The sequence below is a fragment of the Acinetobacter sp. SM1B genome, from assembly GCF_003289665.1.
Taxonomy (GTDB): domain Bacteria; phylum Pseudomonadota; class Gammaproteobacteria; order Pseudomonadales; family Moraxellaceae; genus Acinetobacter; species Acinetobacter schindleri.
In genome coordinates this window covers 142,962-194,825 of the sequence record NZ_QMBM01000001.1, presented here as the reverse complement: position 1 = coordinate 194,825, position 51,864 = coordinate 142,962, and the positions used below count along the sequence as shown (strand labels likewise).

Genomic DNA, 51,864 nt, shown 5'->3' with positions numbered 1-51,864 from the left:
TCCGACGCAGCCATCCAATGCTGCTTAATGATTAAATCCTTATTCCGTCTATCTTTACGTATGGTCACTGGCTTTGTGCAAAGTCTGATTAAATTTTGCGGATTAAATTGGACCGCACCAGATTACAGTACGCTTTGTAGAAGACAAAAGCATATTGATATTGCAATCAGCTACCAAAAAAGTAGCGATGGGCTGCCTTGCGCAATATATTGCTCATCATAGACTCTACAGGCATGAAGTTTCTAGGTGAGGGCGAATGGAAACGCAAGAAACATGGATCTGAATATCGTCGCCAATGGCGTAAACTACATATTGGTATAGATGCCAAAACCCTACAAATACGCGCTATTCAGCTCACAACCAATAATGTCTGTGATTCACAGGTGCTTGGTGATTTACTTAATCAGATTCCACAAGATGAGCAGATTGACTCTGTTTATACCGATGGAGCTTATGACACCAAGCAATGCCGTCAGGTCATTGCAGATCGGCAAGCGCATGCGGTGATTCCACCTAGAAAAAATGCGAAACAATGGAAAGATACAAAGAGTAGCTCGCTAGAGCGAAATGAATTACTTCGAACAATTAAACGTTTAGGCAGGACACTATGGAAAAAATGGTCAGGCTATCATCGCCGAAGTTTGGTTGAGACTAAAATGCACTGCATCAAATTATTAGGAGATAAACTCAGTGCAAGGAGCTTTGATAGCCAAGTCAATGAGGTTCATGCACGTGTAGCAGTCCTCAACAGATTTACGGAATTAGGTCGACCACTTACCCAAGTTACGCCTTAAATTTGGCTCAATTAGGGGCGCTTTGCCTTTCAAATCTTTGTGCAACAAAGCCCTTGGGCATCAATTTGCATTCTCTTTCCCCCCTCTCCCTCTCTAAAATTACCCACCACTCAACATATCAAAGATCACCCGTGCAAATATGCTGGCTTTCGCCGGATCGGACAGCAACTGCATCATCTGTTCCTGATGTGCCGCACTACTGCCAAGAATGGCATCATCCATCGCTTTCGGGAAATCACCCAGCATGGCTTGTTCACGGGTATTGTTGGCAATCTGCTTCATCACAATCTCATTTTCCGCCAGCTTGTCACGTACCGTATAGGCATAGTTCAGCATGTCTTTATCGGTTAGGTTATCAGTGATAAAGACATCATTCAGACGCTCAATGATCTGTGACAGGAACTCTTCTTTCTTATCGCGTGGCTTGGCTGCACCGAGGTCATTGCCGGGTTCTAGCTTAAAATCTTCGGCGTCTTCTTTGAGCTTGATGTCTTGCTGACGGATCTTGGACAAGCGGTAATGGCTCATACTGACATTACTTAAGTCCACCTCATCGTCTTTCGTTGCGGTTTCACGCAGCAATGGACGCAGGTTACGCGCATACAGACTAAGTTTTTCCAGTTCTTTGTCATCGTAGTCCACGATCTGTGACATAAACTCGTAAAAACGGGTAAAACTTCCCAAGTCTTTTTTAAAGATTTCCAGCTTGTCTTTTTCAAGCTTGGCCTCTTTAAAGGCATTGTCGGCATTAGCAATCAGCACCGCATCATTGGTTTTCTTGCAGCGTTCCAGCATATCGCGACTGGTGTTATAGGCTTCGATGGCTTGGCTATAGCGTTTCTGCCAGCGTTCAACCGCAGGCTTGCAAATGTTACTGATCGCGGCATTGGATTTGTTCTTGGTAAAGAACGCTTCGACAAACTGTTCAACTTCCGTCCACAGAAAAATCTTGCTGGCTTTCAGTTTTTCAAACAGGTCAAAGATCTGATCCGGATTGGAGACATCGGCCAGTTCAGCGGTTTGATAATATGGCTGGAAGGCCGCCAGGATATCTTCAGGCTCGTTAAAGAAGTCCAAGACAAAGGTGCCAGACTCTGCCTTGCCCGGATAGGTTCGGTTCAGGCGTGACAGGGTTTGCACACATTCTACCCCACCGAGTTTTTTGTCCACGTACATGGCACACAGTTTCGGTTGGTCAAAGCCAGTCTGGAACTTGTTGGCCACCAGCATCACCTGATAGTCATCACTGTCAAAGGCCTTGCGCATTTCCCGACCTTTCAGTCCCGGGTTCATGTTGCGTTCGTTAAAGGTCTGCCCGACTAAGCCGCTGCTGTCGGTATCCTTGTCATTAAACTCAACCTCACCCGAGAATGCTACCATAGCCTGAATAGACTTATAGCCCTGATCCATCACGTATTTGTCAAAGGCCAGCTTGTAACGCACCGCTTCTTTACGTGAACTGGTCACCACCATGGCTTTGGCCTGCCCACCCAATAAGCCCATCACGTTATTTTTAAAATGTTCGACAATGACTTTCACTTTCTGGGAAATGTTGTGGTCATGCAGGCGCACCCACTGATTCAGTCTGATCTTGGCTTTTTTGGCATCGACCTGTTTGTCGGCTTCTTCAATTTTCTGTTTGAGCTTATACACCACTTTATAGTTGGTATAGTTTTTTAGCACATCCAGAATAAAGCCTTCTTCAATGGCTTGGCGCATGGAGTAGACATGGAAAGCTTCCGGCTTGTTCTGCTTGGATGGCGGTAGCTCAGGATTGGGTACACGGCCAAACAGTTGCAGGGTTTTGTCTTTCGGTGTCGCGGTAAAGGCATAGTAGCTGAGGTTGTTACTGCCCTTACGTGCAGCCACCACCGCATCCAGAATATCTTCCGAGGACAGTTCTGTATCCTCATCACGCTCTTCCAGCATCAATACTTCTTTCAGCTGGCGTGCCGTGGAGCCGCTTTGCGAAGAATGCGCTTCATCGGCAATCACCGCATAACGTCGCTGTTTCAGATTGGTACTGTTTTCAATCGCACGCAGCACAAAGGGGAAAGTCTGGATGGTCACAATGATAATCGGCTGTGAGGTTTCCAGTGCCTTGGCCAGTTTTTCCGACTTGGAGCCATCACCCTCTTTGTTATTGATGCGTCCGACCACGCCATCGGCATGTTCAAACTGGTAGATGGTGTCCTGTAGCTGGGCATCCAGAATGGTACGGTCAGTGACCACAATCACCGAATCAAACAGTTTCTGATTGTGTTGATCGTACAGGGTCGACAGCTGATGTGCTGTCCAGGCAATCGAGTTGGACTTACCTGAACCTGCACTGTGCTGAATCAGATATTTCTGTCCAGTGCCCTCCTCTAAGGCGGCATTGATCAGTTTGGTGACCACATTCCACTGGTGGTAACGTGGGAAGATCAGCAGTTCTTTTTTGTACTTGCGGCCTTCCCAGTCTTCTTTTTCTTCAATTTGCAGATGGACAAAACGTCCAATGATATTCAGCAAATTGTCCGGTGTGAGAACTTCGTTCCACAGATAGGCCGTAGCATACTGATTCTGGTCTTCCGGCACATCATTGCCTGCGCCACCGTCATGTGTGCCTTTATTGAATGGCAGGAAGAAAGTATCTTCTCCGGCCAGTTGGGTCGCCATATAGACTTCATACTGACTGACAGCAAAATGCACCAATGCGCCACGCTTAAACATCAGCAAGGGTTCAGGCTTGTTGGTTTCTGGATCTTTCGGCAAGCGGGTGCGTTTGTACTGCAACATGGCATTCTGCACCGCCTGCTTAAACTCGGACTTGAGTTCCAGTGTCGCCACCGGAAAGCCGTTGATAAACAGGACTAGATCAATACGCCATTTCTTGGCCTGTTTGCCCATGTTCTGTAACTCGGCAGCCGTGGCATACGGGCTATACACCAGTTCCGGTACAATGCGGCAGATGTTTTTCTTGTAGTTGGCTAAGGTATCTGGATTGAGCGCATGTTCCGGTTTAAACTGACAGAGGAAAAAGCGTGCGCTACGGGTTTTCACGCCATGACGCAGCACACCTAAAGTGCCATAGCTACGTGACTGTTCATCAGTGGCATTGATGTCGGCTTTCTTCAGCTGGGCAACCACGGCTTCCAGAAAATGCCGTTCGGTATCTTGCGGAAAGATGCGCTGAAACTTCTGCCAGTCTTGTGCTTGGGTTTGTTGCACAAAATCCAGTACGTCCTGCTCATACAAGGCAGTTTCACGGTTGTAGCCTTGTGGCGTACCAAGTTGCCAGCCTTGAGCCAGCATCTGTTGAATAATATCGTTCTGGAAAATGCTTTCACGGGTAGCGTCCATGATTATTGTTCTCCATCGGCGAGCAAGCGTTGTTTAGCACGTTCCATAGCAAGTTGTAAGCGTTGTTCCAGGATTTCTTTTGGCGGTAAAACGGTCATGTATTCAGCCACATGAATATCCGAGCTTTCCAAGTCCAGCAATTCAATTTGCTCATGTTTTTTAGAAGTACAGAAAATAATGCCCAGCGGTGGGTTTTCACCTTCTTCCTGTTCGTATTTAGCCAGCCAGCGTAAATACAGTTCCATCTGGCTTTTATGCGAATGCCGGAATTTTTCAGTTTTCAGGTCAATCGCGACCAGTCGTTTGAGTTTGCGGTTATAAAACAACAGGTCAATGTAGAAATCATCTTCATCAATCTGAATACGCTTCTGGCGGGCAATAAAGGTAAAGCCTGAACCAAGCTCTAAAAGAAACTGCTCAATATCGCGCAAAATGGCATCTTCTAAATCCTTTTCCAGATAGCGGTCATTCAGATCGAGAAAGTCCAGAATATAAGGATCTTTGAGCAAGAGCTGCTGATGTACAACCCCTTGTTCCTTGAGCTGTTGCAGTTCATGCAGAATGGTTTCATCCGGTTTTTTGGAAATGGCGGTACGTTCAAACAGCATTGAACCGATCCGTTCATCCAGCATTCGCGTAGACCAGCGTTCCTGCACGGCCATGCTGAGATAAAACTCTCGTTTGATGTGGTCATCTATATACATCAGGGTTTTAAGATGCGTCCAGCTTAATTGTCCACGCACTGCATGGACAATGTTAATATCATCAAAAACTTCTGCAAATTTAACATAGTAGTTGAGCTGTGACTTTCCCCAGCCTCGGCCTAATTGCGCTGTCAGGGCTTTGGATAAATTACCAATGATGTGTTGCCCATATTCTGCCCGCTCCCCTTTTAATATTTCCTGTCGGATACGTTGTCCTACCGACCAATACAGCAAGGTCAGTTCGGCATTGACGGCTACGGCTGCGCGCTGTTTGGCCGTATGAACGAGTGAAACAATCTCTTGGGTCAATTGTGGCAAGGCTACGGGCGTTAAAGAATGCTCACTCATGTGCTTAACTCCGTGTCTGCCTCAGCAACTGTTGGGGCTTGCCAATTGCGAACGTCAATTTTTCCGGTGACTGCGGCTGAGATTAAAGCTGTTCGGCGTTCTTGCATTAACAGAATAGTTTGTTCTGACTTTTCAATCAGAAAATCTATTTTATAAATTTTATTATCTAAATAGTTGCTAATTATGGTTGCTTCTTCATCACTAGGTAGTGGTATTGGAAAATTATTTATGTTTTCCTGAGTCATTGTAGGCATACCACTACCTGTATTACTGTTTTCTATTATTGATTTAATGAATTTTGAACTAAACAAATATCCCAAAAATCTAGGTTCTATTTTCGATTTTTTTATCAATGCCATTTGAGGGTTAATAGTCATAGGTTCTAATTTATTAAAAATAATCGCAGATTTTCCGAAAGTTGATCCAGTCTTTACTAATAATAAATCATTTTCATCAACGATAATTTCTGGAGATTCAAAGTATTTTTTCCAGCTCAAATAAGTTTTTTTCTCTAGAGTTAACTTGTTAGCATTACTAATATTAGAAGGACTTAAGACCAATGCGCCTTCGCCTTCATCAACAATATCATCTACTGTATAGCCCCTAAATCCAATTCTGCCAAAAATAGAAGCATTATATTTTAGGCGAGAAATCTTCCAATGCTCCGGCACTTCCCCTAACCATTCCACACCCGAATCTTTCATTGGGACATTTGGGTTAAGCCCTTTGGTCACGGCATGGCTAATCACTGCCTGGCGTTTTTCTTTCAGCAGTTCAATCAGTTGTTGCTGTTTTTCAATCAGGTGATCGATTTTGGTGGTTTCGTGGTCGAGGAAGTTGGCTATATTCTTTTGTTCATCACTAGATGGTAGAAAGATAGGAGAACCTTCCAACTTTTCAGCCGTATAATGAGCAATGGTCGCCTTATTACAAATGATATTAATAAAATCAGTAGATTTTAAGAATTTCATCCAATACAAAAAGTATTTTGAATTATTTACATACTTAGGACGAACACGGTTAATTGCATTCTGAATATAGCATTCTTCTAATTCACAATTCCAAATAGCTGATCTTCCTGCATCACCACCTTCACTTACTAATACGTCACTTTTTTGCAAAAGAAGTTTTTTACATTCATCAGGTGAAAACCACATTGATTCAACTTGATCAATATTTATTCCGTTAGGCTGAATATTCTGTGCTTTTAAATATAATTTAAGTTCATCTAAACTCGACTTCGGAGTGCTTTGCAGCATTTTCCCTAAAGTAACTAAATAACCATATTTAACTTGAGTAGCTAACCAATGACTTGGAATTTTCCCCAACCACTCAACCCCTGAATTCTTATATTCCGCATAGGCCTGATACTTTGCCATTATGAATGCACCTCTTGTAGCAGCTGCATAATCTCGGCACTCACCGCATCCAGATCCGCATCAATCTCGGCTAGGTCACGTGGTGGCTGGTACACGTAGAAATGACGGTTAAACGGAATTTCATAACCGACAATGCCAATCTCGCCATCTTTTTCATCACGCTTGTCGGCATTGATCCAGGCATCCGGCACGTGTGGCTGTACTTCACGTTTAAAGTAATCTTCTATCAGTTCAGTCGTGCTGACTTTTGGATTCAGTGCAATGTTCTCGGCATCACGCAAATCCCCATCCTGCACAAACTCCACCACTTTGCCCTGGTAGCTAAACTGGCCATACAGTGGATTTTCCGCCTGTTTCACGACTTTATTAATCACCGGTTCCGCTTCCGGATTCTTCCAGGTAATGGCATCTAACAGCTGCTTCTTCTCTTTAGCATCCAACTTGATGTCGGTCTGCTTCAGGGCTTTTTTCAACACGTCATCAAACTGGTTAAAGTCATCAAACTGCTCAGTGCCAATCACCTCCTGTAAAGCTTGGGCTTTTTCCATCAGGGCTTTCTGGAACAGCCAGATTTTGCTGTCCAGCACCTCTTTAATGTCTTTTTCTTTTAGCTCAGGGAACTCGGCTTTAATCAGGGCACGGACCTCAAGCGCCACGTCCTGCAACTGACCATAAGTTTCTGCTGCCCACGCTGTACCAAAGGCTGTGCCCAATTGCGCATCGATACTTTGCATCACGGCATTAAACGGTTTTGGCGCAAAGCGTAATGATGCAATCGCGCTATCCGTGATCTGTGCCGATAAACGTAATGGTCGTTCAATGGTCACGCGACGATAGCCAAATTCATGACTGTAAAAGATTTTGCTGGCGAATGGTTTTTGCTGTTCGGTTTCGCCATCCTGCGCCAAGGTGTCTACCGCGACAAAGTCACCGTAATTTTGGGTAATGGTGGCAATTTCAGCTTCAGTGAGATAGTTACGTTTTGAACCCAGCGACTTACGCATTTTGGTACTGAGGTTTGAGGCATTAATCAGCTGTACCTTGCCTTTACGTTCAGCGGCTTTTTTATTGCTGAGTACCCAGATATAGGTGGCAATCCCGGTGTTGTAGAACATGTCGTTCGGTAAGGCAATAATGGCTTCCAGCAAATCGGCTTCTAAAATATAGCGACGGATCTCGCTTTCACCACTGCCTGCACTACCGGTAAACAATGGTGAACCATTCAGGATAATCCCGATGCGGCTACCGCTCTCGGTACTGCTGGCATCACGCATCTTGCTGATCAGGTGCATCAGGAATAATAGTGAACCATCCGATACCCGTGGCAAGCCTGCACCGAAACGGCCATCAAAGCCCTTGTGTTCATGTTCGTCCTTGATGTCCTGTTCGATCTTTTTCCAGTCCACGCCAAAGGGTGGATTCGACAGCATGTAGTCAAACTGATCCACAGCAAGCTGGTCATTCGACAACGTGTTGCCGAGTTTAATCCGGCTCACGTCCTGGCCTTTAATCAGCATGTCGGCTTTACAGATGGCGTAGGATTCTGGATTGAGTTCCTGACCAAACGCACGCATCACGGCATTCGGGTTCAGCTCATGCAGATATTCCATGCCTGAAGACAGGAAACCGCCTGTTCCCGCAGTCGGGTCATAAATGGTACGGATAATGCCGTCTTTGGTCAGCACGTCATCATCTTCCATAAACACCAGTGCAGTGGTCAAACGTACGATGTCACGCGGGGTAAAGTGTTCCCCTGCTGTTTCATTAGAACCTTCGGCAAAACGACGGATCAGTTCTTCAAACACCAAGCCCATGTCATGGTTGGATACATTCTTTGGACTCAGATCCGTGGTGGCAAACTTTTGCACCACCTTATATAACAGGTTGGCATCATCGAGGAGGCCCGCAAATTCGATGAAGTTAAAGTATTCAAAGATCTCGCGGGCATCTTTAGAGAAACTTTGCACATAGGTGCTCAAGTTGGCCTTGATATCACTCTGCCCCATTTTACTGAGAACCATTGGGGAGGTGTTAAAGAAGGCTAGACCGTTGGTGGCACGCAGCAATAACTTTTCTTGAGCTTCTTCTGGCAGATTCAGCTTGGAGACTTTTTCATGTTCTGCCAGTACCGCAGCCTTGCTTTGTTCCAGTACACATTCCAGACGACGCAACAAGGTAAATGGCAGAATGATGCGGCCATATTGCGATTGTTTGAAGTCACCACGCAGCAGGTCGGCAACCGACCAGATGAAAGAAGCGATTTGTGAAAAGTTATTGTTGGTCATAGTGTTCTGAAAAATCCTGGTTCTTATTTAACGCAGTAGCATCAACTGAAAACTTGCTTACCTTTATCTTACTGAAATTTTGTTGAAATTTTGGAAAAAAATAGTGATTAATCACTGAATTGATTTCACTCAGCGACAGAAAATGTCGTTTAAAGCATCTTTTGATTGTAGTAGTGAATGGCTTGATTCATTTTATTCTTTAGATTTTTAACATTTCCATAGTTTACTGAAAACCAAAAAATAAGGGAGCCGAAGCTCCCCACTTTTATTCACGATTTTCCAGCTTATCTTCAATCCATTGATTTATTTCCCAAGCTGACCAGCCAATACGAGATTCACTTAGTCGCACAGGCTTTGGAAAAGTAGAATCGTAGTATTTTGATTTCTCATTGATCATTTCATAGATTTTAGCTCGACTGATACTTGTAAATTGAACTACCTCTTTAATATTAATGATTTGATTCATCGGGAAAGTTTGACCAACAAATGCATTCATGATGTTTACTCCTATCTCATGATTTCGAGCAACTCGCTCATGAGATACGGCAATCTCGTAAGGTTTTACCCTGTACGATTTAATTTAAAGCCGTCACTGATCCTTTCAATCCCTGTTGGATATCAAATGCAGTCTGCGTTTCCTCAATCTGCTGGCCTTCAACAGGCTGATAAAACTCCTCAACCACATCCAAACCTTCCTCCATGTCTACGTCCATCCTTCCATTCCCAAAGCCCTTCCTTGCGGTAAAGTCCACAGCCTCCTGATAAAACCCAGCCTGCTTACTCTGCTCATCAATTTGCTTTGCCTGAATAATGGCTTCATTCAAGCTAATCCCCTCCCTTAAAGTTAGATCCACGTAATACACCGGCTGACGATAGCTTTGTGTCGTACTCTTGCCCCGCAATATCAATTGCAAGGGTAGACATGACAGCAAACCATTTGATGCCGCATGGTAATAACTCAGCCGTGAAGCCAAAGTCCGGATACTGTTAAAGCCTGTAGTTCTAAAGATGAAGGTGCCAAACTCATCCGATTCATCTAAGTTCACATGCAAACGCCCGTAGGGCTTGCAGTTCCCTCCTTGAGCCAATGGACATAAATCGGGGGATGGACAGGGAAGTTGCTCCACGCCTTGATTGGTTAAACGTTGGCAGGTTTCTCCATTACCGACACAGACAGGTCTTCCAGTCTGTCGGTCAAACAGGCTGTATTCTGCACGCAGGTTTAAATCAGGATCATTAAAGATCATTCTGACAGGGATTGAACGTAGCTTTTGATTCGGAGTATTCGCTCGAAGCTGGTCATCTAATGGATGTTTGACCCAGCCTTCTTTGCTTTGAATCTGGGACGTAATGGTGAATTGATCATCTTTTTCAGGCAGTCGCTTGCCATTCTTTTCGATCATACGACCGATACTGATACGCCCCAGGATTGGTGGAGTAATTGCTAAACCTTTAATCATGTTGATATTCCTTAATGTATTACCTTACAAATTTGGGTCTATCTATGTAGGTCGGAACAAGGACCAAATAAGTGACCCAAAGAATGTAGAGCCAGATAAAGTGCTACAGAAATCGCGACCGATTTGCTCTCTACCGAAGGGTAGAGAGCGGGGAGCGATTTTTGTGAATTTTCGATTGGGTGCTGTAGATAGGGCTTAGTCGGTATAGATGTTGAATCGACGACTGCCCTGCTTTTGAAGTGGATAAAGCTCGATGAGTTCAGGCTGGTGCTGAAGTAATGTCTTGGTATTGAGGCTGATAGAATCCTTGGCTTTCTTCCAGACCACTGAGCCATGTGCAAAGACTGCCCTTTCCTTGTCTTGCATCATCATCTGAATTTCATGTTTAAGTTGGTCAAAGCGTTCCTGCTGATGCTGGATCTCTTCTTTTATTTTGATGAGCTGGTCGAACATCAAATTGGCATTTTCGTTTTGCGAAAGATCCTCTACCGTTAAAGGTACATGCGCTGGATAAAGTTGTTGAATCGCTTTAGCTGCGGATTCACTGGCATCGACTGATGGCGGCATATCCTTTTCTACACACTCCCAGAAATATCGTTCTGCTTTAACAATATGCTCAATCACTGATTCAGACCGTGTCACTTTGAATATCTTGGTTTCATGCCCACAGATCAAGACACAAACATGCGCTGCCTGTTTACCAGTCACCGCCAGTTGATGTTGTACCTGACAAAGCACATATAAAGGCACACCATCACGCCACAATTTTGCTCCATGCTCACCTGCTGTTTTGCATTCCAAAATTTGGACTTCATCGCTGCCGACTACGCTGTAATCCAGATTGGCTAGCATAAAGTGTTTATCGGGATCAGGATGCTGAAGCACCGCATTGATCCGTCGTACCTTGTTATGGGTGCGCATGCTATAGAACTCTGCCACCAAAGGTTCCAGCTGCTTACCCCAATATAGCGGTGCTACACCTGAGCTTTCATCTTCTATGGATTGAGCCTGTCGTCCAGTTTTGATTAGCCAGAGTTCCAGCATCGACATATAGGGATTGAGACCACAGGCAGTCGCGGCATCACTGCTACCGATACCTTGTTTACGAACTTCGAGCCAATCTTGATACGCCATCCCTTTGGTGTTGACCAGCCGCTTGGCTGCTGTTGAGCGTTTAGTAGTGATGGTTGGATTAACTACGATCTTTGAGCCTACATTCGTAGGCTGATGGGAAATAGGTACAATTTGATTCATGGAATTATCCTTATAAATTCTGATCTCTGTAAAAGAAATGCATAAAAAAGCCATACCCGACACGAGGTCGGGTATGGCGATTCGTTTGCTGTTTTAATTGAGAGGCGTTACATGAGTGCTCTGACTAGCACTTGTTTAGGGTGACTTGATTTCGACATAAGTGAGTTAGTTAATTTCAGGCGATCAAAGCAAGCGCTTGCTCCAATCCCCGTTGTTTCACACCCGCACCTGCACCAAACCAAGCTGAATCAAGACGATGATCGGTACTCATGGCACGTCGTTCATGATCCACAAATTCTGTGATCGAACACAGTAAGCCATAAGCAGTGTCTTTGGCGGATGACAGGTCAGCACCACGTCCTTGCCCATTGAACATGTCCAAAGCTTTATTCATGGCACGACCATTCGGTTCAGGCTTTTTCTCCTGAGCTTGCTGCGCGACATTACGATAGAACTGAATAATGTTTTCTTCAGGATCGGAAATTGACATGGTGCTGTTGTTGAATACGGCATCAAAATAAGCTTTGGCTTCTTGCTGACTCACCTTACGCTGTGTGAGTTGTTTCATCTCATACATGTGCTCATCCCATGCACGCACTGAAATACCTAATTGCTGCTTCACTTTCTCTGCATCAAACTTGGTACTATGTGGAACTTTCACTACACCTGCACTACTGCTCTGCCCACGTAACGCAATAGCTAAAGTGTTGTTACAGACTACTCGGATACTTGTGAACTGTGCTGTCGTTGCCAAGGTGCCATCACACGCAGTAGCCAGCAGGATATAACCATTACTGACATCCTTAGACTTTAACGCGGTACTTTGCCCGGTACGTGCCAAAGCCCAGAACTTCTTACCACCTTTCAAAACCCCTGCGGTTTCTAACTCAAAGCCAGATTGCTCAGTCAGATCCCGGTAGAACTCCAGAATCTCTTTAGGCTGAACTTCCTGATAACGCTGACTGACCACAGATAAAGGTGCATGGGTATCTGAGCGATACAACACTCGCTGCTCTTCAAAAGGCATGATGATGCTCTGACCACGTTCATTCTGTGCCATATAGCTGACGTTCGAGGATTCAATCCGCCAGTCCATCCCAGCTTGCTGTGCCCAAACTTCGAGTGGTTGATTCGGACTCAGCTGATTACCCAGACCATGCCAAGGGGTTTCGCCAACATAGGCGATTTGTTCGATTTGATGTGCCATCGTTCTTATCTCCTGAGTTATTAGCGGAAGTTCTGCTGACAGTGGTTGCAATGGTAATAGGTCATCGTGATCGGCTTTTTAGGCTCATCAAACACGCTGCTAAATAAGCCACCAATGACTGCACCAGCGATACCACCAATGAATGGGGATACAGGCAAAGGCAACCCCTTTGAAATGGTTGCACCGATAGTTGCGAACGATGCGGACGCTGCTAGACCTGTAGAATCAGAACCATTCACCTGCTGATTAACCACTTGAATAACCTGATCCGAAAAACAATAAGGACAATTTAAACTCATAATATATACCTCTAGAAATGACAAAGGCTCACCGATTGGCAAGCCTTGCAAAGTTAAAAAACTCGTTTTCATCTAGATAATGTATATCTGAGATTATTTTCATTTAGCGTCTATCATACTGCGCTCTTAACTGACCCTTACCAAATACTCTTCGTCCTTTGGGCTTTACACGTAAGTATTGAAGAGTACGTTTGTGATGATCAGCAATGTATTCCATTGCCTCAATGAAATTTGTCACTTGGGTTGAATCACGACGATAAATCACACCGATCCCTAGCTTATTCTCTCTTCGAAGTTTCGCTACACGTTCACGGTTCCAGCAATTATATCCTTGACCATAACCTCTAGTAATATCCTTCCATAGCGCGATTATTTCATCCCCCCAATATGCTGCGCTTCCATCACGATAGGCATTATCATAAATGATTGCTAAGTGACAGTGAAAACCTTTACTTTTACCGCCTTGCTCCACTCCCCATATATATCCAATCACATGTTTAAATATGCCATCTTTATTTTGGATACGATTAAGCAGTATATCTAAGTCCTTATAAATATCTTCAACCCTGATTCGACTAGAATATTCTTGCAAATAACCCAAGTCTACACGAGCAACTAATATTCGACTGCATTTATTAAGTATTGATCTACAATATTCCTGCACTTCAATTTTATTTTCATCTTTCTGTTTTTCAATAGTTTCATAATCTTTCTTGAAAAGCTCAAATAAATCTAAAAACCATTTTCTCATCTCTCTGTACCCAATTATCTTTAACTCATCCATAAGTTCAAAATAACCAGAGTCTATTCTCTGTAAGTCATATCTCAGAATTACAAAGAATTTAAGATAACCTATGTATTCATCATCAGGATCATAAATATCATTAAAGTCAAATAATAGATCTATAAGCTGTGAATAGAATTCATCCCATTTTGTTCGTTCTCTTTTTAAACGTTTTAAAAATTTCTCAATCTCAAGTGTAAGTTTTTCCTGATTAATTGAAATTCTCATGTTTAAACCTATGTGTGTGATAGTTACATAAGAGATAGGGAATTCAGTATATATATACGTTTACTTCACAATAAAGTGTTACCTAATAAACGATTAGATTAATAACCAAAGCGTTAGGGAGTCCAAATTCCTCCTGTAGTGCAGTACCTATTCTCTACATGAAAAACTTTTCCTCCCTGCTCTACGCTTAAATTCATGTAGGATCGAGTCTCCAAAAAGCTAGAGTTAAGCTAAAACCTAATTAATAGCTAATAAAAATGTCCATAAGCTAATATTTTTAAGCATTCAAGGTGATTTCAATATTGAAAAATACTAGAGAAAATATTAGTATAAATACTACAAGAAATACTACAGGTAATTAATAAAAATGGGCTTAACTTCAGTAAATCACAATATCCGTAAAGGGCTTTTGATTGACAAACTTTTAAGAGGTTTTAAAGAGCATGAGTATGTATGGATAGCTTGGAAAGTGGCTAGCACTAATAATTACACCCCTCGTGATTTTTTCAATTTTTATAATGAAAAATATTCTTATAAATATTTATTTGATTATATAAAAACAACTTTATCTAAACTTGAAGAAGAAGAAATAAATATCTTTATTAAGAATTGTCATAAAGAACAGGAAGAATATATTTTAAATATAGATATTAATCTACATCTAAAGGATGACAGATTATGTTGGTTCTTAATTAATAGATTCACCCAAGACTACGATATACCTATTTTTATTAGAGAAAGTACATTTAAAAAATTAAAAAACTCAGAAACATCAAGTCAAATTAATAATAATATAATACACAAATCCGCCCACAACCCTAAAATACTTAGACAAAACGCCAATCATAAAGTTCATAAAAACATTAATAATCCTAGAATTTTTATTTTAGCTTTGATTTATTTAAACCCCGAAATAACGCACAATATCATTCAAAAAAATTTAGACTTGGAAGAATATATTGCTGATTTTGATAAAATAATAAAAGAAAAAATAAATCTAAATAAATACATTAAGGATAAAGATTTTATAGAGTGGAGCAAAAACTATATTGATAAAAATTTTGAATACAATGTTTTCCCTCAATTTCTTTTTGAAAAAGAAAAGTTACATGAAAATTATATCTATGCCTATTTTGACGATCTTTACATTCATAATAGAGAAAAATATATTAATGATTTAAATAAACTTAAAAAAGCATGGCAGCAAAATGTTTTCAGATTAAAAAATAAGGATAATCTTAAAAAGAAATTTCACTTACCCTTAAGAAAAAATACAAAGGTTCGATTGAAAGAATTAGCAGAGCTTTACAATATTTCTGAATCAGAACTTCTAGAAAAATTGATTAATAAGGAATATGAAGAATATAAAGACTATAAGTAACTAGAAAGGTAAGGCTCAATACTGAGCCATCCATCCTTCTACCTGCTCCCCATACCACTGCATCAATCTCACTCGCTCATCCCAATATTGCGCTCGATTATATGCCGAACGAATTCTATTCTGGGGAACATGAGCAAGCTGACTTTCAATCGCATCTATATTGAATAAATTCGACTCATTCACCACCGTACTGAACATTGTTCTAAAATCATGTGTGGTCATTCGACTTGCATACCCTGAACGTTCAATTACTACCAAAATCGATTCACTGTGAGTAAAATAATTCAGATATAGCAACTGATTGTTATTTGTTCATTTTATAATAAGCATCAGATGACATAAAGGCACCCTTATGTAGTTGGGGGTACAAATGTGGGTATAATCAAAAATATATATTTTTATTTAATTATATTTCATTTACTTAAAAAACAAATATGACTCCCTCTTTCACCGCCAAATATCATTATCATGTAGCCACATGATGTCTTAAAAGGCTTAAATCTAAAGGGTTTAAGCCTTTTTTGTTGGCTGTAATTACATATCATGCTGCAATTTCACTATTGACTATTCCTCAACGCCTTCATTTTTAGCTCCTAGAAAAGCATAAATATTTAATCAGATTCTTTAATTTTTACGGCTTAATAAAGGAAAACTCATTAAGCATGTTGGCTAAATTCCATTTTTAGAAGTTACATTAATTTTAATTTTATGAATCACTATTAAGCTTGTAATATTCTGCCAATTGTTTGAAAAGTGATCTAATATAAAATGTGTAATCAGAAGCTCGCTGTAGTTTCTTTTCCAATTTAATACCTCCTTCCTTATGATGGAGGTATTTTTTTATTTTAAAAAAAATCAGTTCTTATACAGTGGTGAATTCTCTTATACTCTTATTATTCAGCCCCGGATAACAACTAGAAAAGACGATGAAAAAACTAACCTTTACTACCCTGCTCGTTATGTTTGTTATTGCTGGTTGCCAAAAGCAGCCTGAGCAGGCAGAAGCCGCAATGTCGACAGATAAAAACTCTATAGATGTCATTCAGTTTGAACAGGCGGATCAGAAAATCAGTGGTTTTCTGGACCAGTTAGATAACCCGGCTACACCTATGGAACTTCGCAAGAAAATCATTTGCGAAGATTATCCTGAGGTGTATTTTAAAGAATATGTACCTGCCTTTATAAAAATTGCGCCAGAAAACACAAAAGAACAGTTAGCACAGGATTTGAAGCTAGCACTGGATTTTTATAAGAAGAAGGACAATGTCGTTTGCTAATGCTTGTCTTTTAATTAATGAACAAATGAATTGCCCTCTTTTCCCTATATATACTTCATGAAAGTTATACAAAAAATTCAGTTACTGAATTCTAACTTGGCATAAAAATAGCTTAATTTTATTGTCATCATCGCTATGTTATGTTGCTCTTAGCGGGCACATAAAAGGAGAACAAAAACCAGTAGATCCAACCAACCACGCCATTGATCTTGATTCAAACTAAAAGCTAAAAGATAGACACACTGCTATTCGGGAGCGAACATGAATAACAGCGCAAACTATGCAAAACAGATCAAAAATGCTAAACGTGGCGGTTACACTCCGACCATTGCCAAAGACGTCAACAAACATAAGATTCAAAAAGCCCTCAGACTCATCGAACAGTGGAGAAGCCTCGCTCAAGAACTCAAACCCCAAATGCAGTTTGACATGGCCTTTACCTTGGAGGAATGTGCTCAGGATCTGGACCGTATCCTAAAAAGCCGATAAACCTAGTTTTTATTCATCTCTGAAACCAGCTTACATTTTCCACCCTCGCCCACACTTTCGCATGTGGGCGATTTTCATGAATCCAGCTGATGTATTTCAAGTTTTGCAGCTTTTCGTATCATGCAGAATTCAATCAAACTTAAAATTTCACCAAAGCATTTAAACGGTTATTTTTTGGCTTGCATCACCCCGAAAAATCTGTAGAATGCACACCACAACGCCGGCATAGCTCAGTTGGTAGAGCAACTGACTTGTAATCAGTAGGTCCACAGTTCGAATCCGTGTGCCGGCACCATTTTCTTAGCCTCGCTTTTTTAGTGAGGCTTTGATGTTTCTGGAGTCTGCATTTTCTACGGGCTTGATCTTTTCAGGCACTGTTCTAGTGCTTTGCTTTCGCGCTGATCTGCACATACCGCACCACACCTTCTTCAAAAAGCTTTCGGCATAGTTTTGCGGTCATCTGAATTTTAAATTCATCTAGTCTGGACGTCTTTACAGACTGAACCATTTTTTTTGAATTTAAATCCTGCTGTACATACCTGGCAAAACCGGCAAAGACTGATTCTGACAGATCTTCAACCTGAACATCTGTGAATTCAAACTGATCCAGACATTCATATAGCGTACCGAGCGGCATCAAATCACTTAAATTGACATCTGCTGATTTCAGCAAAAGCTGGTATTTACGCTTTTGAAATGAATTTAAAGTTTTCCAGCGCTCAGACAAGACTAGATGATGAAAACCGATTCGCGCTTTTGAATTCAAAACTGGGACTATCTGTTCCAGCAAGCTTGGTACGCTATTGTGATAAGCCGCATCCAGACACAGCACAGCGTTAAACTTATGTGGGAAATGGATATCTTTTAGTCGAAGAAAAGAAGCATGATAAATTGCATTCAGTTCAGGTAAATGCTGCTGAATCCTGGTAACACAAGTTTTCTGTAGCTCTACGCCTGCCAGGTATTGCACCTGATAGTGCTGCTGCCAATGCAGCAGACTGGCACCCTGGCCACAGCCAAGATCCAGTAATTTATCTTTTGAATTTAAATGAATGGTTGCAGCCAGATGATCAGCCAAAGCCTGACAAGCAGCAACATAGTCCTGCTGCCCTGTCTGCCAGTAACCAAGATTGCTCCAGGGCAATAATGAAGTATCTCCAAGCAATGCCGCATTAATAGCATATTTATGCTCGGGTAGACGCTGCCGAAAGGCCTGGAACAGTTTCATGCTTAATAACCGAGTTGTGGTGCAACCTCAATATTCGGTTTTAATCCCTCGAATGGCAATGGTGCGCCAAAGATTTCTGCAATCTTCATCGCTGAAGTAACTGCAGATTCCAGAATTGGCAAGCCATCACATGACCATGAACCACAATAGAATACCTTACGGTCCTGATCCAGATGACGTTGCTGTAATTCCTTGTTCAAGGCTACAGTATGCGCATCAACCACTGCGCGGGTCAGTGTCACAGAAGAAATAACTTTCTTCGGATCGATATCAGTCACCGGGCGCCAGGTCTGGAATACCGGAGATTTACCTACCAATGTCGGTTCAACCGCATTGAGCCATACCGTAAACTGCTGACGGGTAAACTTGCGGTCCATCATATAGCTTAGTACTGCCCAGTCTTTACGTTTCGGCGGCATCACGCTGGTATCGGTATGGATTACCAATTGCCCCTGCTCAAACTGGAATTTTTTCAATAATTCTATATCTGTTGCAAACTGGTCTTTATCAAGAAATTCCTCGATCTTGTTGGTGGGTGTAGCAACGATGACACGGTCAAATAACTTGGAATAACCCGCCGCATTTTCTACACGGACCTGATCACCCTGCTGTTGTACCAGCGTGGTTGCTGCACCACTGACAATGTCGATGCCTTCAATCAGTTTATCCACCAAGGCTGGTGTACCGCCCTGCATACGTAATAATGCATCGCCATCTGTCAGTTGACGTAGGAAAATCAATAAGGGCTTGGCTGGCCATTCACCAATGGTTTTTGGGTTACAGGTACAGATGGTATACAGCACTGGCATCACCGCACCATGCCAGAATACTTCTTCAATATCATTGCGATTAATAAATTCTGCCAGGCTGATATCCTGATTTTTAGATTTAAAGAATTTGTTCAACGCTGTTTTTAGTTGTAATAAACCTTTAACCAGACGCCAGCCATACTGCTGAAGGCCTTTACGGTTATTGATAATCGGAAAGTTACCAATTCGGCTACGCGAAGTCGTCAGCCAGGTTTCAGTCCGGTCCTCAAATAACCAGCTGCACGCCATATAAGTGCGTACCGGATAGGTCTTGATCCCCAGATGAGTCGCAAGACTTAGCGTATTTTTCCACAAGTACGGATTCATCACACGCAAAGGAGCATCTACTAGTCCACCTTCAAACTCGAGGCTGTGACTGTCCATGCCGCGCCCCTGCAGCGCTTCAAAAATAGTGATGTGATGTCCTGCATCCTGAAGAATTCTGGCTGTAGCCAGTCCGGCCATGCCACTACCAATTACTGCGATATCCAAACTGATCATCCGTCATTGAGAAACTTTTAGAAATTATGTACCAAGCCTGCCGTAATTAGGCTATTAAAATCTTCCAGATTGCGTTTTTTTCAGATGGACTAAAGCGCTTGAAAATTCATAATTTTTTACATTTTTAATATAAAAAGTTAACACTGTTTAAATTTATGCTTTTATTGATATTTTTTGTATTTTTAAAAAAATTATCCTTTAAAAACAATACATTTAAATTAACCAATTTTTTAACTTTCGTTTTACAAAAGATACAAGAAGCGCTATAATTTTCTGCATAATAAAATGATAACTCCATCGCCCTCCACAGTGTTGAAGTTATTTAAAAAATCTTATAATCAGAAGAACTTACAGCGCATAACTATTTAAGAGCCTCTGCACTGCAGAGGCTTCTTTCTTTCTGGACTGACATTTTTATTCAGTAGCTACCGGAATTTCTCCAAATTTACCCTGATTAAAATCCTGGAAGGCTTGGACAATTTCTTCCTTGGTATTCATCACAAAAGGACCATAACCTTGAATGGGTTCCTTCAAGGGTTCACCAGTCAAGACTACGAATTTGCTGTCCTGATAAGCCTGAATCTGGATTATAGGATCGCTATCCTGAGCAAATATCACAATAGAACTGTCCAGAACTTTCTGGCCAGCATTCACTACCAGCTCTCCACTCAATAGCACCAGCAAAGCATTATGACCGGCAGGTATCTGCAGCATCGTTTCATAATCTGCTTTGAGTTCACCATCCCAGACATTGACCGGACTAAAGGTATGCGCCGGACCATGATGCCCATCAAGTTCACCAGCGATGACCCGGATATGCCCTGCACCTTCATCCATTTCAATCCGGGGAATATCAGTTGCCGTCAGTGCCTGATAACGCGGTGTAGTCATTTTGTCTTTGGCAGGTAAATTCACCCACAGCTGGACCATTTCAAACAGACCACCATTCCGGGCAAAGTCTGGAGAATGGAATTCTTCATGCACCACGCCTGCACCTGCAGTCATCCACTGTACATCACCTGCCTGAATCGTACCGCCACCACCGCCAGAATCCTTATGTGTTACTCCACCCTGATAGGCGATCGTCACGGTTTCAAAACCACGGTGTGGATGTGAACCGACACCCTGCTGCACCGTAGTCGGATCAAAATGATACGGCGCTGCATAATCCAGCAACAGGAACGGACTGATGACCTGACCAAGACGGTCATAAGAAAACAGGTTTTTAACCGGAAATCCATCACCAACCCAATGCATGTGCTGACTACGGTAAACGCCTATGACTTTTTTCATCTTTTACTCCTATCTGAATAGGATAAACATGTATTCATTGTATGCGTTGCGGATAACTATCGATACTAGGCCAATGAAATGCAGTATCCCAAATATAAGACAATACTGGTGTCAGTACTGGTACCCTACAACTGGTTTATACCTTATGTAAAAGCCAGCGTCGGGTGATGAAAAACTGATCGAGCATCTGGTTGAAGGCTTGCTTGCCACAGCCGAAAGTCATCAAGGCTATATGATTTAATTGTCCTTTCATTTTCGAATAACCATAAAAAAATCCAGCGCTGAAGGCTGGATTTTCTTATGGTTGATAAAGATTTGTCGAATTAGATTTTACCTACCAGATCGATTGAAGGAGCAAGAGTCGCTTCGCCTTCTTTCCATTTTGCAGGACATACTTCACCTGGATGAGCATATACGTACTGAGCTGCTTTTACTTTACGAAGCAGTTCCTGCGCGTCACGACCGATACCACCTGCGTTGATTTCAATGATCTGGATTTTACCATCCGGATCAATCACAAAAGTTCCGCGGTCAGCCAGACCTTCAGCTTCGATCAGCACTTCAAAGTTTTTCGCCAGAGTCCAGGTTGGATCGCCAATCATTGGATACTGGATTTTACCAATCACGTCAGACGTGTCATGCCAAGCTTTATGGGTGAAGTGCGTATCCGTGGATACACCATAGATTTCTACACCTAATTTCTGGAATTCAGCATATTGATCAGCAAGATCGCCTAATTCTGTTGGACAAACAAAAGTGAAGTCAGCAGGATAGAAGAATACAACAGACCATTTGCCTTTCATGTCCTGCTCAGATACTTCAATAAATTGACCATTGTGATAAGCAGTTGCGTTAAATGGCTTAACTTCAGTATTGATTAAACTCATGTGATTTTTCCTATCAGTTCGCGGGAATTCATTCGATGAACTAAGAATACGCAAAAACTAATAATAGATAAAACCGTAACTTTTTATAAAAACTATCGGTTTTTTAGATTTATAAATTCTATTAATTTTTTACTTATTATCTTTTATTCCAATTTAACTCCTGACCTCTACCGAGAAAAATGCTGTAAAGAATCCCAAACTGACTGTGCCAAAGCAGATACGTGCTTTTGCGGAAAATCCTTGACTCGACCTGCCAGCCAGGCACGGCAATAGCTTTCTGTCGCGCCAATTACTAAAGAGGTCAGTAAAGCAGGTGGGACAGCTTGCTGACAAGCGGCATCTGACTGCTGGGCCAGCCATTTCTTTAAATCCTGATTGCGCTGGCTGGTACGCTGTTCCAGATCCTGACGCAGCTCTGAGGTATGTACCACATGATGGGCTGCATAGAGAAAACGGGCAAAATCTGGATAACTGATGACCCAATCAATATAACTTCGGATAATGGCATGAATACCCTGTTCAGCACTTTTCGCTTGGGATAAGGCATCTAAACGTCGGCTGGACTGATCCTTTAAAGCGGCTAGATACAGCGCAGCTACGATCCCATCCTTGTGATGAAAATGATGATAAATTGCGCCAACACTGGTTTCTGCCCGATCCCGAATCATTTCAATCGTCGTTGCAGCTATGCCACTCTGTACAAATTCCTGTAGCGCACAATTCAGAATTTGACGCTTTAAGGCCAAGCGTCCGCCTGGATAACTCCCTTCCAATACATCCATACCTTGCATTCTCCTTAATGTACTCGGCACCGTTAATCATTAACTTGTCTATTTTAAACACTTTTCTTGTGAGTCCTGCAAATACAGAATATTATTCTATATGAGGATCTTATTATTATTCACCTCTTACGCAGGATCGCGATCATGAGCCAGGCTCTAAAAATATGGAAAACCTTTCACAAAAAACCAGGTGGTAAATACATATTTTCCAGATTACTTTGCATAAAAATACCTTATTTCAGCAATATTTCCCCATTGCTCGAAACGCTTGCTCCGTATTATTGCGAAGTGAGCATGAAGAAACATGCGGCTGTACTCAATCATCTAGATACAATCCATGCGATTGCCATATGCAATCTGGCTGAACTGGCAGCAGGTACCATGACCGATGCCAGCGTCCCCAAAACCCATTCCTGGATTCTAAAAGGTATGCAGGTCGAATATCTTAAAAAAGCAACGACCGATTTAAGAGCCATTGCCACACCTGCAAAGTTAAATGTTGAATGGCATGAAATTGCTGAATACCAGGTTAATGTTGAGGTTCTGGATATGGCACAAGAAACCGTATGCCGTGCCCTCATCACAATGTGGGTATCTCCTAAAAAGAAGAAAACAAATAAACGTGTTTAAAAAAACCCGTCGGATGACGGGCTTTTAAGGATGCTTTTCTGCTTTAAATTTTAATCAAAATGGTAAGTCATCATCCAGGTCTGCTGCAGGCGCTGCAACTGGAGCTGGTGCAGATTTTGGCGCAAAACCGCTTGGGTTATTATTGCCATAGCCATTACCACCCGCAGGTGCATTATTGAAGCCACCTTGCTGTGGTGCATTATAACCTTGTTGACCAGCATTGTTATTGCCATAGCCGCCCTGGTTATTGTTGAAACGTGGCTGTGCAAAACCGCCATTGTCTGACTGTTCACCTTGAGGACGGCCAGAATCCAGCATTTGCATCTGCTCACCACGGATTTCTGTAGTGTAACGCTCTTGACCACTTTGGTCTGTCCACTGACGGGTACGTAGTGAACCTTCGATATAGACTTTAGAACCTTTACGTAGATACTGCTGTGCAATTTCACCTAAACGGTTATGCAGCACAATGCGGTGCCATTCTGTTTGCTCTTTACGCTCACCAGTGTTCTTATCCGTCCACGAATCACTGGTCGCGATAGAGAATTGAGTGAGAGAACCCCCATTCGGGAAAGTTTTTGTTTCAGGATCTCGACCTAAAGTACCTACTAAAATAACCTTATTTACACCACGCATGAGACCTATACTTCCTATTTGTTTCTATATTTTACTTTATAAGAGTTATGCTTAAATGGCTACCTCTTTACCCAACAAGTGCGTTAATTGTTGTCGCGCAGTATCATTAATCTGCTGTTTATCAACCTTGACGTAGGCCACTTGCTGTTCCGGCATCACCACGACTTCTTCAATACCATGAATAGATAAAAGCTGTGAAGTCCATTCATCTGTTTGTCGATTTTCAGGCAGGCTTAACACCAGGGACGAAAGATAGCGCGGCTGAGCCAGACCAAAACTAATGAGCAGCCAAATTATAGCAACCGCAGTCAAAATACTCCAACCCATGGAAGTATCATTCAGCAACAAAAGTTGTCCGCCTAGCGTACCGCCAAAGAAGGCGCCGAGGAACTGACTGCTGGCATTCACGCCCATCGCTGTTGCCTTGGACTGAATTGGCGCAACCTTGGATAACCACGATGGTAATAAGGCTTCCATTACATTGAAGGCAATAAAGAAGATCCCTAAACCAGTGAGCAGGATATATTTCGATTCAAAGCCAAAAATCAGTACCAATAGGCCAACGATAATTCCCGCAATTGCAGTCAGGAAAATACCACGCATTTTGCGGTATTTTTCCGCCAGAATAATGCTTGGAAAAGCAAAGAACAGACTAATCACGAGTAAGGGCAGATACACCCAGCCATGACTGGCCAAAGGAATATTAGCGAACTCAATCAGCTGCGAAGGCACATAGATAAACATTGCCGTGAGTAACAGATGCAGGCTAAACACCGAAACATGCAGGCGATTCAGGTCACCCATTTTTAGGACTTGTTTCAGCTGAATCAGATACCCCTGCTGAAAATTACGATGATGACGGGTCACTTTTGGCACCATCAGCAGCATCGCAATTGCCGCCAACCCCATTATGGTAGTCACCCAGAACAGCCCTGAAATACCCACAAGACCCGTTAACCAAGGACCTAAGGTAAATGCCACCACAAAAGATAAGCCGATACTCATGCCCATGGTCGCCATGGCTTTCATGCGGTTTTCTTCACGGGTCACATCGGCAAGCAATGCCATGACCACCGCCGAAACCGCACCGCCGCCCGCAATGGCACGCCCAATAATCACTCCATAGATTGTGTCCGACATGGCGGCAATTGCACCACCCAGAGCGAATAGCAATAACCCGATGACCACCAACGGTTTGCGACTGAAACGGTCTGCAATCAGGCTAAAGGGAATCTGTAGAATGGCCTGAGTCAGACCATAAACCCCCACTGCCAGGCCAATCAGTGCCGGCGTAGCATATTCATATGACTGTCCTGCAACCGAAAATACAGGGATAATCATAAACAACCCCAGCATACGCAGTGCAAAAATGCTGCTAAGCGCAAAGGTTGAGCGACGTTCTAGGGCATTCATCATAAATTATGGTAGTTCAATTGATGGATCTTCAGGCGAAGATTATAGGACATTCGGCCGGGATGGATGCAGGAATTTTATTTGAAATAAGATGATGCTGATCTAAAAAATAAAAAAGCGCAGCCGAAGCTACGCTTTTCATTCAGGGTCAGCACTTTATTTGTCTAAAGCTGCCTGACGCTTCTTGTACTGAATCGAGGCAATCACTGCCCAGACAATAAAGGCCACACCGATCAGACCGGTCACCAATTCTGGTACATGCAGGCCGGTTCCGCTGGCAATCATAATGAAAGCCAAGGCACCAATCGCATAATGCGCACCATGTTCCAGATAGATATAGGCATCCAATGTGCCCTGCTCAACCAGATAAATCGTCATTGAACGAACAAAGATCGCACCAATTGCCAGACCGAGCATGATGATCACCACGTCTGAGGTAATCGCAAAGGCACCTATCACGCCATCAAAACTGAACGAGGCATCCAGAACTTCTAAATAGAGGAAACCACCAATACCGGCTTTCACTACACCCGTCGGTACGCCATTTTCATCATGACGAATGGCATTGCCTTCTTCATCGACTTCCGGTTCACCACCGAGCATATGGCTCAGCACCTGCACCCCGATATAAATCACGATGCCCCAGATTCCCGCCATGGTCACGACCAGACGCTTGGCTTCATCGACATTGGCTGCCATGATTAACAAGGCCACCAGTGCAATAAAGACCGACATCGCCGGAACACTGGCCAGGTTGGATAAACGGCGTTCTACTCGTCTGAACCAGTGGGTATCCTTTTCTTCATCCAGGAAGAAATTCAGGAATACCATCAACAGGAAGGCACCACCAAATGCCGCAATTTCAGGATGATGCGCCATCAAACGCGCTGAATATTCTTTTGGATCATTCAGGGCCAGACGTACCACTTCCATAAAGCCCAGGTCTGCAGTCACTGCAACAATGACCACCGGGAAGATCAGACGCATCCCGAAAACTGCAATCAGAATACCCACTGTCAGGAATAGCATTTTCCAGAAATGATCCCAGCCACGCAGAACAGAGGCATTGACAACCGCGTTATCGAAGGACAACGACACTTCCATAATCGCCAGAATGGCGGTAATGGTCAGTGCTGTGAACATGGTTTGCAGGCCCGCTTCCGGACCATGGGTATAACCCCAATAAGCAGACAAACCAAGGCACACGATCGAAAATGCGATTGAGAAACCAAAATGTTTCAACATACAAATCGACCTTAGATAAATTTCATTGAGTGTATTTCTTTTATTGTAGGGAAATACCAAGACTAAAACTTGTCTCAATTATGAAACTTTTGCCGCATAAACCAAAGCACTTCCTGAACCATTTTTTGCGTATTTTCTGCTTTTCAAATCTATCGATCTTTTCAACGGGTCGATCTTTGCTATAGTGCTGCATGCTTTGACTTCAACTGCTCAGGATTTCAGTATGAGTTTCTCTCAAGACGTATGGCAACGTAACCTCGAACTTTATCAAAAGACCCTGGCCCTGCCTTTTAACCAGCAGCTGGCACAAGGCACATTGAGCCGTGATGCCTTCAGTCATTATGTGATTCAGGATGCGCATTATTTGCTGGCCTATGGCCGTGCACTGGCAGTCTGTGCCGCCAAAGCCTTTGAGGCTGATGATGTGATCCAGTTTAGTGAAGCGGCTAAAATTGCGATTGTGGTCGAGCGCAGCCTGCATAATGGCTTTATGCAGGATTTCGGTATCAGCAAAGCCCAGTTCGAAGATACGCCGTTGACTCTGGCCTGCCATCACTATACTTCCTATTTGCAGGCAACTGCCTGGGCCGAAAGCTATCCGGTGGTGCTGGCAGCCCTGCTGCCATGTTTCTGGATTTATGCAGAAGTCGGCAAGGATATTGTCGATAAGGCCGCAGCCAATAATCTTTATCAGGCCTGGATTGATACTTACGCCGGGGAAGATTTCCATACTGCTGTACGCAATGTGATTGCAACTGTGGATCGCGTAGCAGCGCGTGTCGATGCCGACACCCTGGAAAAAATGCATACAGCCTATACCCATGCAGCGCGTCTGGAATGGTTGTTCTGGGACAGCGCATTTGAGCAACGCCAGTGGCCTGGTCTGGATTGATACAAGCTGAATTCAGCCCTGTTCAATACGGGGCTTTTTATTTTTTCTACAAAATTCTAAATAGGCACAATGATCCTAATTTTTATCTTGGATCGATGCTCCGCAATGCTAAGCACTCTGTGTTTTTTTACAGAGCTTAAATCCATGTTCAAATGCTTTGATTAAAAGCAGGACCAAAATTTTAATCGGAAAAAATATCTCATACATTTTTAACTTATTGCTTTGGTACTGATCTTTTGACCAATCACCGACATAACTTGACGTTTAAAATACTTTTATTTGCACTTGAACATTTTTCATCCGGTATCATATAAGGGTTTTTGATGAATATTCTAGGATCATTGCATGAGCCAAAGCCACATCCGTATTCGAGGCGCACGTACCCATAACCTTAAAAATGTGAACCTTGATATACCACGCGACAAGTTTGTGGTGATTACGGGACTGTCTGGTTCAGGTAAGTCCTCACTGGCATTCGATACCTTGTATGCCGAAGGTCAGCGCCGCTATGTCGAGTCATTGTCTGCCTATGCACGCCAGTTCCTGTCCCAGATGGAAAAACCGGAAGTCGATTCGATAGAAGGCTTAAGTCCGGCCATCGCGATCGAGCAGAAGTCGACCAGCCACAACCCGCGTTCAACCGTGGGGACTATTACTGAAATTTATGACTATCTGCGTCTGCTGTATGCTCGCGTCGGTACACCTTATTGTCCAGAACATGACCTGCCGATGGTCGCGCAAACCGTGAGTGAAATGGTGGATGCGGTAAAAGGCTTGGAAGAAGGTACTGGCCTGATGCTGTTGGCGCCTGTTGTACGTGAACGCAAGGGTGAATATTCCGCATTATTTGAACAGTTACAGAGCCAGGGTTTTGTACGCGCCCGCGTGGATGGCGAGATCATGGAAATTGATCCTCCGCCGGAACTGGATAAAAAGAAAAAGCATACCATTGAAGTGGTGGTTGACCGCTTTAAAGTCCGTGATGATCTGGGTAACCGTATTGCCGAGAGCTTTGAAACTGCCCTTCGTCTGGGTGGCGATATTGCCATTGTCTCGCGGATGAAAGGCGAACGGCCAGATCGTGTTTTCTCAGCCAAACATTCCTGCCCGAAATGTGATCGTGCGGTGGCGGAACTGGAACCACGTCTGTTCTCGTTCAATAATCCATTTGGTGCCTGCCCGGTTTGTGATGGCCTCGGTACGCGTAGCCATTTTAGTGCAGATAAACTGATTCCAAATCCTGAACTGAGTATCAGTCAAGGCGCAATCCGGGGTTGGGACCGTCAGCGTCCATATTATTACAGCATGATCGAAAAGGTCGCCAATCACTTTGGCTATTCACTGGATACGCCATGGAATCAGCTCGAAGCCGATGTTAAAAAGAAATTCCTCTATGGAACCGGTCGCGAAAAGATTGACCTGAGTTATATTGATGAACGCGGTCGCCGTCATAATCGTGTGATTGCTTTTGAAGGTGTACTGCCGCATTTGGAACGCCGTTATCGTGAAACTGAAAGCAATTATGTCCGTGATGATCTGGCACAGTACTTGTCCAATGCCGCCTGTGATGCCTGCGATGGTTCACGTCTGAATGAAATTTCACGTAATGTCAAAATTCTGGACAAGACCATTGCTGACATTACCCGCATGTCGATTGGTGACGCCGAAAGCTACTATCAAGGTTTGAATCTTGAAGGTGCCCGCGGTGAAATTGCCGATAAGATTTTTAAGGAAATCCGTGAGCGTCTGCACTTCCTGGTGTCTGTTGGTTTAAATTACCTGAGTCTGTCCCGTTCAGCTGAAACTTTATCTGGTGGTGAAGCACAACGTATCCGTCTGGCTTCTCAGATCGGTGCCGGTCTGATGGGTGTCATGTATGTGCTGGATGAACCCTCGATTGGCCTGCACCAGCGTGATAACGACCGTCTGCTACAAACCTTGGTACGTCTGCGGGATCTTGGTAATACGGTATTGGTCGTTGAACATGATGAAGATGCAATTCGTGCCGCCGACCATATTATTGATATCGGTCCAGGTGCCGGCGTACATGGCGGTCATGTGATTGCTGAAGGAACCTATCAGGAACTTGCTGAACATGAAGATTCCCTGACTGGTAAATATCTGTCTGGCAAGCTGAAAATTGAAGTACCGAAAAAACGGACCCAACCACCAAAACCGGAAGAACAGATCAGGCTAATGGGTGCAGCAGGCCATAACCTGAAAAATGTCGACCTGACCATTCCATTAGGGGTGATGACCTGTGTCACGGGTGTATCAGGTTCAGGTAAATCGACGTTAATTAACCGGACCTTGTTGCCACTAGCAGCAACACAGCTCAATGGTGCAACCACTCAGACCTCAGAGAAATTTGATTCGATTGATGGTCTGCAATTCCTGGATAAAGTTGTAGATATTGACCAGAGTCCAATTGGACGTACACCACGTTCCAACCCAGCGACTTATACCGGTCTGTTTACTCCGATTCGTGAACTGTTTTCACAAACACAGGAAGCCAAGGCACGTGGTTATGCAGCCGGCCGTTTCTCGTTTAACGTGAAAGGTGGTCGCTGTGAGGCCTGCGAAGGCGACGGTATGATCAAGGTGGCAATGCACTTCCTGCCGGATATGTATGTGCCTTGTGATGCCTGTCATGGCAAGCGCTATAACCGTGAAACGCTGGAAGTAAATTACAAAGGTAAGAACATTTCTGATGTACTGGAGATGACTGTTGAAGATGCCATGCATTTCTTCGATGCCATTCCAGTGATTCACCGTCGCTTGGAAACCTTACATCAGGTTGGCTTAGGTTATATCCGTCTGGGTCAGTCTGCGACAACACTTTCTGGTGGTGAAGCACAGCGGGTGAAACTGGCACGTGAACTGGCAAAACGTGATACCGGCCAAACCCTGTATATTCTGGATGAGCCGACGACTGGCCTGCATTTCCATGATATTGCCAAATTGCTGGATATCCTGCATCAGCTCCGTGACAAGGGCAATACCATTGTGGTGATTGAGCATAACCTGGATGTGATTAAGACTGCGGACTGGATCGTGGACTTAGGTCCTGAAGGGGGTTCAGGTGGCGGTATGATTATCGCGGAAGGCACACCTGAAGAAGTGGCAAAGAGTAAGACTTCGCATACCGCGCGGTTCTTAAAGCCGTTATTGAAATAAGGAATCTCCCCTAGCCCCTCTTTTTAAAAGAGGGTTAGGGCGGATTCTAAAGAATTAGATGTTGTGCTAAAACAGTGATTTATTCATCGTTTTTTTCATTTTAAAAACATGGATATATAAAGTAAAAGACATTAAAAATATATGAACTAAACCTCAGCCACCGCATTACGCCCTTGACCTTTAGCCACAAACAAAGCCTTATCCGCTTTGGTAAACAGGCTGATCCAGGACTGCGCACCTATCGCCACCCCCACACTGACCGAGACCTGAATCTGATCACCATTTTCACTTAAAATATAAGCACCCTCTACTTCGCTTCGAATCTTATCAGCAATCTTACGGGCATTATCGAAGTCAATATTTTCGATCAGAACCAGAAATTCATCCCCGCCATAACGTACCAGTAAATCAGAAGTACGGACATTGTCCTTCAGGCACTGCGCCACAAACTGAATGACTTCATCTCCGATAATGTGTCCATACTGATCGTTCACCTGCTTAAAGTGATCAATATCAATAATCATCAAACACGTCTGACTAAACTGTGAAGGATGTGATTCCAGAAAACGAGTGTATTCCTCCAGGGCGAACCGATTCGCCAGTCCGGTTAAAGGATCGGAATGAGCAATATTTTTAAGCCTGAATTCTAAGGCATCACGTTGCTGCAACATCTGTTGCAACCTTTGAATGGCAGTAAATAAGGATTCAGATTTAGTATGGGCATTCGATGATAAAGCTTTGGTATCACCATTTTCCGAAAGCGTAAACAGAATTTGACGCGCTTCTATCAGCGGCTGAAATACACTTTTACGTGCAAAAATCATCGTTGCAATTGCTGCTCCTAAAGACACAAATGAAAGTAAAACTGTCCAGAGCAATTGCTGCAAATGAGAAGATTTTTCCCGCTCTGCAACCTGATTGCTGTACTCAAGTAAATGGCTTTGCAGGTCAACAACGGTAGCAAATTTATCAACCATCGCATTGGTGAGTTCTGTTCCTGTCAAATGATAAGGAACCTGCTGAATGCTCTCTTCCACCAGACTTGAAACGATCGGTAAGCCTTTTTGAATAAATACCGTATCGACAGCATTATGCAACCGGTTGAATTCTTCAGTCTTGTCCTCTTCCGGCTGCAATGTGCCGATTAAATCCCAAAGATAATGGATCCGATATTGGACTTGCATGGCACGGGTTAGGTTTGCAGCAGGAATCGGTTGGTCGAAAGTCACATAAGCCATGATTGTAGAGGCGGCACGCCCTGCCTGATCCCTCAAGTCAGATAAAAATAAAATCTGAGAAATAAAATTATTTTGTGAGGTAGAGGTAGAGGTAGTATTAGAAGCAATTACTACTCCTTTTAGGATAATACGACAATTGTCCCAGGCCTTAAACATTGCAGCAATCGCCTGATCAAGTGCTTGAGCATTACGCTGTTCCCAAGGAATTTTTGCATAGCTATCGATCTGTAAACGTCCCTGCTCCAGACTTGGTCGAACCGCACTTTCCAAACGTTGACTTAAATGGGGGAAGCCCACTTGCTGTAATACTTTTGCTGTATGTTCGAACTGCTGATCTACTTCTTTACGGTAAATTTCGAGTTCTTGTTGTCGTTGGTGAATCTCTTCAGGCGTACTGGAAAGGACTTTATTGGCAGGGGCTCTTTCCTTGGAAATCTTATTGGCCAGAATGGCAACTTCTTGCAGGGCATGTAATTCGTCAGAAGTACGCACAGCCTTAAGGTAACTTTGAGTGCTATTCACAATGAGAGGAATGCAAATGAACAGCAGACATAAAATAATGACAGACATTGCGCAATAAAGGTGTTTACTGATTTGTTCAGAGCGCAGAGTATTCATTGTCTTAGCGTACGCCCTCAGACTAATAATTAATAAAGTATTTGATTTATCTTAATTATTATACAAAAAATCCATTTCTTCAGAAAGAAAAAATTCTTTATATTAAATGCTTTTATATAACTTTACTGAACTCAAAAGTCATGTAGGTCCTAATTTATGTCCTTATATTTAAAATAAAATTTTTTAATTTCAGCAAATAACCAGCGGATGTATCAAATAGTTTCAAAAAAAATTGAAATTCATATTGTTTGCTGTTTACACATGCAACAATTAAGTGCATAATGCACCGCATTAGGGCGAATTAAATTTTTCCTCAGCAGATATTTTAATTTACCCGCAAATTTTGGCTAAAAAACCCCAATTTTCATTGAAAATTGGGGTTTTTTTTATCTATTTCATTTTTTATATAATATCTTACCAAAGGTAGTGCACCATTATGGTGCTTTAATTTCTTTTAAAATATATCTTGATTTGTTTAATATTTATACTTATTGATTGGTCTTTATCCCCTCACTCATCTCTACTTAAGTTTCAGGCAAAAAAAAGCCCAACCTTGGGGAAAGCTGGGCCGATAAAACACAAAATTCGTGGAGAATCAGGTCAAATAAAGAATTTAAGTAAATACATCATCTAACTTGATGAATTAATTATCGTAACTTTCATGTAGAATGTAAAGCATATTAAATTAGTTGGATTTGATATTTGTCTGTTTTTTACACAAAATTAGATTTAATTTAAATAAAAAATAAATTTAATGAATTAGAAAAGAATTATTGAATCAACTAAATAAGTGATCTAGGCATTCTTAATCATTTATATGGAGAGGTTTGACTCTATAGAATTGGTTTTTCCAATTCTTATATACATTTGAATTAAATTAAACAATAACCACCTATTATAAATGTGAATTTTCACGTGTTTTATATTATTTCTTTTTATTTAAGTAATTATTTGTTCTATCAGTATTTTTTTTAGAACTAAGCAGTTGAATAATAAATTCACAATCTTTACAAAAACATAACAATTATAAAATTCACATTTATATGATTTTAAAAGGTTTATTGACTTAATAAATTGTTACAATACAATTACCCCCTGTTTTACCTCCCCTTTGAAAAACGGTAATAATCATGAAAAAACTAGGTTTAGCCACTGCTTTATTATTAGCGATGACCGGTGCTCAAGCGTATCAATTTGAAGTTCAAGGTCAAGCAGAACACATTGACAATACTGCCAATGACAAAGATTTTGCTGGTGCTGTTCAAGGTACTTACTACCTGAAAGATGTTGATGCTTCTAAAGGCCCTTTAGCTGAAGCAGCATTCCTAAACCAAGCTTCTAATGTTTCTGCGGCTTATAGCTACGGTGAAGATGGACAAGAATTTGGTGACCGTGCCGTCTACCATACTTATGGTGTGAAAGGTGAAGCCTACATCCCAACTAAACTTGTTCCAGCATATGCAAGCGCTTCTTATAACCATACTATTATTGACAATAAAGCTGGTGAAAAAGATGACAATGGTGACCGTTATGCATTAGAAGTGGGTGTATTACCTATTCCTAATTTCCTGGTTACTGTAGGTTATACAAGTGTTGCTGACCAGACTTCTTACGATGCTTTCAATATCGTTTCTAATGGTGTTGCTAAAGCAGCTCTTGAGACGATGACTATCAATGAAGATCAAGATGCAATTACTGCACGTACTAAATACGTAGGTGCAATCGATGGTACAACTATGTCGATCGGTTTTGAATCTGGTTTAGTTTACGGTGAAGACACTGCTTATAACCTAGGTACAACGCTTTACCTCAACCCTAAACTAAGTGTTGGCGTTTCTTATATGGAATCTAGCTATGAAGGTTCTCCAGATAAAGCTTTAGGTGCGAACGTAAACTACTTCGTTACTCCAGCAGTATCTGTAGGTGCTAGCTATGTTAATGCTAACTACGAAACTAAAAATGCTAATCTGGATCAAGATGTTGCAACAGATACCCAAACTGTGGGCTTGAATGCTAAATTCCGTTTCTAATTTCTGATTAGATTCTGAATACAGAAAAAGGACACTTTATGTGTCCTTTTTTTCTTGCTCTGATTTTCTATGCGGTAAATGAGAAATATATTGCAGCCCCACCAGTCGAGAGACAATCAATGCCAGATACATCACGCCAAAGAACATCTGGATCATGGCGAGCATTCTGGCAAATGGACTCACTGGCATGGTATCCGCCAATCCTGTCGCGGACTGCACACTAAAACTCAAGAACAGCAAATCTAACCAGGGCTGATAAGCTTGTAGATCTGGATCAGCAAAACTATAGGGAACCAATAACTGACAGATACTATAAAGAAAAGCGAAACCCCAAGCCATCAAAGTAAAGGCTGCGCCTGCCGCAAATAATTCATCTTTGGTCAGGTAACGGTCATGAAACATATAACGCAATAAACCATAGGATGCACTAAAATAAGCACATGCTTCAAAGGCATGGGCGGTAATTAAGACCCAGACTTGTTTCATCCCGAATAAAACCAATGATGAAAAAAATAGCGCACCAACAACGAAACTTAATCCCAATAAGGTAAATACGGGAGTCTGACGAATAACCCTAGCGATCACCAGTAAAACCAATACGCCTAGTACCCAAGTTGCAGCCCGATAAGGTGCGTATTCATAGCTCAGTACTGACAGGATCAGAATGATGAATTGCAGACAAAGCAGCCATGCAGAAGGCAGGCGCTTAAAGGTCGTCCAGCACATTAACAAAGCTTGCTTCATCTAATCCTTCTTCTTCATGACACTACAATCTGCAGTTTTATTGTTATCTGCTCAAACTTAACATGTAATCATGTCATATGCAGAGCAGTGCTTTGTATCAAAATGATGTATTCATTTAAAAATATAAGCAGTTAAATCACATCTAATTTTTTAGTTTATTAATATAGATTTTTCCTTCATCATTTTACGAGCTAATCATCTATATTTTTATTAAAGAATAAATGAAATTTTTATTATTTATAAATAAGTTAAGGGTTCATATCCTTGTTAAATTTCAAGATAAACCGAATAAAAAAGGACACAATATGCATCCTTTTTTATTCGGTTTATTAGGTTAATTAAGCGATAGCACCACTTAGCGCACCCTGCTCAAGAAGTGCAGATGCCGTTCATACTGATCCAAAATATCCTGCAAAAGATCTTCCCGGGTCCATTCCATCACATCATAGTTTTGCCCACCTTCATTGAGGAAGACTTCAGCTTGAAAATATTGTCCTGCATCTTCACCCTGAGATGGCATAAAACTTGGCGGCAAGATCTGGCGTGCAACCACTGCATAAACGAAATTCGCTTCATCCTGATGATCTACTCGTAAGCAAAGTCCCTGCTCTATTTCATCAATGATGACGGCATGATGACGGCGTTGAAACTCTTTCTGAATACTTAAAAATGCCTGTCTGACTTCCGACTGGATATACGCTGTCACTTCCTGTTCATTATGAGCATAATGCATGATAAGTCCCAAACGTTGCTGCCAGCTACGCGGATTATGAATTGCTCGTGGTGTAATTCGGGCTTCTTGTAATGCATGCATTTTGGTGACTTCCAGCCGCAGTGCTTTGATCAGCCCCCAACTAATCACCAACATGATCAAGGTAAAAGGCAAAGCACTCAACATGGTGGCAGATTGCAGTGCAGCCAGGCCACCTGCATATAACAGCACAATTGCCAGTAAAGCCATGATCACTGTCCAGAACAGACGCTGCCAAGTTGGAGACTGATCAGATTTCGCAGTCAGATAATCAGTAACCAGTGCACCAGAGTCAGCCGAAGTGACGAAAAATAACATTACCAAGAATGTGGCGACTACACTCATCACTGCCGAGAAAGGCAACCCCTGCAGAAATTCAAACAGTGCCACAGATGAGTCACGCTGTACTGCCTGCATTAGGTTAATATTCGCTTCATGCAAAATGCTGTAAAGCGCAGCATTGCCCATAAAGCCCATCCAGATCAGGGTAAAGCCGGTTGGAATCAGTAAAACGCCCACGATGAATTCGCGAACCGTTCGACCTCGAGATACCCGGGCAATGAACATCCCGACAAATGGTGACCAGGAAATCCACCAGGCCCAGTACATAATGGTCCATCCGCCAATCCAGCCATTAGGCTGATAGGCATAAAGATTAAAGGTCATACTGAATAGACCAGACACATACTGTCCGACGTTTTGAATAGTCGTTTGCAGCAGATAAATAGTCGGTCCTGCCAGAAAGACAAAAAGTAATAGTCCCAAAGCCAAAACCAGATTCAGTTCGGATAGGCGTTTAATCCCTTTATCCAGACCAAAAAATACCGAGAGTGAAGCCATCGCACTGACAATAATAATCAGGATGACTTGTACTCCAGTACTTTGCTCAATGCCAAACAGATAGTTCAGACCAGAATTGATCTGTGTTACTCCGAAACCCAAAGTGGTAGCGACACCAAATACGGTTCCAATCGTTGCGAAGATATCGACACCATCCCCGATCGGGCCGTAAATTCGCTTGCCAATTAAAGGATAAAGTGCAGAGCGTATTTTCAAAGGTAACTGATGCCGGTAGGCAAAGTAAGCCAAGGATAATCCGACCAGTGTATAGATCGCCCAGGCATGGAGTCCCCAGTGAAAGAAGGTCACACGCATGGCCTGCTGTGCCGCCTGAATAGTTTCCGGTTCACCCGATGGCGGAGTGACATAGTGCATTACCGGTTCAGCAACACCGAAGAACATCAGCCCAATGCCCATGCCGGCAGTAAACAGCATGGCAAACCAGGAGGTATTGTTATAATCCGGCATACTATGGTCCGGACCAAGCTTAATCCTGCCCATGTCCGATAGTGCAATAAAAATCAGCAGAATCAGGAAAATTGCAACAGAGAGTACATAGAACCAGCTAAAAGAGGTCGTCACCCACTGGTTCAGTTGCTGCGTCATCAGTTCAAACGAATTAGGTGCCAGGACCACCATTAAAAGAAATAGTCCAATGATGATGACAGTTGTTAAAAACACACGAGGATTCACATTGGAATACCAGGATGTGGTTCTGGAAGACATATCCACTCCATTTTTGCTTTTTATTAATCAGACCAGATCGGTCCCACATACATTACTCAAAAAAAACTTGAATAAAAAAATGTATTTCGATCACATATCTAAACTTAAGTAAAATGATAAGTTATTGTTCTTATTCGCTTGGTTGTACTCCTGTGTTCTTCTCGTAACATGTCATAGAAAAGACTTGATCTTCTGTTTTTTCCAAAATCTAGAAATCCAGCTATGCAATAAAGAGATGGAAAAATGAACTTCTTCATGAGCGTTGGCATCTACAGGCAATAAAAAAAGTCCCTTGCGGGACTTTTTTTATAGGTGATCAAATCATCTTAGTGATCAGAGGCACCTGAGATACCAATACCTGTTTGTGAACGTACAAACTGTGCATCGAATGCTTTGCGTTCCGCTTGTGCTTGTGCAGAGTTATCTGTCACAGAGAACAGCCAGCAGAAGAAGAATGCTAAAGGCATCGCAAATAATGCAGGACCATTGTATGGATTAATTGGTGTATCAGAAATACCCAATGTATCTACCCAAACTGCTTTAGACAGTACGATAAGTACCACTGCTAATACTAAACCTACAAGACCACCTGCTACTGCGCCACGAGTTGTTAAACCTTTCCAGAACATGGAAAGTACAAGTACCGGGAAGTTGGCACATGCAGCCACAGAGAATGCTAGACCAACCATGAAGGCAACGTTTTGCTTCTCGAACAGGATACCCAAAATCATGGCAAAGATTGCAAGACCTAAAGTCGCAATTTTAGACATACGCAGTTCAGATTCAGGCGTGGTTTGACCTTTCTTCAATACGTTGGCATACAAATCATGTGAAATTGCTGATGCACCTGACAAGGTCAGACCTGCAACAACCGCAAGGATGGTGGCAAATGCAACTGCTGAAATGAAGCCCATGAACAAGTCACCGCCCAATGCATCAGACAAGTGAACTGCTGCCATGTTGTTACCACCCACAAGCTCAAGCTTGCCAGTGATGGCCATTTTTGCAATATCCAAGAATTGCGGGTTATTCGATACATATAGAATCGCACCGAAACCGATGATGAAGGTTAACAGGTAAAAATAACCAATAAAGCCTGTCGCCACGACCACCGATTTACGTGCTTCTTTGGCATCTTTTACTGTGAAGAAACGCATCAGGATATGTGGCAGACCTGCTGTACCAAACATCAAGGCAAGACCAAGAGAGATTGCATCAACCGGGTTAGACGCCAAGCTACCAGGACCCATGATTTTGGTTGCATCAGCCAAGCTCAGATCATGCACTTTTGAATAGACACCAATCGCCTGTTCAAACATATTGGTAAAACTGAAGCCCACGCCTTTCATCACCATGAAAGCCATGAAGGTCGCACCAGATAACAGCATTACGGCCTTGATGATCTGTACCCAAGTCGTTGCCAGCATGCCACCGAACATCACGTAAGCCATCATCAGTAAACCGACAATAACAACTGCAATATTATAGTTCAGACCGAATAGAAGCTTGATCAGCTGGCCTGCACCCACCATCTGTGCAATCAGGTAGAACGCTACTACAACCAAGGAGCTTAATGCAGCCAAAGTACGTACTGGTTTTTCCTGTAAGCGGAAAGAGACGACATCTGACAGATTATATTTACCCAGGTTACGCAGACGTTCTGCTACCAGAAACAATACGATCGGCCAACCCACCATGAAGCCCAGGGAATACAGCAAGCCATCGAAACCAGATAGGAATACCATTGCGGAAATACCCAGGAAGGATGCTGCTGACATATAGTCACCGGCAATTGCCAGACCATTCTGGAAACCAGAGATCCCGCCACCGGCTGTATAGAAATCTTTGGTATTGGTGGTTTGTTTTGCCGCCCATTTAGTAATAAACAGGGTTGCTCCCACAAAAATCAGGAACATGATAATTGCAGGCCAATTGGTTGCCTGCTGTTCAGCTGCACCCAGATCAGGACCGGCCAGTGCCATACCTGAAGCTATTGTGGTCGCAGCAAAGGCAATAAGAGAATTCCATTTCATCTTAGTGGTGTCCTTTTTCATGAGCAATCGCTTCTACTTCACGAATTGCTTCTTCAGTAAGTTGATCAAGACGGTTATTCGCGATATAGGAATAGACGCCGCATAAAATAAATGACAGCACAATAATTCCCAAACCTAGCGGAATACCCCAAGTCGTTACACCACCTGAAATTGAAGACAATAGAAATTCTTTGTTGTAGCCAACAAGCAACATGAAACCCACATAGACAAATAGCATGATGCCAGTCAACGTCCAGCTCAGCATACTTTTCCTGCGGACCATTTCCTTAAATTTTGGATTCTGTAGAATACGATCTACTTGTACCTCATCCATAATTACACTCCTGTAGCCCAACCTTGGGCCGACTATTTTTTAATTCGAATTATCACTGTTACAAATTAACAATAATCGCAGGTGCTTGTAATTTAGACTTTGGTCGTTAAAAAATAAGCAATTTGAACGCCTGCGTTCATGATGCTGTATCATAGCCGCATGCTCAGTACACTTCAGGCAATATGAACAGTTGGCTCATCATAGGGGTACTCACCCTCTATATCGCATTACTCTTTGTTTGTGCATTTTTCGGGGAGAAACACGCCAGTCGGCTCAGCACTCGTGGACGCATGCTATTGTTTAGCTTAACTTTAGGTGTCTACTGTTCTTCCTGGACCTTTTATGGAGCAACAGGTGCTGCAGTACGTGAAGGGATTATTTTCCTACCTATCTACCTCGGCCCACTGCTTTTTGTCGCGATTGGTTATGACATCTGGCGCCGGTTGGGACGAGTACGTCAGCACCATGCCATTTCCTCGATCGCAGATTTTGTCGCGGCACGTTATGGTAAAAGTGGACCACTGGCTTCACTGGTCACCATTCTGGCAGTCATTGCGATTATTCCCTATCTGGCCTTGCAATTGCGTGCGATTGCCCTAAGTGCATCCGTGATTCTGGAACCTTCCGCAGGGGTAACAGGCACGACCAATGGCGTGCTGTTCCTGACCGGTATTCTGGCGATTCTGGCGATGATGTTTGGTACCCGGCAGATTGCCAATACTGAACAGCATGGCGGCCTGATGCTGGCAGTCGCCTTTGAATCTTTCGTTAAGCTGTTTGCATTACTGGCAGTTGCTGGTTTCTTCATGTTTGCTGCACCAGAAAATTTGTCGCAGATTACGGGCGATATCAAAACCACCTTCCATGAAGTGCAACTGTTTGGCGTGCCAGAAAGTTTCTGGGTACAAACTTTACTCGCGGCATTGGCGATTATCTGTTTGCCGCGTCAGTTCCACGTGGCCGTGGTTGAACTGCGTGATGAAAAGCATATCCGTGGCGCCCGCCGCTGGTTTGCAGTTTATCTGATTCTGACTACCATCGCGATCATTCCAATTGCCAGTTGGGCACTACATGCGGCACCACATTATCTGGCGATTCCAGATGTAGCAGTACTGTCTTTGCCTCTGAGCTATAACCAGGACTGGCTGACCCTATTAGCCTTCCTCGGAGGATTCTCGGCATCCACCGGGATGTTATTGGTGTCTTCCGTTGCCTTATCGATCATGCTGAGTAATGACTTGATCATGCCGGCGCTGTGGCGTTCTAATCTGATTTCACGCCATGACAAACGTCTGCCACTGGTACTGAAATTTACCCGACGCATCTCTATCTTAGCTGTAATGCTGATGGGCTTCCTGTTCTTCAATTTCTTTAATGATATTGATCAGCTTTCTATCTTCGGTCTGCTGGCCTTTAGTGCGGTGGCACAGTTTGCCCCTGCCCTGATTGGTGGTCTGTACTGGCGGGGTGGCAGTAAACAGGGTGTCTATGCCGGCTTGCTGACCGGTTTTGCTTTGTGGGCTTATACCTTACTGTTCCCGACCATTCTGCGTAGCCTGCCCGAAACATATCAGCAGTTTAGCCACGACTTTCTCAATTATGGCCCACTGGCGCTCAACTGGCTTCGTCCTGAAGCATTACTGGGTTTTGAATCCTTTGATTCCCTGACTCATGGTGTGGTGTGGTCACTCGGTCTCAATTTACTGCTTTACATTTGGGTGTCACGCATCTTCCGTCCAAGTGTGGCAGAGCAGATTCAGGCGGAAAGTTTCTTCTACTATGAAACCAAACCCCTGCCTTCACAGAGCCCAACTACTGAAGTGAGCTATTCCCATCAGGATGTGGCCCGTTTAAAAGTCGGTGACCTGATTACGCTGGCCAAACGCATTACCGGTGAAGAACCCACCACGCGTGCATTCAAGCAGTTCTGTACCCAGAATAATGTCGAGCTGAATGAAAATAGCAGTGCCAATGGCATGTGGTGGCGCTTTACCGAGCAATATCTGGCTGGCACGATCGGTGCTGCCTCAGCGCGTACCTTATTGACCACTGCGATGGTAAATAACGGTCTGGCTCTTGGTCAGGTTGCCAATATTCTTGACCAAGCTTCCCAGTGGCAACGCTTTAACCAGAACCTGATCATGACCATGATCGACCATATGACCCAAGGTGTCAGTGTCGTCGATGAAAACATGTGCCTGGTAGCATGGAACAACCAGTATCTGAAGCTATTTGATTATCCAAAAGATATTGTTTATGTTGGTTGCCCGATCGCCGACCTGATTCGTTATAACGCCGAGCGCGGTGAATGTGGGCCGGGTTCGGTTGAAGAACATGTACGTAAACGGATTCACTGGATGCAGGTCGGTAGTGCACATGAATTCGAGCGGATCCGTAAAGATGGCCGCGTGATTCAGATGCGTGGCAATCCGATTGAAGGCGGTGGTTTTGTTACGACCTTTGCGGATATTACCGCCTTCCGTGAAAATGAAGCCGTACTGGAAGCACGTGTGCGTGATCGTACCCAGCAGCTTGCGGATGCCTTGTCCGAACAGCAACTGGCTCGTGAACAGGCAGACAAGGCGAATATGTCCAAAAGCCGCTTTATTGCAGCAGCCAGTCATGACCTGTTACAGCCGATGCATGCAGCACGTCTGTTCAGTACGGCACTGGAACAAAGTGTGCAAAGCGAAGAAGATCGCAAGACCTTACAGCAGCTGGACCGTGCCTTGTATGGTGCAGAAAGCATGCTTTCTGCCCTGCTGGATATTGCCCGTCTGGAAGGTGGAACGATTCAGCCGAAGCGTCAAGCCTATCCATTGCATGATCTGCTCAGCGATCTGGAATTACAGTTTAAATCCATCGCAGCACAGCGTGGCATCAAGTTCAGTGTGCATGATGCGCAGTTCTGGATTGATACTGATCCACAATGGATTCGCCGGATTATCCAGAACTTTGTCAGCAATGCACTCCGTTATACTGCCAGCGGTAAAGTGATTGTGGGTGTACTGCGCTCCAGCAGCAAACCGAATCATATCCGTATTGGCGTATGGGATACCGGACCGGGTATTGCCGAAGAACAGCGGATCAAACTGTTCCAGGAATTTGAGCGCTGTGGTCATACCTCTCCATGGGGTGAACAAGGTTTGGGGCTGGGTCTGGCGATTGTGCAGCGTATGACCAGCATGCTGGACTATCCGGTACACGTCTACTCTGAATATGGCAAAGGCTCCTGCTTCATGATTGAAGTACCGCTCACTGAGGCACCAAAAGTTGTGGCAGCTCCAGTGCAGGCGGTACCGCTGAAATCCAAAGCCTTTAAAGTGCTATGTCTGGACAATGATGAAACCATTCTGGAAGGTATGTCGACCTTGCTGACCAAATGGGGATATCAGGTATTTAAAGCTACAGAGCCTGAACAGGCACAGGAAATGATTGAACAGGAAAATATTCAGGTCTGGCTGGTGGATCAGCATTTGAATCATGACCAACGCGGCCTGGACTTTATCGTAGATAATCGTAAGCCAAATGTACCGGTTGCCTTGATCACTGCGGATTCTGATCCTGAACTGCCACAGCAGCTTAAGGAACTGAATATTGTGCTGCTGAAAAAACCGCTGAAACCTGCTTCATTACGTTCATGGCTATCGGGTTTAAAAATCTCAGACAGTTAAGTGGTTATGGTTTCGATAAGTGCCTGTTTTACCGTGTAAAGCAGGCACTTTTTATGTTAAATGTCACAAAAAATTTCAATATTTGCATGATTTTTAAGCGCATGTGCCAAAAATATCAGAATCAGGCTAAAAATCCTTACATCAATTGACCAAAAACATCATTTTAAAAATCGCTATGGCAAAACTTCACCATTCCTGACGTGAACCTGTGTGTACTTGGTTACAATATTGTAAGCTATTATTTTATATAAACTAATATAGGATTAACTTGATTGCTTGAACTTTAGTCGTATTTTTTCATGCCCCTATTTCGCTCTAAAAATATGACTTAGAAACGATCAGTATCTATTCATGCCTATATTCCTCATCCGCATGTCAGCTGATCATTTATTACTGCATAAAGGATGACTAATCATGAGCCTAGACACTAATACTGAGATCAATCAGAACCGACAGTTTCATCGTCAATACGGTGCCAATGCCATGCTGCCGGCAATCGACTGGAATAATCTGTTTAAGTACAGCAAACTTGATCCTGCTCAAATTGAAGCGCTAGAAACCCTGTATCAATCTGCAGTTCCTCTCGCCCTACAGGTATTTGATGAGCTGCACTTTGATGTGTTTGAGCCTTTTGCCTATAAGCCGCAAGGTCTGGGGCTGTTCGAGCGTCTGGCAGAGCAGGAATCGAAGCTGATTCAGTCTCTGGAAACCGAAGCTGCAGATTTAAGTGAAGATACCCGTCATCAGATCTGGAGCATGTTATTGCGCGGTGGTGCGGTACTGGTATTTAAAGCATGGCTGGCCAAGGTTAAAACTGGTGATGACCAGCTGGACACCTCACAGTTTGATGAACTTTCTGAGCTGCTCTTTATTAAAACCTCACCAATCGAGCTGGCAGAGCGCCTACGCGTCGATCCAAAGTCAGAACAGGATCATATTTTCCTGATGTATGGCAATGATGTTTACCTGGATCGGTTTAACAGCCTGGAAACGGCTGCGCTGTTTGTCGATCTGGGTGTGTATGATGCAGCTTTTTTAAGTCTGCGTGACGACCGTGTTGCTGAATACCTGATGTCAAAAGGCTATGTGACTCAAGAACAGATTGATGAACTGCAATGTGCCTTGAACCCGCTGTTCTGTGCTGACCTTACGCCAAAACAGGACTGTATTGCCTAAAAGCAGATATTCAGACCATAAAAAAAGACCTCTGCGGAGGTCTTTTTTTGGCGCTTCGAAAAGCTTAGATTTTCTTTTCTTCAATATTCAGCGCATTGATCGCCAAGACAGCCTGGGTACGGTTCTGTACGCCAAGCTTACGGAAGATCGCAGTCACGTGGGCTTTAATGGTTGCTTCCGATACATCCAGTTCATAAGCAATCTGCTTGTTCAGCAAACCTTCTGCCACCATCATCAATACGCGGAACTGTTGTGGGGTCAAAGACTGAATACGTTCAGCCAGTGCAGTTTCATCAGCCGCACGCGGATCAAAGTTCATATTAGCTGGCAGATTTGGCGGTAACCAGATTTCGCCTTCCAGTACTTCCCGAATCGCTTCACCAATATGGCTTGGATGTGCTGATTTTGGAATATAACCCATCGCACCATGTGCAATTGCGCGTTGAATGATGCTGACTTCTTCGTGAGCCGATACCACAATAATTGGAAGCGAAGGATATTGAGCACGGACATGCACCAATGCAGAAAAGCCGGAAGCACCCGGTAAATTCAGATCCAGCAGCACAAGATCAGGTTCAGGACCATTTTCCAGGCGTTCATAAAATTCATTGACTGCTGCAGTTTCATGAATTTGTGCTTGCGGTAAGCTATAACGAACGGCTTGAATTAAAGCATGACGAAACAGTGGATGATCATCAACGATTAAAATATTCATAGGACGTGAGAGAGATCTTGTGCACGGTAGCTTATATTCTACCTGTAGTCGGTAGGTCAGCGATATGCAAGACTGTACAATTTTTAAAAATAATATCCAGTTTCGTTACATAAACTCTAGAATATGGGTATTTCACTAATTATTTAATTCTCATCATTTTTTTGTATATGTGTTATTAGCTGACTAGAATGCTTATTCTTATTCAATATAAGTCAAAATATCAATGTATTAGTTGCGATTGGCTTTCCAAAAAGCAAATATTTTAGTTATATCTCAAATGTAGATAACTTTTCAGCTTTTCCTTATTTTACACCCATGAGTGCATTTTGGATTAATAGGTTCATTCCGAGACTAACCCGTTTTTAGGTTCCAAAATGTCAAATCAAGATCTACAAAAGCCGCTCAATATCGTTGCCGTTTCTGGTGGTTTAAATCATCCTTCTAAAACTGAAGCGTTGGTACAAGCGATTATTGATGAGCTGGGTGAAGCCACACCTATCAATGTACATTTCATTAAATTCAGTGAAATTGGTCAGTTACTGGGTGGCGCAATCTACCGTAACCAGTTACCGCAACGCATTCAGGATGATTTGGCAGTTGTAGAAGCAGCGGATGCACTGATCGTCGGCACTCCAGTTTACCGTGCCTCTTTCACTGGCCTGTTCAAACACTTCTTCGACTTTGTAGAGCAAACGGCGCTGGTGGATGTTCCTGTCCTGTTAGCAGCATCCGGTGGCAGTGACCGTCATGCACTGGTGCTTGAACATCAATTACGTCCATTATTCAGCTTCTTTCAGGCACAAACATTACCAATTGGTGTGTACGCAACGGATCGTGACTTCACACCTGAATATACCATTCACAGCGAACTGCTTCGCGCACGTATCACACTGGCTGTCGCACGTGCATTACCAATCCTGGAATGGGCACCAGCCAAAGGTCAACGTGCTGAAGTGATTAAAGAAAAGTCTCAACAAGCCAATCAGAACCTGGGCATCAATAAACAGATTGAACAGGAAGAAGTGCTGCCTTCAGCAGCAGTGCCTAGCCTGGATGCAGCAGAGTCCCGCTTACACAGCAAAAAAGCACCAAAAACTCAAGTTGCTTAACGAAAAACTTCTTCAGAGGGTGAGAAGAATGTCAAATAAAAAACATATTACTTTTGCATATTGGGTTCCAAATGTGAGCGGTGGTCTGGTGGTGAGTAACATCGAGCAGCGCACCGACTGGAGCTATGACTATAATGTACGTCTGGCACAGACAGCGGAAAAGGCTGGCTTTGACTATGCCCTGACCCAGATCCGTTTTACTGCAGGCTATAATGCAGAAAATCAGCATGAATCAGTCAGTTTTAGCCACGGTATTCTGGCAAAGACTGAACGTTTGAAAGTCATCGCTGCGATTCTGCCAGGTCCATGGAAACCTGCGCTGGCTGCTAAACAGCTGGCAACCATCGATCACCTGACCAATGGCCGTATTGCAATTAATGTGGTCAGTGGCTGGTTCCGCGGCGAGTTTGATGCAATTGGTGAAGAATGGCCAGAGCATGACCAGCGCTATGCCCGTTCAGAAGAGTTTATCCGTAGTCTGAAAGGTGTCTGGACTCAAGATCATTTCAGTTTTGATGGCAAGTATTACCAGTTTAATGACTATAGCTTGAGTCCAAAGCCGGTACAGAAACCGCATATTGAAATTTTCCAGGGGGGCAGCTCCCGCGCTGCACGCGATATGGCTTCACGTGTATCCGACTGGTACTTCACCAATGGCAACACACCTGAAGAATTGAAAAAACAGATTGATGATATCCGTGAAAAGGCCAAAGCCAACAATCACCAGGTAAAAATCGGTGTGAATGCCTTCGTTATTGCACGCGATACTGAGGAAGAAGCACAAGCAGTACTGCAGGAAATCGTTGCCAAGGCCAATGTCCAGGCCGTGAGATCTTTTAGTGATGCAACGCGGGAAGCAGGTGCAGCAACCGCAGAAGGTGAAGGTAACTGGGCCAAGTCTACTTTTGAAGATCTGGTTCAATACAATGACGGCTTCCGCACTAACCTGATTGGTACACCGCAGCAAATTGCTGAACGCATCATCGAACTGAAAAAAGTCGGTGTGGATCTAATTCTGTCTGGCTTCCTGCACTTTATTGAAGAAGTTGAATATTTTGGCCAAAAGGTATTGCCTTTGGTCCGTGAACTTGAAGCACAACAGGCAACGGCTGTGCAACAAGAAGACGCTGAGCTCGTATAAGTATTCCAATAAATCTCAGCGCTTTCCATTCACTCCCCTAAGGCTCGGCTTAGGGGATTTTTTTATCTGGGCAGAAAACCAGGCAGTACAGTACAACGCTAGCCGGATTCTGTATTCCTCCCTACAATGTGATGCAATTGCAAGAATAGATGTTTTAACTATGTATACCGGTATTGTCCAAGGCCTGGAAAAGGTCGTTGAAATTCGCAAAGGCAATGGCTTTATTACGATCATTGTCAGTGATCAGCAAGGTTTCTTTGCAGATGTATTTATTGGTGCCAGTGTCGCACTAAATGGTGTATGCCTGACCGTGACCACGATTGACCATGAACAGCAACAGATTCATTTTGATATTTCTAATGTCACGCTTGAACTCACCACTTTAAAATCACTTAAAGTCGGTGATGAAGTAAATATTGAACGTTCAGCAAAAGTGGGGGCGGAAAATGGCGGTCATAACCTGTACGGACACATTGAAGGCACAGCTCAAGTCACCCAGATCGAGCGTCGCGGTGAAACCCTGCATATTAACCTGCAGATTCCAGCTGGCAATATCAAATACTTTTTCCTGAAAGGTTTTATCGGACTGAATGGCTGCAGCCTGACAGTAAACCATGTCGATCGTGTCAAAAGTGAGATTTCGATTGACCTGATTCCAGAAACCCTACGTCTAACGACCTGGAAATCTGTTCAGGTTGGTGATGAAGTGAATTATGAAATTGACCAGATGACCCGAACTCTGGTAGATACGCTGGAAAATATCCATCTCGCCAAAGGCTAATACCTTCAGAGCTGATAGTGACAAACTTCAGCTCCTATCACGTTAATATTTCTCTACTATTTCTGTTTGATCAGATTATCTAGAATGCATGGCATCTTATTGATTTAGAAAACTGTCATGCATCTGATCTGGTTCCGGAACGACTTACGCCTTCATGACCATGCTGCCTTATGGCATGCAGCACAAAGCAGGCAATGTCTGGCGCTGGTCATCCTGTCACCTGAACAATGGCAACTGCATCAGGATGCACCGATCAAGATCGACTTCTATCTGCGCCGGCTAAAAATCCTGAAACAGCAGCTAGAAGCATTGAATATCCCTCTTCTAATTTTAAATATTCCACTCTGGAAAGATATTTCAGAGCAGCTTTTGGCACTGTGCCAGCAATTTCAGATCAGCACCGTGCACTGCAATATCGAAACCGGGCTTAATGAGCAGCAGCGTGATCAGGCTGTCGAGCAATTATTGCAACAGCATCAGATTAGTTGTGAATACTATGAAGATCGTACCCTGTTTCCTTTAGGTTCGATCCGCAATCAGAGCCAGCAGCCTTATCAGGTGTTTACTGCATTTAAAAAGAAATGCTATGAACGACTGCTTATCGATGTGCCTTCCTGTTATCCAGATATTGAAGCACAGCCTAAGTTACAACTCGATCTTTCTCAGTTTAATTTTAATTTGGATAAATTTTCTGAGGCTTATCGGCCAGAAACAGCCAACCCGTATTGGCCAGTTGAAGATAAACACGCCTTTGAATTACTGAATGAATTTATCGCAGACCGGCTAAAGGATTATAAAACCGATCGGGATTTTCCAGCGATCGATGGTACCAGCCAGTTATCGCCGTATTTAAATATCGGTATTCTTTCAATCCGGGAGTGTGTGCAGGCTTTATTCACCTCTTCTCAAGGTTATTTCCAGCTTGAAGATGTCGGTCAGCAGACCTGGCTGGATGAACTGCTCTGGCGTGAATTTTACCAGCATACCCTGCACGATTTTCCTAAAGTGTCCAGACATCAGCCATTTAAGGAAAATACCAAGGCGATAGAATGGCGTGATGTTCCAGAAGATTTAGCGGCCTGGCAGCAAGGCCGGACGGGGATTCCGATTGTTGATGCCGGTATGCGCCAGCTGCTGGCAACGGGCTGGATGCATAACCGGGTACGCATGATTACCGCGATGTTCCTGAGCAAAAATCTGCTGATCGACTGGCGGCTGGGCGAAGCCTGGTTTATGCAACATCTGATTGATGGTGACCTGGCTGCTAACAATGGCGGCTGGCAATGGTGCGCCTCGACCGGCATGGATGCAGCACCTTATTTCCGGATTTTTAATCCGGTGAATCAGTCACAGCGTTTCGATCCCAACGGCGACTATATCCGTGAATGGGTTCCAGAACTGGCACATCTGGATGCTAAAACCATTCATGAACCTTATGCCAAAAACCCAGATTTAGGGCTGGATTATCCAAAACCGATTGTCGATTTAAAACAGTCCCGCGTCCGGGCAATCGAAGTATTTAAACAAATTTAAGTCAGACTACTGACCAATAAAAAGCCTCCAAATAGAGGCTTTTTAAAAAATGAATCAAGAATAAAAACTTGGATCAGGCACTTTACCCGTCAGTACCCATTCACCTATTTCCTGATATTTGTAATCCACCGGATCATGCAGGGTTTGAGTACGTACATTGCGCCAGAAACGGTCCAGATTTAGCTTGGCTGTCGTTGCTCGTGCGCCCATGACCTGGAAAATATTCTGGGTAATATACAGTGAAGTATTGGTTGCAGCGATTTTTGCGGTGGCAATGGCAATAGATACTTCACCACGCTCTTCAGCTGTTAGATCAGGCCCCACATTCCAAGCCTTTTGCAAAGTCTGAATGGCTTTGTTTGCCAATAGACGTACGCCTTCTAGCTGTACATAAAAATCGGCAAAATGCTTCTGGATAAAGGGATCATTGACTGCATTTTTAACCAGTGATTTCGACCAGGCTTTTTGTGTCTGTACTGTCTGCTTGGCTACTTCAAAGGCCCCTTCCGCTACACCGAGGAACATATGCACAAAAATCAGCTGGGCAATCAATGGACGCAGGCTGGAATATGGTGAACTCAATGGCCCGGGATTCAATAACAGCTCATCTTTATGAATTTTCACCTGTTCAAAATGACTGGTACCACTGTCTGTTTGACGCTGGCCCATATTGTTCCAGTCACCCAGGAAGCTGACGCCTTCACGCTGGGTTGGAATTACGCCAATCAGTAGTTGGCCCTCTTCGTTATAACCTGAACAGAGCAGGATGTCTGAGTCGATTGAACCGGAACAGAAGCTCTTGTCTCCATGGAAAATATATTCTTGGTCAGAAACTTTAATGGCTGTCGTACGGCGATCCAGCGGGTTTAAGGTATTGCCCCAGAATAGGTTTTCACGTGCAGTCTGTTCAAACCAGGGACCATATTGTTCCAGCTGTGAGAACAGTTGTACCGTCGCAATCAATAAATGATGAAAGCCATAAACATGTGCCAGTGAACTGTCTACGCGTGCAATTGCCTGAATGGTCTGAAAAATTGTCTGCCAGTCTGCACCCTGCCCGCCATATTGCTTTGGAATAGACAACCCGAGCAAGCCACTGTCACGAATCAGGTCACGTTGCTGCTTGGGATTGCCCCCCTGTTTATCACGTTCAGCTGCGCTCAGGGCAAACTGATCTGCCAAAGACTGAGCAATATCAAGCGGAGATTGATCCAGGTATTGTTGTCGCACATTCATTCTTTTGTACTCATTTTAGCTATCTACAGCATGCCAGAAGCTTAACAGATCAAGTTCGGAGCCCATATCCGAAAGCATGCAGAGCTTATCAGTGATATAAAAATACCGGCTAAAGAAAGCCGGTATTCTCTTGATTTTATAAAAATTTAAGCGGTTCTTTGCACTTCGGCAATCAGGTTATCCACCACCTGTGGTTCAGCTAAAGTTGAAGTATCACCTAAGCTATCCAGTTCATTCGCTGCAATTTTTCTCAAGATCCGGCGCATGATTTTACCAGAGCGGGTTTTCGGTAATGCTGGCGCCCAGTGCAGTGCATCTGGCGTCGCGACTGGTCCAAGAATCTTGCGCACCCAGGCCACCAGTTCAGCACGCAGTTCTTCCGTACTCTCGGTTCCTGCCTGCAGAGTCACGAAAGCACAGATACCCTGACCCTTAATATCATGTGGCATACCCACGACTGC

The 51,864-nt window shown here is 43.4% G+C and carries 39 protein-coding genes, 1 tRNA gene and 2 pseudogenes (1 of these 42 cut by a window edge); 15 read left to right on the top strand and 27 right to left on the bottom strand.

Annotation, left to right across the window (positions count from 1 at the left end):
* Nucleotides 1-794, top strand: a pseudogene (locus C8322_RS00860) (IS5 family transposase); the annotation flags it as partial.
* Nucleotides 795-893: 99 nt separating this feature from the next.
* Here the strand turns inward: C8322_RS00860 and C8322_RS00855 are convergent.
* From C8322_RS00855 to C8322_RS00805, 10 genes are all read right to left on the bottom strand, one after another.
* A complete protein-coding gene (locus tag C8322_RS00855; RefSeq protein WP_111810278.1) occupies nucleotides 894-4,142 on the bottom strand; it encodes a type I restriction endonuclease subunit R in 3,249 nt (1,082 codons plus the stop codon).
* Nucleotides 4,139-5,188, bottom strand: coding sequence for a PDDEXK nuclease domain-containing protein (locus C8322_RS00850; protein WP_111810277.1), 1,050 nt, complete (start codon nucleotides 5,186-5,188; stop codon nucleotides 4,139-4,141). Before C8322_RS00850 ends, C8322_RS00855 begins: the two co-directional genes overlap by 4 nt.
* Nucleotides 5,185-6,567 carry a restriction endonuclease subunit S gene (locus C8322_RS00845; protein WP_111810276.1) on the bottom strand — a complete coding sequence of 461 codons (1,383 nt, stop codon included), beginning with the start codon at nucleotides 6,565-6,567 and terminating at the stop codon, nucleotides 5,185-5,187. Before C8322_RS00845 ends, C8322_RS00850 begins: the two co-directional genes overlap by 4 nt.
* The gene (locus C8322_RS00840) at nucleotides 6,567-8,852 is read right to left on the bottom strand and encodes a type I restriction-modification system subunit M (RefSeq protein WP_111810275.1); all 2,286 of its coding nucleotides are present in this window, start codon (nucleotides 8,850-8,852) and stop codon (nucleotides 6,567-6,569) included. The genes C8322_RS00845 and C8322_RS00840 overlap by 1 nt, the downstream gene beginning before the upstream one ends.
* A 265-nt stretch (nucleotides 8,853-9,117) precedes the next feature.
* Nucleotides 9,118-9,348: a helix-turn-helix transcriptional regulator gene (locus C8322_RS00835; protein WP_005180632.1), complete on the bottom strand. Its 231-nt coding sequence runs from the start codon at nucleotides 9,346-9,348 to the stop codon at nucleotides 9,118-9,120.
* Nucleotides 9,349-9,427: 79 nt separating this feature from the next.
* The gene (locus C8322_RS00830) at nucleotides 9,428-10,312 is read right to left on the bottom strand and encodes a hydrolase or metal-binding protein (RefSeq protein WP_111810274.1); all 885 of its coding nucleotides are present in this window, start codon (nucleotides 10,310-10,312) and stop codon (nucleotides 9,428-9,430) included.
* 195 nt (nucleotides 10,313-10,507) lie between these two features.
* On the bottom strand, nucleotides 10,508-11,566 hold the full coding sequence (locus C8322_RS00820; RefSeq protein WP_111810272.1) for a YqaJ viral recombinase family protein: 1,059 nt from the start codon (nucleotides 11,564-11,566) through the stop codon (nucleotides 10,508-10,510).
* Nucleotides 11,567-11,741: 175 nt separating this feature from the next.
* Nucleotides 11,742-12,773 (bottom strand): DUF932 domain-containing protein, encoded by a 1,032-nt coding sequence (locus C8322_RS00815; protein ID WP_005180637.1) that lies wholly within the window; start codon nucleotides 12,771-12,773, stop codon nucleotides 11,742-11,744.
* A gap of 20 nt (nucleotides 12,774-12,793) precedes the next feature.
* Nucleotides 12,794-13,072, bottom strand: coding sequence for a hypothetical protein (locus tag C8322_RS00810; protein WP_111810738.1), 279 nt, complete (start codon nucleotides 13,070-13,072; stop codon nucleotides 12,794-12,796).
* A gap of 103 nt (nucleotides 13,073-13,175) precedes the next feature.
* Nucleotides 13,176-14,084 carry a YagK/YfjJ domain-containing protein gene (locus C8322_RS00805; protein WP_111810271.1) on the bottom strand — a complete coding sequence of 303 codons (909 nt, stop codon included), beginning with the start codon at nucleotides 14,082-14,084 and terminating at the stop codon, nucleotides 13,176-13,178.
* A gap of 367 nt (nucleotides 14,085-14,451) precedes the next feature.
* Here C8322_RS00805 and C8322_RS00800 point away from each other — a divergent pair, with 367 nt between their 5' ends.
* Nucleotides 14,452-15,465, top strand: a complete 1,014-nt coding sequence (locus tag C8322_RS00800; protein ID WP_111810270.1) for a hypothetical protein — start codon at nucleotides 14,452-14,454, stop codon at nucleotides 15,463-15,465.
* A 15-nt stretch (nucleotides 15,466-15,480) separates the two neighbouring features.
* Here the strand turns inward: C8322_RS00800 and C8322_RS14505 are convergent.
* Nucleotides 15,481-15,735, bottom strand: a pseudogene (locus C8322_RS14505) (tyrosine-type recombinase/integrase); the annotation flags it as partial.
* 656 nt (nucleotides 15,736-16,391) lie between these two features.
* Between C8322_RS14505 and C8322_RS00790 the strand changes: the two are divergent.
* From C8322_RS00790 to C8322_RS00780, 3 genes are all read left to right on the top strand, one after another.
* Nucleotides 16,392-16,742 (top strand): hypothetical protein, encoded by a 351-nt coding sequence (locus C8322_RS00790; RefSeq protein WP_111810269.1) that lies wholly within the window; start codon nucleotides 16,392-16,394, stop codon nucleotides 16,740-16,742.
* 261 nt (nucleotides 16,743-17,003) lie between these two features.
* Nucleotides 17,004-17,231 (top strand): hypothetical protein, encoded by a 228-nt coding sequence (locus C8322_RS00785; protein ID WP_004813658.1) that lies wholly within the window; start codon nucleotides 17,004-17,006, stop codon nucleotides 17,229-17,231.
* Between the two features lie 219 nt (nucleotides 17,232-17,450).
* Nucleotides 17,451-17,526 (top strand) — tRNA-Thr (locus tag C8322_RS00780).
* A gap of 84 nt (nucleotides 17,527-17,610) precedes the next feature.
* Here C8322_RS00780 and C8322_RS00775 read toward each other — a convergent pair.
* The 5 genes from C8322_RS00775 to C8322_RS00755 form a co-directional block, all read right to left on the bottom strand.
* Nucleotides 17,611-18,459, bottom strand: a complete 849-nt coding sequence (locus tag C8322_RS00775) for an SAM-dependent methyltransferase (protein ID WP_111810268.1) — start codon at nucleotides 18,457-18,459, stop codon at nucleotides 17,611-17,613.
* A gap of 2 nt (nucleotides 18,460-18,461) precedes the next feature.
* Nucleotides 18,462-19,769 (bottom strand): FAD-dependent oxidoreductase, encoded by a 1,308-nt coding sequence (locus tag C8322_RS00770; RefSeq protein ID WP_071320867.1) that lies wholly within the window; start codon nucleotides 19,767-19,769, stop codon nucleotides 18,462-18,464.
* A 414-nt stretch (nucleotides 19,770-20,183) separates the two neighbouring features.
* Nucleotides 20,184-21,062, bottom strand: a complete 879-nt coding sequence (locus tag C8322_RS00765) for a pirin family protein (protein WP_111810267.1) — start codon at nucleotides 21,060-21,062, stop codon at nucleotides 20,184-20,186.
* 323 nt (nucleotides 21,063-21,385) lie between these two features.
* Nucleotides 21,386-21,949 (bottom strand): alkyl hydroperoxide reductase subunit C, encoded by a 564-nt coding sequence (gene ahpC, locus C8322_RS00760; protein ID WP_076752916.1) that lies wholly within the window; start codon nucleotides 21,947-21,949, stop codon nucleotides 21,386-21,388.
* A 167-nt stretch (nucleotides 21,950-22,116) separates the two neighbouring features.
* Nucleotides 22,117-22,731, bottom strand: a complete 615-nt coding sequence (locus tag C8322_RS00755) for a TetR/AcrR family transcriptional regulator (protein ID WP_111810737.1) — start codon at nucleotides 22,729-22,731, stop codon at nucleotides 22,117-22,119.
* 144 nt (nucleotides 22,732-22,875) lie between these two features.
* Between C8322_RS00755 and C8322_RS00750 the strand changes: the two genes are divergently transcribed.
* Nucleotides 22,876-23,361 (top strand): hotdog fold domain-containing protein, encoded by a 486-nt coding sequence (locus C8322_RS00750; protein ID WP_111810266.1) that lies wholly within the window; start codon nucleotides 22,876-22,878, stop codon nucleotides 23,359-23,361.
* Nucleotides 23,362-23,415: 54 nt separating this feature from the next.
* Here C8322_RS00750 and ssb read toward each other — a convergent pair whose 3' ends face one another.
* From ssb to C8322_RS00735, 3 genes are all read right to left on the bottom strand, one after another.
* On the bottom strand, nucleotides 23,416-23,997 hold the full coding sequence (gene ssb, locus C8322_RS00745; protein ID WP_071320869.1) for a single-stranded DNA-binding protein: 582 nt from the start codon (nucleotides 23,995-23,997) through the stop codon (nucleotides 23,416-23,418).
* 51 nt (nucleotides 23,998-24,048) lie between these two features.
* Nucleotides 24,049-25,413 (bottom strand): MFS transporter, encoded by a 1,365-nt coding sequence (locus C8322_RS00740; RefSeq protein WP_005220623.1) that lies wholly within the window; start codon nucleotides 25,411-25,413, stop codon nucleotides 24,049-24,051.
* A gap of 153 nt (nucleotides 25,414-25,566) precedes the next feature.
* On the bottom strand, nucleotides 25,567-26,655 hold the full coding sequence (locus tag C8322_RS00735; protein ID WP_034592551.1) for a DUF475 domain-containing protein: 1,089 nt from the start codon (nucleotides 26,653-26,655) through the stop codon (nucleotides 25,567-25,569).
* 223 nt (nucleotides 26,656-26,878) lie between these two features.
* Between C8322_RS00735 and tenA the strand changes: the two genes are divergently transcribed.
* Entirely contained in the window at nucleotides 26,879-27,547 is a 669-nt protein-coding gene (gene tenA, locus C8322_RS00730) for a thiaminase II (protein WP_008305148.1), read from the top strand.
* A 345-nt stretch (nucleotides 27,548-27,892) separates the two neighbouring features.
* Nucleotides 27,893-30,724, top strand: coding sequence for an excinuclease ABC subunit UvrA (gene uvrA, locus C8322_RS00725; RefSeq protein ID WP_005220621.1), 2,832 nt, complete (start codon nucleotides 27,893-27,895; stop codon nucleotides 30,722-30,724).
* A 146-nt stretch (nucleotides 30,725-30,870) separates the two neighbouring features.
* Here the strand turns inward: uvrA and C8322_RS00720 are convergent, their stop codons facing one another.
* Nucleotides 30,871-32,580 (bottom strand): GGDEF domain-containing protein, encoded by a 1,710-nt coding sequence (locus C8322_RS00720; protein WP_008305146.1) that lies wholly within the window; start codon nucleotides 32,578-32,580, stop codon nucleotides 30,871-30,873.
* Nucleotides 32,581-33,710: 1,130 nt separating this feature from the next.
* On the opposite strand from C8322_RS00720, the gene omp33-36 reads away from it, so the two are divergent.
* Nucleotides 33,711-34,610, top strand: a complete 900-nt coding sequence (gene omp33-36 / locus C8322_RS00715) for a porin Omp33-36 (protein ID WP_111810265.1) — start codon at nucleotides 33,711-33,713, stop codon at nucleotides 34,608-34,610.
* A gap of 36 nt (nucleotides 34,611-34,646) precedes the next feature.
* Here the strand turns inward: omp33-36 and C8322_RS00710 are convergent, their stop codons facing one another.
* The 4 genes from C8322_RS00710 to C8322_RS00695 form a co-directional block, all read right to left on the bottom strand.
* Nucleotides 34,647-35,354, bottom strand: coding sequence for an ion channel (locus tag C8322_RS00710; protein ID WP_004813684.1), 708 nt, complete (start codon nucleotides 35,352-35,354; stop codon nucleotides 34,647-34,649).
* A 355-nt stretch (nucleotides 35,355-35,709) separates the two neighbouring features.
* Nucleotides 35,710-37,671 carry a BCCT family transporter gene (locus C8322_RS00705; protein WP_008306028.1) on the bottom strand — a complete coding sequence of 654 codons (1,962 nt, stop codon included), beginning with the start codon at nucleotides 37,669-37,671 and terminating at the stop codon, nucleotides 35,710-35,712.
* 326 nt (nucleotides 37,672-37,997) lie between these two features.
* Complete coding sequence (locus C8322_RS00700) at nucleotides 37,998-39,704, bottom strand: cation acetate symporter (RefSeq protein WP_008305707.1); 1,707 nt, start codon at nucleotides 39,702-39,704, stop codon at nucleotides 37,998-38,000.
* A gap of 1 nt (nucleotide 39,705) precedes the next feature.
* Nucleotides 39,706-40,038, bottom strand: a complete 333-nt coding sequence (locus C8322_RS00695) for a DUF485 domain-containing protein (protein WP_008305708.1) — start codon at nucleotides 40,036-40,038, stop codon at nucleotides 39,706-39,708.
* 182 nt (nucleotides 40,039-40,220) lie between these two features.
* On the opposite strand from C8322_RS00695, the gene C8322_RS00690 reads away from it, so the two are divergent.
* On the top strand, nucleotides 40,221-43,712 hold the full coding sequence (locus C8322_RS00690) for a PAS domain-containing hybrid sensor histidine kinase/response regulator (RefSeq protein WP_008305709.1): 3,492 nt from the start codon (nucleotides 40,221-40,223) through the stop codon (nucleotides 43,710-43,712).
* A 414-nt stretch (nucleotides 43,713-44,126) separates the two neighbouring features.
* Complete coding sequence (locus C8322_RS00685) at nucleotides 44,127-44,888, top strand: hypothetical protein (protein ID WP_004813695.1); 762 nt, start codon at nucleotides 44,127-44,129, stop codon at nucleotides 44,886-44,888.
* A 64-nt stretch (nucleotides 44,889-44,952) separates the two neighbouring features.
* On the opposite strand, the gene C8322_RS00680 is transcribed toward C8322_RS00685, so the two are convergent.
* On the bottom strand, nucleotides 44,953-45,603 hold the full coding sequence (locus C8322_RS00680; RefSeq protein ID WP_004813697.1) for a response regulator: 651 nt from the start codon (nucleotides 45,601-45,603) through the stop codon (nucleotides 44,953-44,955).
* A gap of 374 nt (nucleotides 45,604-45,977) precedes the next feature.
* Here C8322_RS00680 and msuE point away from each other — a divergent pair, with 374 nt between their 5' ends.
* From msuE to phrB, 4 genes are all read left to right on the top strand, one after another.
* The gene (gene msuE / locus C8322_RS00675; protein WP_004813699.1) at nucleotides 45,978-46,712 is read left to right on the top strand and encodes an FMN reductase; all 735 of its coding nucleotides are present in this window, start codon (nucleotides 45,978-45,980) and stop codon (nucleotides 46,710-46,712) included.
* A gap of 28 nt (nucleotides 46,713-46,740) precedes the next feature.
* Nucleotides 46,741-47,853, top strand: a complete 1,113-nt coding sequence (gene sfnG / locus C8322_RS00670; RefSeq protein WP_008305711.1) for a dimethylsulfone monooxygenase SfnG — start codon at nucleotides 46,741-46,743, stop codon at nucleotides 47,851-47,853.
* Between the two features lie 160 nt (nucleotides 47,854-48,013).
* A complete protein-coding gene (locus C8322_RS00665) occupies nucleotides 48,014-48,634 on the top strand; it encodes a riboflavin synthase (protein WP_008305713.1) in 621 nt (206 codons plus the stop codon).
* A gap of 117 nt (nucleotides 48,635-48,751) precedes the next feature.
* Nucleotides 48,752-50,167: a deoxyribodipyrimidine photo-lyase gene (gene phrB, locus C8322_RS00660; RefSeq protein ID WP_111810264.1), complete on the top strand. Its 1,416-nt coding sequence runs from the start codon at nucleotides 48,752-48,754 to the stop codon at nucleotides 50,165-50,167.
* Nucleotides 50,168-50,221: 54 nt separating this feature from the next.
* Here the strand turns inward: phrB and C8322_RS00655 are convergent, their stop codons facing one another.
* The gene (locus C8322_RS00655) at nucleotides 50,222-51,403 is read right to left on the bottom strand and encodes an acyl-CoA dehydrogenase family protein (RefSeq protein ID WP_111810263.1); all 1,182 of its coding nucleotides are present in this window, start codon (nucleotides 51,401-51,403) and stop codon (nucleotides 50,222-50,224) included.
* A 146-nt stretch (nucleotides 51,404-51,549) separates the two neighbouring features.
* Nucleotides 51,550-51,864, bottom strand: partial view of an acetate--CoA ligase gene (acs, locus tag C8322_RS00650; protein ID WP_005220600.1) — the 3' portion only. It continues 1,629 nt past the right edge of the window; only the last 315 of its 1,944 coding nucleotides appear in the window; its start codon lies beyond the right edge, outside the window — the gene reads right to left on this strand; the stop codon is at nucleotides 51,550-51,552.

Coding starts and splice junctions, on each gene's coding strand:
- C8322_RS00850 (WP_111810277.1), bottom strand. CDS start 5,188: ATGAGTGAGCATTCTTTAACGCCCGTAGCCTTGCCACAATTGACCCAA.
- C8322_RS00845 (WP_111810276.1), bottom strand. CDS start 6,567: ATGGCAAAGTATCAGGCCTATGCGGAATATAAGAATTCAGGGGTTGAG.
- C8322_RS00840 (WP_111810275.1), bottom strand. CDS start 8,852: ATGACCAACAATAACTTTTCACAAATCGCTTCTTTCATCTGGTCGGTT.
- C8322_RS00835 (WP_005180632.1), bottom strand. CDS start 9,348: ATGAATGCATTTGTTGGTCAAACTTTCCCGATGAATCAAATCATTAAT.
- C8322_RS00830 (WP_111810274.1), bottom strand. CDS start 10,312: ATGATTAAAGGTTTAGCAATTACTCCACCAATCCTGGGGCGTATCAGT.
- C8322_RS00820 (WP_111810272.1), bottom strand. CDS start 11,566: ATGAATCAAATTGTACCTATTTCCCATCAGCCTACGAATGTAGGCTCA.
- C8322_RS00815 (WP_005180637.1), bottom strand. CDS start 12,773: ATGGCACATCAAATCGAACAAATCGCCTATGTTGGCGAAACCCCTTGG.
- C8322_RS00810 (WP_111810738.1), bottom strand. CDS start 13,072: ATGAGTTTAAATTGTCCTTATTGTTTTTCGGATCAGGTTATTCAAGTG.
- C8322_RS00805 (WP_111810271.1), bottom strand. CDS start 14,084: ATGAGAATTTCAATTAATCAGGAAAAACTTACACTTGAGATTGAGAAA.
- C8322_RS00800 (WP_111810270.1), top strand. CDS start 14,452: ATGGGCTTAACTTCAGTAAATCACAATATCCGTAAAGGGCTTTTGATT.
- C8322_RS00790 (WP_111810269.1), top strand. CDS start 16,392: ATGAAAAAACTAACCTTTACTACCCTGCTCGTTATGTTTGTTATTGCT.
- C8322_RS00785 (WP_004813658.1), top strand. CDS start 17,004: ATGAATAACAGCGCAAACTATGCAAAACAGATCAAAAATGCTAAACGT.
- C8322_RS00775 (WP_111810268.1), bottom strand. CDS start 18,459: ATGAAACTGTTCCAGGCCTTTCGGCAGCGTCTACCCGAGCATAAATAT.
- C8322_RS00770 (WP_071320867.1), bottom strand. CDS start 19,769: ATGATCAGTTTGGATATCGCAGTAATTGGTAGTGGCATGGCCGGACTG.
- C8322_RS00765 (WP_111810267.1), bottom strand. CDS start 21,062: ATGAAAAAAGTCATAGGCGTTTACCGTAGTCAGCACATGCATTGGGTT.
- ahpC (WP_076752916.1), bottom strand. CDS start 21,949: ATGAGTTTAATCAATACTGAAGTTAAGCCATTTAACGCAACTGCTTAT.
- C8322_RS00755 (WP_111810737.1), bottom strand. CDS start 22,731: ATGGATGTATTGGAAGGGAGTTATCCAGGCGGACGCTTGGCCTTAAAG.
- C8322_RS00750 (WP_111810266.1), top strand. CDS start 22,876: ATGAGCCAGGCTCTAAAAATATGGAAAACCTTTCACAAAAAACCAGGT.
- ssb (WP_071320869.1), bottom strand. CDS start 23,997: ATGCGTGGTGTAAATAAGGTTATTTTAGTAGGTACTTTAGGTCGAGAT.
- C8322_RS00740 (WP_005220623.1), bottom strand. CDS start 25,413: ATGATGAATGCCCTAGAACGTCGCTCAACCTTTGCGCTTAGCAGCATT.
- C8322_RS00735 (WP_034592551.1), bottom strand. CDS start 26,655: ATGTTGAAACATTTTGGTTTCTCAATCGCATTTTCGATCGTGTGCCTT.
- tenA (WP_008305148.1), top strand. CDS start 26,879: ATGAGTTTCTCTCAAGACGTATGGCAACGTAACCTCGAACTTTATCAA.
- uvrA (WP_005220621.1), top strand. CDS start 27,893: ATGAGCCAAAGCCACATCCGTATTCGAGGCGCACGTACCCATAACCTT.
- C8322_RS00720 (WP_008305146.1), bottom strand. CDS start 32,580: ATGAATACTCTGCGCTCTGAACAAATCAGTAAACACCTTTATTGCGCA.
- omp33-36 (WP_111810265.1), top strand. CDS start 33,711: ATGAAAAAACTAGGTTTAGCCACTGCTTTATTATTAGCGATGACCGGT.
- C8322_RS00710 (WP_004813684.1), bottom strand. CDS start 35,354: ATGAAGCAAGCTTTGTTAATGTGCTGGACGACCTTTAAGCGCCTGCCT.
- C8322_RS00705 (WP_008306028.1), bottom strand. CDS start 37,671: ATGTCTTCCAGAACCACATCCTGGTATTCCAATGTGAATCCTCGTGTG.
- C8322_RS00700 (WP_008305707.1), bottom strand. CDS start 39,704: ATGAAATGGAATTCTCTTATTGCCTTTGCTGCGACCACAATAGCTTCA.
- C8322_RS00695 (WP_008305708.1), bottom strand. CDS start 40,038: ATGGATGAGGTACAAGTAGATCGTATTCTACAGAATCCAAAATTTAAG.
- C8322_RS00690 (WP_008305709.1), top strand. CDS start 40,221: ATGAACAGTTGGCTCATCATAGGGGTACTCACCCTCTATATCGCATTA.
- C8322_RS00685 (WP_004813695.1), top strand. CDS start 44,127: ATGAGCCTAGACACTAATACTGAGATCAATCAGAACCGACAGTTTCAT.
- C8322_RS00680 (WP_004813697.1), bottom strand. CDS start 45,603: ATGAATATTTTAATCGTTGATGATCATCCACTGTTTCGTCATGCTTTA.
- msuE (WP_004813699.1), top strand. CDS start 45,978: ATGTCAAATCAAGATCTACAAAAGCCGCTCAATATCGTTGCCGTTTCT.
- sfnG (WP_008305711.1), top strand. CDS start 46,741: ATGTCAAATAAAAAACATATTACTTTTGCATATTGGGTTCCAAATGTG.
- C8322_RS00665 (WP_008305713.1), top strand. CDS start 48,014: ATGTATACCGGTATTGTCCAAGGCCTGGAAAAGGTCGTTGAAATTCGC.
- phrB (WP_111810264.1), top strand. CDS start 48,752: ATGCATCTGATCTGGTTCCGGAACGACTTACGCCTTCATGACCATGCT.
- C8322_RS00655 (WP_111810263.1), bottom strand. CDS start 51,403: ATGAATGTGCGACAACAATACCTGGATCAATCTCCGCTTGATATTGCT.